Annotated in this window: 56 protein-coding genes, 2 tRNA genes and 1 pseudogene (2 of these 59 cut by a window edge); 25 read left to right on the top strand and 34 right to left on the bottom strand. The window is 61.8% G+C overall.

The features are described 5' to 3' along the window. Positions 1-268 carry the 3' portion of a (deoxy)nucleoside triphosphate pyrophosphohydrolase gene (locus CZ203_RS12355; RefSeq protein WP_235847529.1) on the top strand. It extends 146 nt beyond the left edge of the window, so 268 of the gene's 414 nt are visible here — the last part of the coding sequence; its start codon lies off the left edge, out of view; the stop codon is at positions 266-268. A 60-nt stretch (positions 269-328) separates the two neighbouring features. Here CZ203_RS12355 and CZ203_RS12350 read toward each other — a convergent pair whose 3' ends face one another. Together CZ203_RS12350 and CZ203_RS12345 are read right to left on the bottom strand one after the other, a co-directional pair. Beyond that, positions 329-1,009 carry a DUF2461 domain-containing protein gene (locus CZ203_RS12350; RefSeq protein WP_087066417.1) on the bottom strand — a complete coding sequence of 227 codons (681 nt, stop codon included), beginning with the start codon at positions 1,007-1,009 and terminating at the stop codon, positions 329-331. Between the two features lies 1 nt (position 1,010). Further along, complete coding sequence (locus CZ203_RS12345) at positions 1,011-1,853, bottom strand: RNA polymerase sigma factor (RefSeq protein WP_087066416.1); 843 nt, start codon at positions 1,851-1,853, stop codon at positions 1,011-1,013. A 357-nt stretch (positions 1,854-2,210) separates the two neighbouring features. Here CZ203_RS12345 and CZ203_RS15185 point away from each other — a divergent pair. The 3 genes and pseudogenes from CZ203_RS15185 to CZ203_RS12330 all read left to right on the top strand — a co-directional run. Further along, positions 2,211-2,672, top strand: a pseudogene (locus CZ203_RS15185) (recombinase family protein); the annotation flags it as partial. A 118-nt stretch (positions 2,673-2,790) separates the two neighbouring features. After that, positions 2,791-4,839, top strand: a complete 2,049-nt coding sequence (locus CZ203_RS12335; protein ID WP_087066414.1) for a response regulator — start codon at positions 2,791-2,793, stop codon at positions 4,837-4,839. Beyond that, positions 4,836-6,263 carry an ATP-binding cassette domain-containing protein gene (locus CZ203_RS12330; protein WP_087066413.1) on the top strand — a complete coding sequence of 476 codons (1,428 nt, stop codon included), beginning with the start codon at positions 4,836-4,838 and terminating at the stop codon, positions 6,261-6,263. Before CZ203_RS12335 ends, CZ203_RS12330 begins: the two co-directional genes overlap by 4 nt. A 49-nt stretch (positions 6,264-6,312) precedes the next feature. Here CZ203_RS12330 and CZ203_RS12325 read toward each other — a convergent pair whose 3' ends face one another. The 10 genes from CZ203_RS12325 to CZ203_RS12280 form a co-directional block, all read right to left on the bottom strand. Further along, a complete protein-coding gene (locus CZ203_RS12325) occupies positions 6,313-7,134 on the bottom strand; it encodes an SDR family NAD(P)-dependent oxidoreductase (protein ID WP_087066412.1) in 822 nt (273 codons plus the stop codon). A 33-nt stretch (positions 7,135-7,167) separates the two neighbouring features. Further along, complete coding sequence (locus tag CZ203_RS12320; protein WP_087066411.1) at positions 7,168-7,896, bottom strand: SDR family NAD(P)-dependent oxidoreductase; 729 nt, start codon at positions 7,894-7,896, stop codon at positions 7,168-7,170. 49 nt (positions 7,897-7,945) lie between these two features. Beyond that, positions 7,946-8,941: an ABC transporter permease gene (locus CZ203_RS12315; RefSeq protein WP_087066410.1), complete on the bottom strand. Its 996-nt coding sequence runs from the start codon at positions 8,939-8,941 to the stop codon at positions 7,946-7,948. Further along, positions 8,941-10,434, bottom strand: coding sequence for a sugar ABC transporter ATP-binding protein (locus CZ203_RS12310; RefSeq protein WP_087066409.1), 1,494 nt, complete (start codon positions 10,432-10,434; stop codon positions 8,941-8,943). The genes CZ203_RS12315 and CZ203_RS12310 overlap by 1 nt, the downstream gene beginning before the upstream one ends. Before the next feature lie 106 nt (positions 10,435-10,540). Continuing rightward, positions 10,541-11,524, bottom strand: coding sequence for a substrate-binding domain-containing protein (locus CZ203_RS12305; protein WP_087066408.1), 984 nt, complete (start codon positions 11,522-11,524; stop codon positions 10,541-10,543). A gap of 30 nt (positions 11,525-11,554) precedes the next feature. Further along, entirely contained in the window at positions 11,555-12,529 is a 975-nt protein-coding gene (locus tag CZ203_RS12300; RefSeq protein WP_087066407.1) for a transketolase family protein, read from the bottom strand. Further along, positions 12,526-13,380: a transketolase gene (locus CZ203_RS12295; protein ID WP_087066406.1), complete on the bottom strand. Its 855-nt coding sequence runs from the start codon at positions 13,378-13,380 to the stop codon at positions 12,526-12,528. The genes CZ203_RS12300 and CZ203_RS12295 overlap by 4 nt, the downstream gene beginning before the upstream one ends. Positions 13,381-13,613: 233 nt before the next feature. Then, positions 13,614-14,363, bottom strand: a complete 750-nt coding sequence (gene yaaA, locus CZ203_RS12290) for a peroxide stress protein YaaA (protein ID WP_087066405.1) — start codon at positions 14,361-14,363, stop codon at positions 13,614-13,616. 9 nt (positions 14,364-14,372) lie between these two features. After that, positions 14,373-15,569 carry a helix-turn-helix domain-containing protein gene (locus CZ203_RS12285; RefSeq protein WP_159456513.1) on the bottom strand — a complete coding sequence of 399 codons (1,197 nt, stop codon included), beginning with the start codon at positions 15,567-15,569 and terminating at the stop codon, positions 14,373-14,375. A gap of 80 nt (positions 15,570-15,649) precedes the next feature. Further along, positions 15,650-16,285, bottom strand: coding sequence for a corrinoid protein (locus CZ203_RS12280; RefSeq protein ID WP_087066403.1), 636 nt, complete (start codon positions 16,283-16,285; stop codon positions 15,650-15,652). 327 nt (positions 16,286-16,612) lie between these two features. Here CZ203_RS12280 and CZ203_RS12275 point away from each other — a divergent pair, with 327 nt between their 5' ends. The 4 genes from CZ203_RS12275 to CZ203_RS12260 all read left to right on the top strand — a co-directional run bounded on the left by CZ203_RS12275 (position 16,613) and on the right by CZ203_RS12260 (position 20,202). Beyond that, positions 16,613-17,764 (top strand): Gfo/Idh/MocA family protein, encoded by a 1,152-nt coding sequence (locus CZ203_RS12275; RefSeq protein WP_087066402.1) that lies wholly within the window; start codon positions 16,613-16,615, stop codon positions 17,762-17,764. 100 nt (positions 17,765-17,864) lie between these two features. Next, positions 17,865-17,938, top strand: a tRNA-Gly gene (locus tag CZ203_RS12270). A gap of 346 nt (positions 17,939-18,284) precedes the next feature. Continuing rightward, a complete protein-coding gene (locus tag CZ203_RS12265) occupies positions 18,285-18,629 on the top strand; it encodes a TIGR04076 family protein (protein ID WP_087066401.1) in 345 nt (114 codons plus the stop codon). Positions 18,630-18,738: 109 nt separating this feature from the next. Continuing rightward, on the top strand, positions 18,739-20,202 hold the full coding sequence (locus CZ203_RS12260) for a B12-binding domain-containing radical SAM protein (protein WP_087066400.1): 1,464 nt from the start codon (positions 18,739-18,741) through the stop codon (positions 20,200-20,202). 67 nt (positions 20,203-20,269) lie between these two features. Here the strand turns inward: CZ203_RS12260 and CZ203_RS12255 are convergent, their stop codons facing one another. Further along, complete coding sequence (locus CZ203_RS12255) at positions 20,270-20,551, bottom strand: hypothetical protein (RefSeq protein WP_143436211.1); 282 nt, start codon at positions 20,549-20,551, stop codon at positions 20,270-20,272. 261 nt (positions 20,552-20,812) lie between these two features. Between CZ203_RS12255 and CZ203_RS12250 the strand changes: the two genes are divergently transcribed. From CZ203_RS12250 to rpiA, 4 genes are all read left to right on the top strand, one after another. Next, positions 20,813-22,078, top strand: coding sequence for a M16 family metallopeptidase (locus tag CZ203_RS12250; protein WP_087066398.1), 1,266 nt, complete (start codon positions 20,813-20,815; stop codon positions 22,076-22,078). A 21-nt stretch (positions 22,079-22,099) separates the two neighbouring features. Then, positions 22,100-22,804, top strand: coding sequence for a hydrolase (locus CZ203_RS12245; protein WP_087066397.1), 705 nt, complete (start codon positions 22,100-22,102; stop codon positions 22,802-22,804). An 83-nt stretch (positions 22,805-22,887) separates the two neighbouring features. After that, positions 22,888-22,964 (top strand) — tRNA-Arg (locus tag CZ203_RS12240). 187 nt (positions 22,965-23,151) lie between these two features. Next, positions 23,152-23,826 (top strand): ribose-5-phosphate isomerase RpiA, encoded by a 675-nt coding sequence (rpiA, locus tag CZ203_RS12235; RefSeq protein WP_087066396.1) that lies wholly within the window; start codon positions 23,152-23,154, stop codon positions 23,824-23,826. A 36-nt stretch (positions 23,827-23,862) separates the two neighbouring features. Here the strand turns inward: rpiA and CZ203_RS12230 are convergent, their stop codons facing one another. Next, positions 23,863-24,426 (bottom strand): class I SAM-dependent methyltransferase, encoded by a 564-nt coding sequence (locus CZ203_RS12230; RefSeq protein WP_087066395.1) that lies wholly within the window; start codon positions 24,424-24,426, stop codon positions 23,863-23,865. A 206-nt stretch (positions 24,427-24,632) separates the two neighbouring features. Between CZ203_RS12230 and CZ203_RS12225 the strand changes: the two genes are divergently transcribed. The 5 genes from CZ203_RS12225 to CZ203_RS12205 all read left to right on the top strand — a co-directional run bounded on the left by CZ203_RS12225 (position 24,633) and on the right by CZ203_RS12205 (position 28,650). Beyond that, positions 24,633-25,328, top strand: a complete 696-nt coding sequence (locus CZ203_RS12225) for a coenzyme F420-0:L-glutamate ligase (RefSeq protein WP_087066394.1) — start codon at positions 24,633-24,635, stop codon at positions 25,326-25,328. A 285-nt stretch (positions 25,329-25,613) separates the two neighbouring features. Beyond that, on the top strand, positions 25,614-26,939 hold the full coding sequence (locus tag CZ203_RS12220) for a hypothetical protein (RefSeq protein WP_087066393.1): 1,326 nt from the start codon (positions 25,614-25,616) through the stop codon (positions 26,937-26,939). A 67-nt stretch (positions 26,940-27,006) separates the two neighbouring features. Further along, a complete protein-coding gene (locus tag CZ203_RS12215) occupies positions 27,007-27,861 on the top strand; it encodes an AraC family transcriptional regulator (RefSeq protein ID WP_159456512.1) in 855 nt (284 codons plus the stop codon). Positions 27,862-27,948: 87 nt separating this feature from the next. Continuing rightward, entirely contained in the window at positions 27,949-28,287 is a 339-nt protein-coding gene (locus tag CZ203_RS12210) for a hypothetical protein (RefSeq protein WP_087066391.1), read from the top strand. 12 nt (positions 28,288-28,299) lie between these two features. Beyond that, complete coding sequence (locus CZ203_RS12205; RefSeq protein WP_087066390.1) at positions 28,300-28,650, top strand: hypothetical protein; 351 nt, start codon at positions 28,300-28,302, stop codon at positions 28,648-28,650. 36 nt (positions 28,651-28,686) lie between these two features. Here the strand turns inward: CZ203_RS12205 and CZ203_RS12200 are convergent, their stop codons facing one another. From CZ203_RS12200 to pyrR, 11 genes are all read right to left on the bottom strand, one after another. Further along, entirely contained in the window at positions 28,687-29,859 is a 1,173-nt protein-coding gene (locus CZ203_RS12200) for a GNAT family N-acetyltransferase (protein WP_159456511.1), read from the bottom strand. A gap of 2 nt (positions 29,860-29,861) precedes the next feature. Next, positions 29,862-30,767, bottom strand: a complete 906-nt coding sequence (locus CZ203_RS12195; protein ID WP_087066388.1) for a dihydroorotate dehydrogenase — start codon at positions 30,765-30,767, stop codon at positions 29,862-29,864. Beyond that, positions 30,767-31,249, bottom strand: a complete 483-nt coding sequence (locus tag CZ203_RS15180; protein ID WP_235847528.1) for an iron-sulfur cluster-binding protein — start codon at positions 31,247-31,249, stop codon at positions 30,767-30,769. The genes CZ203_RS12195 and CZ203_RS15180 overlap by 1 nt, the downstream gene beginning before the upstream one ends. 434 nt (positions 31,250-31,683) lie before the next feature. Next, a complete protein-coding gene (locus CZ203_RS12185) occupies positions 31,684-31,980 on the bottom strand; it encodes a hypothetical protein (RefSeq protein WP_087066387.1) in 297 nt (98 codons plus the stop codon). A 17-nt stretch (positions 31,981-31,997) separates the two neighbouring features. Continuing rightward, positions 31,998-32,318, bottom strand: a complete 321-nt coding sequence (locus CZ203_RS12180; protein ID WP_087066386.1) for a hypothetical protein — start codon at positions 32,316-32,318, stop codon at positions 31,998-32,000. Between the two features lie 147 nt (positions 32,319-32,465). Continuing rightward, positions 32,466-35,654 carry a carbamoyl-phosphate synthase large subunit gene (gene carB, locus CZ203_RS12175; RefSeq protein ID WP_087066385.1) on the bottom strand — a complete coding sequence of 1,063 codons (3,189 nt, stop codon included), beginning with the start codon at positions 35,652-35,654 and terminating at the stop codon, positions 32,466-32,468. Next, positions 35,654-36,751, bottom strand: coding sequence for a carbamoyl phosphate synthase small subunit (locus CZ203_RS12170; protein ID WP_087066384.1), 1,098 nt, complete (start codon positions 36,749-36,751; stop codon positions 35,654-35,656). Before CZ203_RS12170 ends, carB begins: the two co-directional genes overlap by 1 nt. An 88-nt stretch (positions 36,752-36,839) precedes the next feature. Continuing rightward, positions 36,840-37,757, bottom strand: coding sequence for an orotidine-5'-phosphate decarboxylase (gene pyrF, locus CZ203_RS12165; protein ID WP_087066383.1), 918 nt, complete (start codon positions 37,755-37,757; stop codon positions 36,840-36,842). 29 nt (positions 37,758-37,786) lie between these two features. Then, positions 37,787-39,085, bottom strand: a complete 1,299-nt coding sequence (locus CZ203_RS12160; protein ID WP_087066382.1) for a dihydroorotase — start codon at positions 39,083-39,085, stop codon at positions 37,787-37,789. Then, positions 39,042-40,010 (bottom strand): aspartate carbamoyltransferase catalytic subunit, encoded by a 969-nt coding sequence (locus CZ203_RS12155; protein ID WP_087066806.1) that lies wholly within the window; start codon positions 40,008-40,010, stop codon positions 39,042-39,044. The genes CZ203_RS12160 and CZ203_RS12155 overlap by 44 nt, the downstream gene beginning before the upstream one ends. A 5-nt stretch (positions 40,011-40,015) precedes the next feature. Then, positions 40,016-40,552 carry a bifunctional pyr operon transcriptional regulator/uracil phosphoribosyltransferase PyrR gene (gene pyrR, locus CZ203_RS12150; RefSeq protein ID WP_087066381.1) on the bottom strand — a complete coding sequence of 179 codons (537 nt, stop codon included), beginning with the start codon at positions 40,550-40,552 and terminating at the stop codon, positions 40,016-40,018. 361 nt (positions 40,553-40,913) lie between these two features. On the opposite strand from pyrR, the gene CZ203_RS12145 reads away from it, so the two are divergent. Then, positions 40,914-41,096, top strand: coding sequence for a hypothetical protein (locus CZ203_RS12145; RefSeq protein ID WP_087066380.1), 183 nt, complete (start codon positions 40,914-40,916; stop codon positions 41,094-41,096). Positions 41,097-41,282: 186 nt separating this feature from the next. On the opposite strand, the gene CZ203_RS12140 is transcribed toward CZ203_RS12145, so the two are convergent. From CZ203_RS12140 to CZ203_RS12115, 6 genes are all read right to left on the bottom strand, one after another. Beyond that, positions 41,283-42,074, bottom strand: coding sequence for a 5-deoxy-glucuronate isomerase (locus CZ203_RS12140; protein WP_235847527.1), 792 nt, complete (start codon positions 42,072-42,074; stop codon positions 41,283-41,285). A gap of 90 nt (positions 42,075-42,164) precedes the next feature. Continuing rightward, on the bottom strand, positions 42,165-43,184 hold the full coding sequence (locus CZ203_RS12135) for a Gfo/Idh/MocA family oxidoreductase (protein ID WP_087066379.1): 1,020 nt from the start codon (positions 43,182-43,184) through the stop codon (positions 42,165-42,167). Between the two features lie 76 nt (positions 43,185-43,260). Beyond that, positions 43,261-44,160 carry a myo-inosose-2 dehydratase gene (iolE, locus tag CZ203_RS12130; RefSeq protein ID WP_087066378.1) on the bottom strand — a complete coding sequence of 300 codons (900 nt, stop codon included), beginning with the start codon at positions 44,158-44,160 and terminating at the stop codon, positions 43,261-43,263. Positions 44,161-44,312: 152 nt separating this feature from the next. Beyond that, complete coding sequence (gene iolD / locus CZ203_RS12125; protein WP_087066802.1) at positions 44,313-46,265, bottom strand: 3D-(3,5/4)-trihydroxycyclohexane-1,2-dione acylhydrolase (decyclizing); 1,953 nt, start codon at positions 46,263-46,265, stop codon at positions 44,313-44,315. Positions 46,266-46,480: 215 nt separating this feature from the next. Then, on the bottom strand, positions 46,481-47,350 hold the full coding sequence (locus tag CZ203_RS12120) for a helix-turn-helix domain-containing protein (protein ID WP_087066377.1): 870 nt from the start codon (positions 47,348-47,350) through the stop codon (positions 46,481-46,483). 118 nt (positions 47,351-47,468) lie between these two features. After that, positions 47,469-48,155 carry a GntR family transcriptional regulator gene (locus CZ203_RS12115; protein ID WP_087066376.1) on the bottom strand — a complete coding sequence of 229 codons (687 nt, stop codon included), beginning with the start codon at positions 48,153-48,155 and terminating at the stop codon, positions 47,469-47,471. Positions 48,156-48,495: 340 nt separating this feature from the next. On the opposite strand from CZ203_RS12115, the gene CZ203_RS12110 reads away from it, so the two are divergent. The 5 genes from CZ203_RS12110 to CZ203_RS12090 all read left to right on the top strand — a co-directional run bounded on the left by CZ203_RS12110 (position 48,496) and on the right by CZ203_RS12090 (position 54,205). Then, positions 48,496-49,608 (top strand): 4-hydroxybutyrate dehydrogenase, encoded by a 1,113-nt coding sequence (locus CZ203_RS12110; protein WP_087066375.1) that lies wholly within the window; start codon positions 48,496-48,498, stop codon positions 49,606-49,608. Between the two features lie 256 nt (positions 49,609-49,864). Then, positions 49,865-51,358, top strand: coding sequence for a sugar ABC transporter ATP-binding protein (locus tag CZ203_RS12105; protein WP_087066374.1), 1,494 nt, complete (start codon positions 49,865-49,867; stop codon positions 51,356-51,358). Positions 51,359-51,365: 7 nt separating this feature from the next. Continuing rightward, positions 51,366-52,355, top strand: coding sequence for an ABC transporter permease (locus CZ203_RS12100; protein ID WP_087066373.1), 990 nt, complete (start codon positions 51,366-51,368; stop codon positions 52,353-52,355). A 53-nt stretch (positions 52,356-52,408) separates the two neighbouring features. Continuing rightward, a complete protein-coding gene (locus CZ203_RS12095; protein ID WP_087066372.1) occupies positions 52,409-53,398 on the top strand; it encodes a sugar ABC transporter substrate-binding protein in 990 nt (329 codons plus the stop codon). Between the two features lie 102 nt (positions 53,399-53,500). Next, positions 53,501-54,205, top strand: coding sequence for a DUF554 domain-containing protein (locus tag CZ203_RS12090; protein WP_087066371.1), 705 nt, complete (start codon positions 53,501-53,503; stop codon positions 54,203-54,205). Between the two features lie 91 nt (positions 54,206-54,296). Here CZ203_RS12090 and CZ203_RS12085 read toward each other — a convergent pair whose 3' ends face one another. The 3 genes from CZ203_RS12085 to CZ203_RS12075 form a co-directional block, all read right to left on the bottom strand. Continuing rightward, complete coding sequence (locus tag CZ203_RS12085; protein WP_087066370.1) at positions 54,297-54,629, bottom strand: hypothetical protein; 333 nt, start codon at positions 54,627-54,629, stop codon at positions 54,297-54,299. After that, positions 54,626-54,955: a hypothetical protein gene (locus CZ203_RS12080; protein ID WP_087066369.1), complete on the bottom strand. Its 330-nt coding sequence runs from the start codon at positions 54,953-54,955 to the stop codon at positions 54,626-54,628. The genes CZ203_RS12085 and CZ203_RS12080 overlap by 4 nt, the downstream gene beginning before the upstream one ends. 78 nt (positions 54,956-55,033) lie before the next feature. After that, positions 55,034-55,777, bottom strand: coding sequence for a formate/nitrite transporter family protein (locus tag CZ203_RS12075; protein WP_268875374.1), 744 nt, complete (start codon positions 55,775-55,777; stop codon positions 55,034-55,036). A gap of 19 nt (positions 55,778-55,796) precedes the next feature. On the opposite strand from CZ203_RS12075, the gene CZ203_RS12070 reads away from it, so the two are divergent. Both CZ203_RS12070 and CZ203_RS12065 read left to right on the top strand, forming a co-directional pair. Further along, the gene (locus CZ203_RS12070; RefSeq protein ID WP_087066367.1) at positions 55,797-56,174 is read left to right on the top strand and encodes a GntR family transcriptional regulator; all 378 of its coding nucleotides are present in this window, start codon (positions 55,797-55,799) and stop codon (positions 56,172-56,174) included. A 47-nt stretch (positions 56,175-56,221) separates the two neighbouring features. Further along, on the top strand, positions 56,222-56,560 hold the 5' end (the start) of the coding sequence (locus tag CZ203_RS12065) for a hypothetical protein (protein WP_087066366.1). 477 nt of this gene lie beyond the right edge of the window; 339 of the gene's 816 nt are visible here — the first part of the coding sequence; it begins with the start codon at positions 56,222-56,224; its stop codon lies beyond the right edge, outside the window.

Below are 56,560 nucleotides of genomic sequence, written 5' to 3'. Positions count from 1 at the left end.
CGAGACGCACCGGCAGGCGCTTATCCGCGAGTGCCGGGAAGAACTCGCCGTCACCGTCCGCCCCGGCGACGTTTTCTTTGAAACCACGCATGTTTACCCGGATATCACGGTGCACCTGACGCTGTTCTGCGCCACCATCACAGAAGGCACGCCCCAAATGCTCGAGCACGCGGACCTGCGCTGGATCACGCCCGCGGAAATCCCCGGGTACGCGTTCTGCCCAGCGGACGCCGGTATCCTGGCGCGCCTGCGCGGGCTGCCCGGGTGACCCCCTATCATAAAAAAATAGGCCGCCGTCCGGGAGGTACCCCCCGGGCGGCGGCCTTATTTATGCCCTTTTCGGCATCTCGAAACCTTCGAGCGCCTGGTTTAAAAACGCGTGGAACGGCTGCATCGCCTGGAACACCTGCACGGCGGACGCCACAAAGCCGTCGTCCAGCACCTGCGCGTCGGCCAGCGGGTATTCCACGTAAAAGCTTTTGTATTTGAAATATTCCGCCTGCGGGTGGGCGGGGTCGTAGCCGCGCGGCACATTTTTAAGCGCCGTGCCCCGCACGGTGGTGAAATACGCCTGGAACGCGGGATCCGACACGATGCGCGCCCACGCATCCCCCTGCGCCGCAATGGCGTCCCGGATGCGCGCGGTCGCGTCCTTGAACATATCGGCGAACAGCCCGCCGCCCATGAAGGAGCGCCCGCCCGGGCTGACCATGATGTAATACCCCACCGGGATGGGCAGCTTGCCCGACGGGCCGATGTGCGCGCGGAACGCCGGGTGGTAGGGCGATTTGTCGTGGCTGAACCGGGTGTCCCGCATCAGCTTAAAGGTCAGCTCCCGCGGCAGCGCCTGCGGGATGTTGCCGTCCACGCGGCGCAGCGCGTCCATCAGGCGGCCGACCAGCGCCTCAAACGCGGCGGTTGCTTCCTGGTATTGTGCCTTGTGTGCGTGGAACCACGCGCGGTCGTTGTTCTGCGACAGCCCGGATAGGAATTGCAATGCCTTTTCCATCCTAACAGCCCCCTTCCATCACGGCGGAGAATGCCGCCCCGCCGATGCACCGGCGCACCCAGTCCGCCGTCGCTTGCGGCGCGCGGTAGGCCGGCATCGCCGCAAACACCTGGGAAGCGTCGTCGATCCGCTCCATCGCGTCGGTACAGCGGACGATCTCTTCGTATTTGCACGTATCCAGGCGCTGGAAGTCCAGCCGTTTGGGGTCGAGCCGGTGCGTCGCCACCGCGTAATTGACCCTGCGCGCGCATTCGCAGCAGCCCGTGCCGCTCAGCCCGCAATAGGCGGACAGGAAATCCGCCATCTTCCGGCGGATGCGGGACAGGCGCTGCCGGTAGGCCTCCGGCGTAAGCCCGAGCACCTCCGCAGCGATGCGGCTGTCCAGCCGGAACATCGTGCCCAATATAAAGATGCAGCGGCTTTCCGCGTCCAGGCATTGCAGCATGACGTTTGAGCAGGAAAGCTTAAGCTCCCGCTCGAGCAGCGCGCCGTCCACGCCGCCGCCCATGTCGGGCACGTCCTTTTCCCTGCCGGAAAGGATATCCTCACCGTAAATCTCAAGGCTGAGGGGCGCGTTGGCGAACATGTGCTTGCGGTAGGCCTGCAAATGGTTGGCCGCGATGCGGAACACCCAGGTCGACAGGCTGCTGTCCTGGCGGAAGGACGACAGCCGCGTCATCGTCTTCAGCAGGATTTCCTGCGTGGCGTCCTCTGCGTCCGGCACCGTGCCCAGCATGCGCAGCGACAGGTTGAACACCATGTCCTGCACGCTGTGCAGGACGGCTTCGAGCGCGTCCCGGTCCCCGGACACCGCCCGCGCGATTTGCTCCCTTTCATGATCCATATTTTTTACACCTCCTATTTTATTAGACACGCAAACCCGGCCGCTGTGACAGGTGCGCCGCATAATTTTTTTAACCGTACCATATCCCCCGCCGGAAAGCAACCGGGAATCCCGCCCGCCGGGAAATGCCACGCCCATCCGCCGCATAGGTATCAGGGAGGGGGTTCCCGCCCCCATATCCTGAAAAGGTGGTGCAAGCCCATGTCAAAGCCCGCAAAACGTCGCGCGGTCGCCGGATGGACGGTGGCCGCCCGCAGCCCCGCCCTCCCGCCGGAGGAGCGCGCCCGCCGCCTGGAAGAAGCGCGGCTGGCGCTCGCCGCGATCCTCCGACCCGGATTATAAAGGGGGCGGCTGCCATTGGATGCGCTTTACGCCCGCCAGTCGGTCGACCGCGACGAAAGCCTGTCTATCGAGGGGCAGCTTGCGCGCTGCCGCTTCGAGGCCGGGCAAAACGAATGCCGCGAATATGTCGATCGCGGCTTCAGCGGCAAGGACACCAACCGCCCGGCCTTCCAGCGCCTGATGCAGGACGTGCGCGCCGGGCTGGTGCGCAAGGTCATCGTATACCGCCTCGACCGCATCAGCCGCTCCATCCTGGATTTCGCGCAGATGATGGAGGTGTTCGGCGAAAACCAGGTCGAATTCCTGTCCTCAACCGAGCACTTCGACACCTCCGCCCCGATGGGGCGCGCAATGCTTAACATCTGTATCGTCTTTGCCCAGCTCGAGCGCGAGACCATCCAGCGGCGCGTGCTCGACGCCTATGCCGACCGCAGCCGGCGCGGCTTCTTCATGGGCGGGCGCGCGCCCTACGGCTTCCGCCTTGCCGGGGCGCAAGTCGNCCACGGGCGGCCGGCAGCGCATCCTGGACGCGCTCGCCGCGTCCGTCCGCGTGGGCGACGGCACGGTCGAGATCCTCTGGCGGTTTTAACTGTTTATGCCCGCCGCTTCTGCGACGCGCTGCGTGTCGTGCAGGAGAACCTGGATGCGAAGAACTACTACGCCTTCAACCCCGAGTTCGACGTGCGCCCCCCGCAGAACAACCGTCCCCTGCCCCCGATCCAGCCGCGCGGGTAACCTGTCCCAAGGAGGAGGGCGGACCGTCTCCGCCCCCCTCCCCCCGCCGCGGGGCTTGGTAAATTTTACATTGGCCGATTCTGCCGTCCCCCCCTGGCAAGCGCCGCCGGGCTGCTGTATAATATATTTAAATGTTGCCAATTTATCGGGCAGGTCCCGCACGCTTTGCACAGGCGGCGTGCCGCGTGCCGCCGCAGGAGGATTTCCCATGTACCGTGTACTGATTGTAGACGACGAACCCTTTGTATGCCAGCTGCTGCAAAAGCTGATCCGCTGGGATGCGCTTTCGCTCCGGCTGCTTGGCACCGCGGAAGACGGCTTTTCCGCTTGGGAGCGCATCCGGGAGGAGCGCCCGGATATCGTGATCACCGATATCCGCATGCCCGGCCTGGACGGCCTGGAGCTTGTGCGGCGCACCCGTGAGGCGCAGATCGACGCAAACTTTATCATCATCAGCGGGCACACCCAGTTTGAATACGCTTTCAGCGCCATCAAGTACGGCGTGGAGGATTACCTCGTCAAGCCGATCAACCAGGAGGAGCTGAACGAGGTGCTCGGCAAAATTTGCGGCAAGCGCTCCCTGCTCGACCGCAACGAGCAGCGCGACGCGCTGCTGCGCACCAGCCTGGACAAGCTGCGTGAAAATTACCTGCTCGACCTGATCGGCGGGCGCCGGCTGCCCGCCGGCCTTGCGGAATTTAACGAAAGCTGCCACTGCGCGTTCGTGCCCGGGCTGTTCCAGGTAATCGCCGTGCGGCCGGACGGCAACGCGCAGTATCACGCGCCGCGCCGCGAGCTGGAGGTCATCCTGTCCCGCGCCGCAGCCGCCGTGCAAAAGGCGCAGGATTTCGCGGTGGTCACCTGCATCGCGGACGGCTTCCTGTACTGCGTGTTCAATTTCCAGCCGGACGACCGCCCCGCGCTCGCACAGAGCTACCGCCTGATCATGGACGAGCTGTTTACCGTGCTCAACCTGTACCGCAACTGCGANCCCCGGTGGGCGCCGCCCGCGCTGGCCGCCTGCTTTGCCTGCGGCGCGCTGCTGTTTTACACCCGGGTCTTCCTGCCGCAGCTCCGGCTGTACCGCACGGTTGCGCAAATCAAGGCCAGCGGCGGCAATTACCGCGACGCGCTCTACCACCTGATGGGCGATACGGAGCTTTACCAGCAGGTCGGCGAGCTGTTCGACCTGATCCGCGACGCGATCAAGCAGGAATACTCCGCGCTGATCCTGGAAAAGCAGTCCGAACTGAGCAGCCTCCAAAGCCAGATCAACCCGCATTTCCTCTATAACACGCTGGAGGCCATCCGCGGCAAGGCCATCCTGGAGGACGTGCCGGATATCGCCAACATGGCCGAAGCGCTGGCCTCCCTGTTCCGCTATAGCATCAGCCGCCGCGGGGATATGGCCACGCTGGAAGACGAACTGCGCAACCTGCGCAATTACATGGTGGTGCAGCAGTACCGTTTTAACAACAAATTCTGCCTGCGCATCCTCGCGGACGAGGACGACGCCCTGCTGCTGGCCGAGTTGCCGCGCATGACGCTGCAGCCGGTCGTCGAAAACGCGGTCTATCACGGCCTGGAGACCAAAATCGGCCGCGGCACCATCACCATCCGCGTGGAGGAGACCGAAAACCGGATCCTCATCACCATCAGCGACGACGGCGTCGGCATCGCGGAGGACAAGCTGATGCGCCTCAACGCCCTGCTCATGCTGCATGCGAACGCCCCCGCCCCGGCGAAGGACAGCGCCTCGGGCATCGGCATCGCGCTTGCGAACGTCAACCGCCGCCTCAAGCTGTGCTTCGGGGAGACGTACGGGCTTAAGGTCTACAGCACGCCGGACGTGGGCACGGACGTGGAGGTCAGCATCCCGCGTCCGCAGCGGAAGGGGGATGCGCCTTGAAACGTGAAATCCTGCGCATGGACAATGTGCGCACGGCCGCCGGGGTGCACCCGCTGCGCGCGGGCAACCTGACGCTTTACGAGGGCGAACTGCTGGGGCTGGCCGGCCTGCGCCCCTCCGGCGTGCGCGAACTGGTGGACGTGCTGATGGGGCGCCTGCCCGTGCAGGGCGGCACGGTCTTTTTGTGCGGGCGGCGCACCGCGTTTGCGGGCGAGGCGGCGGCCAACCGCGCGGGCCTGTACGAGCTGCACGCCGGGATGCGCCTCAACGCCGGGCTGACCGTCGCGGAAAACCTCGTGGTCACGACGCACCGCAGGCAGCGGCCGCTCGTCATCTCCTACCGCCAGATCAACGCCATGTGCCGCCACTACCTCGAGCTGGTCGGCCTGGACGGCCTGGCGCCCGACACGCCCGGCGGCGCGCTCACGCCCTTTGAGCAGCATCTTGTTCTGCTCGCCAAGGCCGTGTATGAGGACGGCCGCATCGTCGTGCTGGACAACATCGCCCAGGAATACGCCCCGCGCGAGGCCGGCGCGCTGCTTGGGGTGCTGCGCCGCCTCACCCGCTGCGGGCTTTCCTTCCTCCTGACCACCTACACCGTGAGCGGGTTGCTGCCGCATACCGACCGGGTCACGGTGCTGCGCGGCGGCGCAACGGTCGGCGTGCTGTATCCCGGCGACGGTTCCTACGAGAAGCTGACGCATATCCTGCTGGGCAGCCAGCCCGCCGCCGTCCAGAACCTCACCCGCCCCTCCGGCCGGGAAATCCTGCGGCTCGCAGGGCTGACCACCGCGCATTGCGCCCGCCCGCTCGACCTGTCCGTGCGCGCTGGGCAGATCTGTGGCCTGTCGGACGAGGAAGGCCGCGTCTCCGGGGATATCTTGCAGATCCTGTGCGGCACAGCGCCCGGCAAACGCACCGGCGGCGCCATCCTGCTGGACGGCGCGCCCTACCGCTGCCGCACGGTCGGCCAGGCGCTGCGCGCGGGCGTCATGTACCTGCCGGAAAACCCGCAGGACAGCGGCCTGTGCCCCAATATGACGGTTGGGGACAACCTGCTGCTGCCCGCCCTCAAAAAGCTGCGCCCGCGCGCGGGATACGTCGGACGCAGGCTGCGCCGCTGCATGGAGGACGAATTTGAGGAATACGCCCGGCAGGAGGGCATCCCCTTCCCGCGCGGCGCGTGTATCGGCACGCTGCCTGAGCGCACGCGCTGGTGCGTCCTGTTCTTCCGCCTCTCTATGCTGCGCCCCAAGCTGGTCATCCTGATGAACCCCTTTGCCCGCACGGACGAAATGCTCCGCAAATACGTGTGCGACAAACTCCAGGCGCTGGGACGGCAGGGCAGCGCCGTGCTCGTGGTTTCGAGGAACGCCGGCGACGTGGCGGCCGTCTGCGACGAGGTCATCCCCCTGCCCCAATGACGCAAAAAACCGCAGCCCCTTGCCGGGGCCGCGGTTTTTTATACCCTTTTTACCACATGGTGTAGCCGCCGTCGATCCGCAGGTCGATGCCGGTGGCATAGCTCGCCAGGTCGCTCGCGAGGAACAGCACCGCGCCGGTCATCTCCTCCGCGGTGGCAAACCGCTTCATCGGGGTGCAGTCCATGTACCAGTCCAGCTTGTCCTGCGCCGACCGCTCGTGCGTCGTCGAGTAGACATAGCCTGGGCTGATGCTGTTGACCCGGATGCCGAATTGCAAATAGTCCGCTGCCAGCGCTTTGGTCAGGTGCATCACCGCGGCCTTGCTGGCCGGGTACGCGACCTCATAGCGCTCGCGGTCGCGGCGGCGGTTGATGATGTGCGCGGACATCGAGGCGGTGTTGACGATCGCGCCGCCGTGGCCGTGTTCCCGCATCACGCGGGAGGCCGCCTGGTTGACGAGCAGCATCCCCTTGGCGTTGATCGCCATGGTCTTCTCCCAGGTCTCGGCCGGCATGTCGCCGTCGTCGTCCGGGAAGGACAATCCCGCGTTGCTGTGCACGGCGTGCAGCGTGCCGAACGCTTGCACGGTGCCCTCCATGAGCGCCGCGACCGAATCCGGGTCGGTCACGTCCGCCGTCAGCGCGATACAGCGGTTGCCGTAGGCCTGCGTGAGCTGGCCGGCATAGCCCTCGACCTTGTCCCGCATGCCGCCGATGTCGCTCAGCACCACGTTTGCGCCAAGTTCGGCAAAACCCGCCGCGGACATCAGCCCGATCTGCCCGGCCGCGCCCGTCACCAGTACGGTGCGGCCTTTGAAGGAAAACTGATCCAGCACGCTTTTGCGTGTCTCCAGGGTCAATAACGGTACCATAAGCGCCTCCTAGTGCAATATATCTTTTGTTTATTACAATGAGTAATATTCTCCTCCAGAAACCACGAGCACCGCGCCCGTCACATGCCGCGCCTTGTCGGATGCGAGGTAAACCGCCGCGTCCGCCACGTCCTCAGGCTGCCCGATCCGCCGCAGCGCCGTGGACGCCCTGTACGCCTCGATCCCTTCGGGCGTATTCAGGAAATCGCGCGCCGCCATGCCGCACTGCACCGAGCCGGGGCAGACCGCATTGCACCGCACGCCGGACGAGCCAAGCTCGAGCGCGGCAACCTGCGTGATCCCGATCACCGCGAGTTTGGACGCGCCGTACGCCGCTTCCCCCCGGCAGGGCTTCTTGCCCGACCCGGACGAAATATTGACGATCGCCCCGCCGCCTGCCGCCGCCATCAGGCGGCCGCCCTCGCGCGTCATCAGGAAGGTGCCGCGCGCATTGACGGCAAAGGTGCGTTCCCAGTTTTCCAGCGTCGTGTCCAGGAAGGGCTGGCGCGTGAGCACCCCGGCGCAATTGACCAGGATATCCAATCTGCCGAGCCGCGTAAAGAGCGCGCGCACCTGCCCTTCGTCCGAAATGTCGAGGGCTTCGGCAGTGGCGGGCAGCCCCTGCGCCGCCTGTGCCGCCGCTTCGCCGTCCCGGTCGCAGCAGACCACCCGCGCGCCCTCGCCGCACAGCGTGCGTGCGATCACGCGGCCGATCCCGCCGCCCGCGCCGGTTACCAGCGCGGTTTTGCCTTGGAGCAGCATCCGTCCCCTTCCCCCTTTCTAAGCCGTATGGATTTTTGGGGCAGACGGCTTATGCCTGCTCCTGCTTTTTCTTCTGGAATTTCGACATCAGGATGGATTTGCCGCCCTGTCCCTTGCTCTTGGCGTCCGCGACGACCGCGATCAGGATCAGCAGGCCCTTGACGATCTGCTGGATATAGGGCGAAACGTTCAGCAGGTTCAGCACGTTGTTCAGCACGCCGATGATCATGCAGCCGACCACCGCGCCGAACATAGTGCCGATGCCGCCGCTGAAGCTCGCGCCGCCCAGGATGACGCCGATGATCGCGTCGAATTCATAGTTGACGCCCGCGTTCGGCTGGCCGACGTTCATGCGGCTCATGAGCGCGAAGCCCGCCACGCCGGACAGCGCGCCGCAAATCGTGAACGCGATGACTTTGACCTTATTAATCCCCACGCCCGAGGCCTTGGCGGCCTCCTCGTTGCCGCCCACCGCGTAGATATAGCGCCCGTAGGAGGTGCGGTTGAGCACGAACCACGCCACGACGAACAGCACCGCCGCAAGGATGACCACGTTCGGCACGCCGAACAGGCTGCCCTGCCCCAGGATTTTGAACGATTCCTGCCCGATCACGACCGGCGCGCCGTGCGATACGAACAGCGCGATGCCGCGCGCGGTGATCTGCATGCCCAGCGTGACGATGAAGGGAGGCAGCGCGTACCGGGTGACAAAGAAGCCGTTGCACACGCCCGCCAGCGCGCCGACCAGGATGGCGACCACGATCGCCAGCACCAGCGAACCCGTGCCGACAAACGCCATGGCCGACAGCACGCCCGAGACGCACAGCACCGAGCCGGGGCTGAGGTCGGTCTGGCCGGCGATGATCAGCAGGCACTCGCCGTAGGCGATAATCAGTACGACCGAAATCTGCTTGAGGATGTTAAAAATATTGGTCGGCGTCAGGAAATTGCTGCTCAGGATGGAACAGATCACCACAAGCAGGATGAGCAGCAAAATAATGCCGTAGCGTTTCAGGATTTGCATGGGGCTTATCTTCTTATTCATCATGTCCCCTCCATTGCATAACGTAATATCTTCTCAGAGTCCGCCTCCGCCCGGCTAAGCTCGCCGGTGATACGGCCGTTCGCCATCACGAGGATGCGGTCGGACATGCCGAGCACCTCGGGCAGCTCGGAGGAGATCATAATGGTCGCGATGCCCTCCGCGGCCAGCTCGCACATGTACTTGTATATTTCGTGCTTCGCGCCCACGTCGATGCCGCGGGTCGGCTCGTCCAGGATCAGCACGCGCGGCGTGACCAGCAGCCATTTGCCCAGGATGACCTTCTGCTGGTTGCCGCCGCTCAGGGAATCGACCCGGCAGTCCATATCCGGCACCTTGATGCGGAAGCGCTCGATCTGCCGCTGGACGTCGCCCCGCTCGGCCTTCGTGCGCAGGCAGTAATGGCGGTAACGCCGCAGGTGCGGGAGTGTGATATTTTCCCCGACCGAGCGGATGAGCACCGCGCCCTGCGCCTTGCGGTTTTCCGGCACCATGACGATGCCGTGGTCGACCGCGTCGCGCGTGCCCCGGATGCGGATGCGCTTCCCGTCCAGCACGATCTCGCCCGCGTCGTATGGGTGCAGCCCGAACACCGCGCCCAGCGTTTCCGTACGCCCCGCGCCGATCAGGCCGGCAATCCCCAGTATCTCGCCCGCGTGGACGGAGAACGACACGTCATGGAACACGCCTTCGCAGCGCAGGCCGCGCACGCGCAGCACTTCCTCGCCGATCGGCACCTCAACCTTGGGGAAGTACTCGGTCATCTCGCGGCCGACCATCATGCGGACAATCTCGTCCTTGCTGAGCTCGGCCATCGGCCGGGTGTCGATCGTCTCGCCGTCGCGCAGCACCGTCACGCGGTCCGCGATCTGCGCCAGCTCCTCGAGCCGGTGGGAAATATAGATAATTGTAACGCCGTCCTGTTTCAAACGGCGGATAAAGTCGAACAGGATGCCGACTTCCTTATCGGTGATCGAGGAGGTCGGCTCGTCCATGACAATCAGCTTGGCGTTGCGGGACATCGCCTTGATGATCTCGATCATCTGCATATTGGCGACCGAGAGCGCCTTCATCTTGTCATACACGTCATAGGGGAACTGGAAGCTTGCAAATAGCTGCCTTGCGTCGTCGTACAGCTTCTTGAAATCCACCGTGCCCAGCTTGGTCTTAGGCTCGCGCCCGAGGAAAATGTTTTCCGCAATCGTCATTTCAGGGACTTCGTTCAGTTCCTGATAGATCATCGAAAGGCCGAGGTTCATCGCCGCGCGGGTATTCGGGATGGTCACGCGCGCGCCGTCCAGGTAGATATCCCCCTCGTCGGCCTGGTAAACCCCGTTCAGGATCTTCATCAGGGTGGACTTGCCCGCGCCGTTTTCGCCGATCAGGGCGTGGACCGTGCCCTTTTCCACCTCAAAGGTGACATTCTTGAGCGCCTTGACGCCCGGGAAGCTTTTGCTGATGCCCTGCATCCGCAGGATTGCCGTTTTCAATGCCATTCACCACCATCCGCGTCTCCCGGACGGTTTGCGGGCGCGCGGGCACTGCCGCGCGCCCAGACCGCCGGGGTTAAAAAGAAGAAGAGAGAAAAGGGAGGTTTGTGCGTTATAAGTAATCCTTGGCGTTGTCCTTGGTAATCAGCTCGAAGGGGATGATGACCTCGTCCCCGCTGAACTCGCCCTTCAGGATCTGCAGGGCGGTCTTGCAGCTTTCGTAAGCCTGCCCTTCGGCATTCTGGAATACGGTCATAGCCATTTCGCCGTTTGCGACCTTCTGCACCGCCTCCGCGTTGCCGTCGACGCCGCATACGAGCTTATCCTTGCCCGCGGTGCCCAGCACCTCGAGCGCGCCCAGCGCCGCCGAGTCGTTCTGCGACACATACATAGTGAAGTCCGGGTACGCCTGCAGCCAGTCCTCGCACAGCTTCATGCCCTGGTCGCGCATGCCGCCGCTCGTCTGTTCCGCCATGCACTTGATGTCCGGGCGCTTTTCCGCAAGCACTTCGAGCAGGCCCTCACGCCGCGCGATCTGGCCGGTCTGACCCATTACCAGCATGGCATAGACATAGGTTGCGTTTTCCGGGGCGTTCTCCGCAATCCACTCGCCCTGCATGCGCCCCGCGTCGATATCCTCCGAGCCGACATAGACGAAGTCGCCGCCCGTCGTCTTGGTATTACAACATACGACCGGGATGCCCGCGCCGTTGGCAAGCTCGATGCCCGACGTACAGGCGTCCGCCTCCGTGGGCTGGATGACGATCGCGTCCACGCCCTGCGACAGGTAGGTGTCGATATGGTTAAGCTGCATAGTCGGGTCGGCCTTGCCGTCCAGGACGATAAACTCGACCTCGTCGGCAAATTCCGCCGCCGCCCGTTCCACGCCCTTATTGAGCAGGATGGTAAAGTCGTCCGACATGTTCGCCAGGCTGACGCCGATCTTCAGCTTTTCTGCGGTGCCGCCTCTGTCCTGCGCGGCGGGCTGGCCGCCGTCGGCCTTTGCCGCCCCATCGTCACTGCCGGAGCAGCCGGTGAGCAGGCCCGTCCCCAGCATAAAAGCGCACAATGTCATGGCTAGCAGTCTCTTTTTCATGTTCTTTCCTCCTATTTCCGCAATACCTGTTTATTTGCCCAACCCCTGCAGGACGGCGTCCGCCAGGCCGCGCGCCGAAAGGCCGAACCGTTCCAGCTGGTCGGGGTAATCCGCAACCTTGGAGAATACGTCGGGTACGCCGCAGCGCACCACCCGCGCGCCCGCATCCATTGCACCGGCCTCCTCGCAGACCGCCGCGCCCAGGCCGCCTAGGATGTTGTGCTCTTCGGCCGTGACGAGCAGCGGCACGCGGGACGCAAGCGCCCGCACCAACGCGCCGTCCAGCGGCTTGACCGTATGCAGGTCGGCCACGGCCACCTGCAGCCCGTGTTCCTGCCGGAGCAGCTCCGCGGCCTCCAGCGCGTTGGCAACCACCGCGCCCGCGGCCAGGATGGCGGCGTCCGCGCCGTCCCGCAGCAGGACGCCCTTGCCGATCGTAAAGTCGTAGTCCTCCTTGTAGACCGGCGGGAAGCCCCCCTTGCCGGTCAGCCGGATGTAAACCGGCCCCTTGTACTGCGCGGCCGCCTGCACGGCCTTGGCCGTTTCCAGGCCGTCCGCCGGCGCAATCACGGTCATATCCGGCATGGCGCGCATGATCGCAAGGTCCTCAATCGCATAATGCGTATACCCCTGCGTGCCGATCGTCACGCCCGCGTCCGCGCCGACCAGCTTGACGTTCGCCTTCATATAGGCCACGTCGGTGCGCACCTGCTCGCAGGCGCGCATGCTGATGAACGCGGCGAAGGAGGTGCAGAAAACCGTCCTGCCCTCCAGGGCGATCCCGGCCGCCATGGTCACCATGTTCTGCTCGGAAATGCCGACGTTGGCAAAACGCTCCGGGTAGGCCTCCTCAAACTGCCTGACGCGCGAGGTGGACGACAAATCCGCCGTCAGCACCATCAGGCTGTCGTCCGCGCGGGCGGCCTCCATCAGGCCGTAGCCGAATGCGCCGCGCGGCCCAAGGGACGATAGCTTCTGAATCAGTTCGGTGTTTACCAGCATCATGCCCCCTCCTTCCCGTGTGCCTGTTCGAGTTCGGCCATCGCCGCCGCAACCTGCTCCGGGGTGATGCTGCGGTGATGCCAGTCGTTGTTATTCTCAAAGAACGATACGCCCTTGCCCTTGACGGTGTGGGCGATCACCGCGCGCGGCTTGCCCGCAGGGCGGCTCCGTTCATGCAGGCTGTCGAGCAGCGCGCCCGCGTCGTGCCCGTCCACATCCGTGGCTTCCCAGCCGAACGCGCGCCACTTGGCCGCCATATCGTCCATATCCATCACCTTACGGCACAGGCCGTCGCTCTGCAGCCGGTTCCGGTCGACGATCACGGTCAGGTTGTCCAGCCCGAACTGGCGCGCCGCCATCGCGGCCTCCCAGACCGAGCCTTCGTTGCACTCGCCGTCGCCGACCAGCACGTAGGTCTGGTAATCCCGCCCCGTGCGCTTGGCATGGAGCGCGACGCCGACGCCGAGCGACAGGCCGTGCCCGAGCGAGCCGGTGGAATACTCAAGCCCCATGTCGCGGTGCATACACGGATGCCCGGGCAGCAAGCTGTCCTTGGTTTCAAAGGTGTGCAGCAGCCCTTCCGGCAGGAAGCCGGCTTCGGCGAGCGTGATGTAATAGGCTACCGAGCCATGCCCCTTGCTCAGGATAAACCGATCCCGCCCGGGATCGTCCGGATGCGCGGGATCGCTCCGCAGCACGCCGAAAAACACCGCTGAAATGGCTTCCGCCATGGAATACGCCGAGCCGAAGTGCGCGCCGTGCGGCCCGGCCTCCAGCCCCATTTCCAGCACCCGGCGGCGCAGGCGGTAGGCCTGTTCCTCGACCAGCCGGATCGTCTCGCTGCGTGACCTCATATCGATTCCTCCTTCTCCATGCCCGCGCCCCCTTTGCGGGAGGCGCGGGATGTTGTGCATATTATCCAATCCATTTCCTGGCGCGCGCTTTGTTTTTGTTATCTTTATTATAGCGGGCGGTTATTTTCGACACAATGCGACAAATTTTAGATTAAGGGGGGTATCCTTTTGTTTTTGCCCGCAAATAAAAAAAGCAGCAGCCGGCGTTTCCGCCGGCTGCTGCCGTCCGTACCCTATCCGGGCTGTTTTAAAAATACATAGCGCCGCCCGTCCGACCGCGCCGCGCAATAGGCGTACCCCAGCCGGTCGAAGCCGCGCGCATCGCGCACGTCCGTGATCCCGTGCTCCGCCAGAAAGCGCACCATTTCGCCGCGCGCCATCTTGACGTGGACCCCTTTTTCCCGCACCCGGCCGCCTTCCAGCTCGCCGAATACGCAGCCCACCATCCGCGTGCCCGCAGGCAGGTGCTGCGCGACCGCCTTGCTGTACTCTGCCGACGCGAGGTTCAGCACGACGCCATCCTCCGGGCAAAAAGCCGCCCCGAGCCTGCCGCCCCAAAATGAATACAGGCTATCATAGCCGCCCACCCGCACCCGCGCCTGCATCTCCAGCCGGTAGGGCGCCACCCCGTCGAATGGGCGCAGGACGCCGTAAAAGCCGGACAGGATGCGCAGGTGCGCCTCGGCATAGGCAAACGCCCCGGTTTCAAACACCTGGGGCGCCATATAGCGGTACTGGATGCCGTCAAACGCCAGGATGGCGGGCGACAGGCCGCGCCGCAAATCCATCTGCTGATACTGCGCGTAGCTTTCCGCCGCAATTTTTTCGTTGCAGCGCAAAAGCTGCCGCAGCGCATCCGGCGGCAGCGCGCGCAGGTACGCGAGCAGGGTTTCGGTTTGCTCCAAAAACGCCGGCAGCGCCCTGGGCGCGAGGAAATCGTGCGCGATGCGCATCTTTTTCGCCGGTGAAATGATAATCTCCATCCGTCCCCCCTACAGGCGCTGCTCTCGGAACTTGCCGGGCGACACGCCGGTCGCCTTCTTGAACACGCGGGTAAAATAGCTCTGGTCGTCGAAGCCGACCGCGACCGCGATGTCCGCGATCGAGCGGCGCGCGTCCATCAGGTAAATCTTGCTCCTGTCGATGCGCAGGCGGTTGACATACTCCGTGAACGTGCACCCCAGCTCCTCCTTGAGGATGCGGCTCAGGTGCGAGCGGGAGAGGTAGACGTGCTCGGCCACCTCGTCGAGCGTCAGCTTCCCCTGGAAGTTCGTCTTCACGTATTCCGATACCTTGTAGACGATATCGCGGTGCTTGATATGCTTGAAATCGAATACGCAGCTGATGTATTTATGTACGATCGCACTGAGCCAGCGGCTGAGCGCCTCGATGTTCGTAAAGTTCTGGATTTCCTTGACGTAATTGTCGCTGAGGAAAATGATCTCGTCCGCGTCCGCGCCGCCCTCGATCGTCGCGCGCGACATGACCACAAGCAGTTCGTGCACCCGCGACTTGATGACGCCGAAATCCGCGCCGCTGGCGAAATAGATATAGCCCAGCAGCTCGTTGAGCAGCTTCTGCGAGCCTTCCTTGTCCCCGGCGCGGATCAGCCGCTGGAGCTGGCGCTCGCTCTCCATCGGGTAGGGCATGGGCGTGTCCTCGGGCGTGCGCGCGGAAATTTCGTACATCATCTGGAGCAGCTCGGCGTGATGCCCGGAATCGACGTCCGGCGCCGGTTCGCTGCCCGCGATATAGCACGCGGCAGCGTGGATGACCTCGCTGAAGGAGCGGGTCTGCGCCGTGTTCATGTGCGGCACGGACTCCAGGCCGTCCAGCGTCTGCAGGTCGCCGTACCACAGGTCGTCTGGGTCGTCAAAATTGGCCATCAGGATTGGCCCCGTGACCAGGCAGTAATTCATCGCCGCGCCCTGGAGCAGGATTGGCGTGGCGATAAAGGTCAGGCCGCGCGGACAGTGGTAGATATACTTGCCGTCCCACCGCTCCGCCTGGTACGCGCCGTACAGATGGGTCTGGTATGCGGTACAGCAGAACTGCGCGGTATCGCAGCTATGCTGGAACGGCTGCCCGGAAAAATCCCCGGCCTCGATATCCAGCAGCACGCAGGTCGTGCCCGTTATATTCGCGATGTGTTTGCAATAATGCAAGCAGCGCTCTTTTAAATCACCCATATAATCCCCTCGCCGGAAGCCGGTATAAAAAAACGAGGCGAACCGGACGGTCCGCCTCGAAATCGGCATTTCTGAAACAATCAGGCTGTGCAGATAGACAGCGCAACGTCTGCCGCCGTCGCGGCGTCGGCCGTGTAACGGTCTGCGCCGATGGAGTCTGCGAACGCCTGGGTAACCGGCGCGCCGCCTACCATGACCTTGACCTTGCCGTTGAGGTCGCAGGCCTGGACAGCCTCGACAACGCCGCGCATCTCGTTCATGGTGGTGGTCAGCAGCGCAGAGCACGCGATGATATCCGCGTTGTTCTCACGCGCAGCCTCGATGAACTGCTCGGTGGAAACGTCGACGCCGAGGTCGACGACCTTGAGGCCCTTGCCTTCCATCATCATGCGCACGAGGTTCTTGCCGATGTCGTGCAGGTCGCCCTTGACCGTGCCGATTACGACACAACCCTTCTCCTCAACGCCTTCCTCTACCAGGTAGGGGCGCAGGACGTCGATGCCGCGGGTCATCGCGCGAGCGGCAATCAGGACTTCCGGTACGAAGACCTCGTTGTTCTTAAACTTTTGGCCGATGATGTTCATGCCGTCGAGCAGGCCGTTTTCCAGGATTTCGCCGGGGGCGATGCCCTCGTCCAGCGCCTGCTGTACCATCGCCTTGACCTTGGGCGCGCGCCCCTGCTGCAGTAACGTGCTGATTTCAGATAAAGTGCCCATGTCGCAATTCTCCTTATATAATAAACCAATTTCCGCAGCGGGCTGGCCGCCGCCCCTTCATTGGTCTTATTATACCGTACCCGTTTCCAAAAGCCTTGCACAATCTTTTCATTTTTTGTACTGGATACACAAATTGCGTCCATTTCACCGGAATCCTTCTTTAATTTATTTTACCACGCCCCGGCCGCGGGCGCAAGCGCGCGGGACGGCCGCGCCCCCGTAAAAAACAGCCGACTCCCCGCGGCAATCCGCATTGACTTTACGCCGCAGGCGGGTTACAGTAAGGACAGGCAATCCCCATCCGATAAATAAAGAGGTGCATGCATTATGAGCGTAACACAACTCCGTTTCGGCATGGTCGGCGGCGGCAACGGCGGCAATATCGGCAACAGCCACCGGCGCGGCGCGGCCATGGACAGCCTTGCCGTGCTGTCCGCGGGCTGCTTCACCCGCAACTTTGAGCAGAACAAAAAGGACGGCGCCGCCTGGGGCGTCGCGCCCGACCGCATTTACCGGGATTATAAGGAGATGGCGGAAGCCGAATCCCAGCGGGAGGACGGCATCGACTTCGTCTCCATCGTCACCCCGAACTTCACCCATTATGAGATCGCAAAAACCTTTTTGGAACACGGCATCCACGTCTCCTGCGAAAAGCCCTTCACCATGACCGTGGCGGAGGCCGAGGAGCTGCGCGACCTGGCGGCCGCCAAAGGGCTGGAAATCTGCCTGACCTATACCTACGCGCACTACCCGGTGCTGCAGCAGGCGCGCCGCATGGTCGCGGACGGCCGCCTCGGCCGGCTGATCAGCGTCGTCGCGGAATACCCGCAGGACTGGCTGATGCTGGAGGGCGCAACCGACCCGTCCAATTACGCGAGTTGGTTCATGGACCCCAAAAAGGCGGGCATGTCCAACGCGACCGCGGCCATCGGCGTGCACGTGTGGTACCTGATCAAATCCATGACCGGCCAGCCGGTCGACCGCGTGCTTGCGGACTTCGCCTATTATCCGGAGGACGCCGCCCTGGAGGCCGCATCCCACACCCTGTTCCGCCTGGCGGACGGTACGCGCGGCCTGCTCTGGGACTCCATCACCGCGGCCGGGCACGACTGCGACATCGGCATCAAAATCTACGGGGAAAAAGGCTCCCTCGAGTGGACGCACTGCGACCCCATCCACCTGCGCGTGGCGATGAAGGACGGGCCGGTCGAAATATACTCCGCGGAACGCGCCTACCTCGACCCGCACGCGCGCGCGGCGTCCCGCCTGCCCGCGGGGCATCCGGAGGGCTTCTACGAGGCGTTCGCAAATATTTACCGCGCCTTCTGCACCCATCTGCTCGACAAGAAAAACGGCGTGGACGGCGGCGGATACTTCCATCCCACCGCGCAGGACGGCGTGGACGGCATGCGTTTTGTCGCGGCAAGCGTCAAAAGCTATCAGGAAGGCAACGTCTGGGTGCGCCTGGACGAGGTTTAACCGGGGGATGGATCCCCGCGCGGCGCGGCCGGATTCCCGCGCCGCGCGGTTTCCCCCTTGACAAAACGCCGAACCTATCGTAAAATAGTCCATGTTAACCGCGGGTGTAGTTCATCGGTAGAACGGCAGCTTCCCAAGCTGCATAGGTGGGTTCGACTCCCATCATCCGCTCCAGCTCAGAAACACCCCTTTTGGCACGAATCCCCGCCTGACGGCGAGGCTTCTTAGCCGGACGGGGTGTTTCTTCGCTTTCGGGGCGGACCCGCTTCGCTGGGCTCCGCCCCGAAGAGGACGCCGCCTGCGGGCGGAACGAAGGCCGGATATCGATTTTGCCCAGTAGTGGCATAAAAAAGGGGCGCTTTGGATTTAGATCCAAGGCGTCCTTTTTTATGCTGCCCGGCGGGCGGCTTCCAAATGCCTTCCTATTTTGGGTGCGCGGGGGAATTGCAATCGCGCCCCGGATGGGCTATGATGGTAACAGGAAAAACGCTGAGCCCTTGGATGATAGGAGGCTATCCGGATGAAAAAAGTAAAAATCACCGTACTGAAAACCACGCTTGACCGCGAACTCGCCGCGGAATACGGCGCCGAAGGCCTGACGGCCTGCCCCATGCTGCGGGAAGGGCAGTCCTTTTATGCGGACTACGCCAAGCCTGACGGTTTCTGCGACGAAGCCTGGAAGGCGATTTACCAATACGCCTTTGCGCTGGCGCACGGCGCGGGCGACGGGGTGTTTTATTACGGCGACTGGATCCGCAAGCCGGGCGTCGCGGTTTGCAGCTGTAACGACGGGCTGCGCCCGGTCATTTTCAAGCTGGAAGCCACGGACGAAACGGCGCAGATCGGCTATTCCCCCGTGCGCTGACCGCCCGCGGGCGGGGCCGCGGCTTTCACAGGCCATCCGGCCGCAGCGGGGATGCGCGGCATCCTCAAAATGAATCCCCAAGACGGCATAAGAATGGAGGGCACCCGCTATGGTCAAAAAAGTCCGTTTTATCGAACCCGGCCCCCGCTCGCCCTATAAGGCGTCCATCTGCAACTTCTATACCTACAATAAATACATCCGCAACCCGTCGACCGGGCTGATCACGCTCACCACGCTGGCCAAGCGCGTGGTTGCCGACACGCTCATGTACAGCGAAGCCATTTCCCATATCCGTTTTGAGGACGTATATGACGCGGATATTATTTTTATCTCCATCAATACCTTTAACGCCACGCGCGGCTATGCGCTGGCCAGGCAGTTCCGGGCGCATTCGCGTGCCGTCCTGGTGTTCGGCGGCCTGCACGCCTCCATGAATTACCCCGAAGCCATCCAGTACTGCGACTACGTGCTGCTGGGCGACGGCGACGAATCCGTGCCCGAGCTGATCCGCACCCTCGGCCGGGGGGAAGAGGCCTTGTTCCCCGGCGTCGTGCGCTGGAAGGACGGCAAGGTGGTATCGAACGGCGCGCGCCCCCAGCCCGAGGATATCGACACCATCCCCGACCGCAGCCTGGTATACGGCTATGCGCGCCTCGCCAAACGGTACGATACGCTTTGGCCGCAGGTGCACGCCTCGCGCGGCTGCCCGCACAATTGCGACTACTGCGCTGTGGTGCGGCATTTTGGCCATAAAATCCGCAAACGCTCCCCGGAAAACGTGGTGGAGGACATCCGGCAGGCGATCGCGTTCCACCGCCGCAGGTTCCCGCCGCGCCTGAGCAACTGCGTCTGGATCACGGACGACAACTTCGCGCACGACCGCGCATGGGCGGTCTCCGTGCTGCGCGCCATTATCGGCAGCGGCATCCGCTATCATTTTTCCGTCCAGGCGCGCTACGAGACCGGCTTTGACGACGAGCTGCTCGACCTGATGCGGCAGGCCGGTTTTATTGAGCTTGCGCTCGGCATCGAATTTTTGGACGACGCCTCCTTCCGCGAGTTCCATAAAAAGAGCACCTATGCGGAGGTGGTGCGCGCAATTGAAAATATCCAAAAGCACGGCCTCGGCGTGCGCGGCCTGTTCATCGTGGGCGCGGAGACCGACCGCGTCGGCGTGGGCGACAAAATCGCGGATTTTGTCATCAAGAACCATATCCACGGCGTGCTGATCCAGTCCATGTTCTTCACCCCCGGCACGCCGGCCTATGAACAGGGCAAGGGGCGGCTCATCCATCAGGACTGGCAGTATTACGACGGCAACGTCGTGCATTACCCCGCCCATATCAAACCGCATGAGCTGCAACAGGAGATTATCAACGCAAGCGCGAAAATCTATTCCGTGCCGCGGCTCATCCATGCGCTCCTGCATGCCAAGGGCATCTTCAAGGGGCTGTTTTTTGGGGAATTCTTCTGGCACCGCTACATCCGGCAGGACCTGCGCCGCCAGCTCCCCTACCTGCGCAGCCTGGATGGCGCGCCGCAGCCGCCCCCGCCTGCTGATCCCGCCCCGTAATCACCGCCCTAGTTGCGCAAACCGCAAAGAAGCCCTGCCGCAAGCTTTGCGGCAGGGCTTTCCTTTTTTACTTACACACGCTGTCCGTTACCGGGATGGGCTGGTCCTCAATCTCGACGATCGTGCCGATTTCCCAGGTCAGCTCCTCCGCCTTGTTATCTGCCTGCTCTGGGGAGCCGTCCTGCCCCCCAGAACACACAAAAAAGGAGGGTTGGGTTTGTTCACAGGGGATGGGCGCGCCCGTAGGCGTCCGGACGATGCCTGCGGCCGACGCGCCGCCCTGCGCAGCCGCCCAGGTGAGCGCCAGCGCCATAACCATTGTCCGTGCCAAGCATTTACGAAGTTTCATATTTACGCCCTCTTTATATCCGAGCCGCCGGCAGCGCCGCACGGCCATATCCCGTTCTTATAAATACAGTATACCCTGCGCCGGTTACACACGGGTTACATATTGTATTTCTATCCATCAAACCCAAAATATTTTCAACCCGCAATTTCGCGTTTTCCCGACGCTGCCGCCAATTGGAGTATTTCAAACCCACGCCAAGTGTGATATACTACTTTCAGCATCAGTGTGGAGGTTTCCATCACGGAATTGAGGGATATAGAGATGTACGAAAAAAAGGTATTGCCCAACGGGGTGCGCGTGCTGAGCGAACGGATCGACCATGTGCGCTCTTGTTCGGTTGGCATTTGGGTTGGCAACGGCAGCCGTTACGAACCCGCCGAGATGGGCGGTATTTCCCATTTTATCGAGCACATGATTTTTAAAGGCACGGAAAAACGCACGGCGCAGCACATCGCGATCGCCATGGACGCGATCGGCGGCCAGTTCAACGCCTTTACCACCAAGGAATGCACCTGCTACTATTTAAAGACGCTGGATACCCACCTGATTACCGGCATGGACATCCTCGCGGACATGTTCCTGCACTCCAAGTTCGACGACAAGGATATCGAGCTGGAGCGCGGCGTCGTCTATGAGGAGATCGACATGTACGAGGACACGCCCGAGGACGTCGCGACGGAAAAGCTGTTTGAAAGCTGCTTTGCAGGCTCCGCGCTCGGCCGCCCGATCCTGGGTACCCGCGAAACGCTCGCCCCCATGGACAGCGGCACGCTGCACCGCTATTTCAGAGAATATTACCGGCCGCAGGATACCGTCATCGCGCTTTCCGGCAGTTTTTCCGACGAGGCGCTCGCTTTTATCTGCGAGCTGTTTTCCGCAATGCCGGGCAGCGGGAAGAACGCCATCGGGCCTGCGCAGTACCGCCCGCAGGTGGTCGTCCGCCCCAAGGATATCGAGCAGTGCCACCTGTGCATCGGCTTCCCCGGCCTGTCCGTGCAGGATGAGGACCGCTATGCGCTGCAAATGCTCAGCGCCATCCTGGGTGACGGCATGTCCTCCCGCCTGTTCCAGACCGTCCGCGAGCAGAACGGCCTGTGCTATTCGGTCTATTCCTATGCCACCAGCCATCTGGATACCGGCATGTTCAGCGTATACACCGCGCTCGGCAAGCCGATGGAAGCGCGCGCGGTCGAGCTGATCGGCCAGGTGCTGCGCGAATTCTGCGAAGGGGGGCCGACGCGCGACGAGCTGAACCGCTGCCGCGAGCAGCGCAAGACCTCCATGCTCATGGGCCTTGAGAGCACCTCCGCGCGCATGAACCACCTCGGCCGGAACGAGCTGTACCGCGGCTACGTGCCCCAGCCGGAGGAATTGGTCGCGGGGTACGACGCGGTGACCGAGGCGCAGGTGCTCGGCCTGGCGCGCCGCCTGCTGGACTTTTCGCAGGCGTCCATCTGCGCCGTCGGCCAGACGGACGACGAGGCGTATTACGCCGCCCTGCTCCGCCGCGCCGGCGGCCTGCAATAACCAGAAAGGAACGGTGAAGCGATGCGCGTCACAACCCCGCCGGAAATCCAGGGCAACCTGCGCCGCCATATGATCCACATGCCCAAGGTGATCGAGCAGGTCAGCGGCATCCGCATATTTGGGCGGCTGATCCGGTCGATTGCCTTTTCGACGGATATCGCGGTGATCCGCAACTGCAATGCGAACGCGGTGATGGCGGTCTACCCGTTCACGCCGCAGCCCGCCATTTCTCACGCGATTATCTCGGCCTCCGACGTGCCGGTATTCTGCGGCGTGGGCGGCGGCACCACGACCGGGAAGCGCGTCGTCAACCTTGCGATGAACGCCGAGTTCGAGGGCGCGATCGGCGTGGTGCTGAACGCACCAACCTCGAACGAGGTGCTCGCCCGCGTGCGCCAGCGCGTCGACATCCCGGTCGTCATGACGGTCGCGAGCGAATTTACCGATATCGGCTGCCGCCTGGACAGCGGCGCGACGATCCTGAACGTCTCGTGCGCCGCGCGCACGCCCTTTGTGGTCGACCGGATACGCTGCGCGTTCCCGCAGGTGCCCATCATTGCGACCGGCGGCCCGACCGAGGAAACCATCCTGTCCGTCATCGACGCGGGGGCGAACGCCGTGACCTATACCCCGCCGACGAACGGCGAGATTTTCCGCGACCTCATGGTCAAATACCGCAGCGATGACGCCGCGCTTGCCCCGCAGAATTTGCCGGAAGATTTTTAATATTTTTGTTGACAAACCTTCCCTGCTATGATATCCTAATAAGGCAGTCAGCGCTGAGACGTCAGCAAAAAGCTGCAAAATGTGCGCCGGTAGCTCAGCTGGATAGAGTGACTGGCTACGAACCAGTAGGTCGGGGGTTCGAGTCCCTTCCGGCGTACCAAACAACAGCCTGTTTTGGAACCATCCAAACCAGGCTGTTGTTTTTTTGTCTTTATACCGCCCCGCGCGGGATAAAATTGTATACGTAATTTGATTTCGCGATTTCAATTTTTTGCAAACTGTGATATGATCTTGTTGGACAGGCATTGCCCTTAACTTTTTACAACTTCAGGGGAGGATTTACAACTATGGATCAAAAACGCATTGCAGGGGAAAAAGCGGCGGAATACATCAAGGACGGCATGACCGTCGGCCTGGGCACCGGCTCCACCGCGTACTATATGGTGGAAGCGGTCGGCCGCCTGGTGAAGGCGGGCATGGACCTGCGCGCCGTGCCGACCTCCAAGGCGACCGAGGCGCAGGCGCTCGGCCTGGGCATCCCGCTCGTATCCATCGACGAGGTCGAGGGGCTTGACCTCGCAATCGACGGCGTCGACCAGATCGACCCCGCCTTTAACGCGATCAAGGGCGGCGGCGGCGCGCTCTTCCGCGAAAAGGTGGTCGCCTCCTCCGCGAAAGAGGTCATCTGGATCATGGACGAAAGCAAGCTTGTGGACGCGATCGGCTCCTTCCCCCTGCCGGTCGAGATCCTGCCGTACGGCTACACCCATGTGCTCCGCCAGATGGAGCAGGCGGGGCTGCACCCGGTGCTGCGCGTGAAGGATGGCAAAACCTTCGTCACCGATAACGGCAACTACATCGCCGACCTGCACGTCGGCGCGCCGATGGATATCGCGGACGTGGCTTCCAAGCTGCTGGGCATGGTCGGCGTACTGGAAACCGGCCTTTTCCTCAATATGTGCAAGCGCATCATCGTCGGCACGGACGACGGCGTGAAGGTCATCGAAAACGCAGGCAAGTAAGCCAAAAGGCTGCATCCCTCCCGGGATGCAGCCTTTTTATGTGTCCTTCCAGATGAAAACCGGGATCGGCGGGTCGTTCGGCCGGTTGGCAAACGCCCCCGTCAGCACGGTGTACCCCTTGTCGTCCACCGTCGCGAGGAAACGCAGCAGCGCGTCGCGTTCTTCATAGCCGGTGTCCCCGCCGTAATAGATGGACAGGCTCATCACGCCGCCCGGCGCCAGCAGCCGCAGCCCGGTTTCGATCGCCGGGATACTGGTCTCCGCCCGGGTGAACACCCGGTGGTCGCCGCCCGGCAGGTAGCCGAAATTGAAGACGATGCAGCGCACGCTGCCTTCCGCCGCGTAGCGCCCCATTTCGCTGTGGCTGTCGTGGATGACCCGGCAGCGCGCCCCATAGCCCGCGGCCTCGACCCGCGCGCGCGTCTGCCGGACGGCGTCCTCCTGCACGTCGAACGCGAGCACCCGCCCGGTCCCGCCGGCGAGCGCGCACAGCAGCTCGGTATCCCGGCCGCGCCCGGCCGTCGCGTCGATGCAGAGGTCGCCCGGCCGCACATACTGCCGGATAAAATGGTGCGCGAGCGCCACCGTATTGATGCCCATGTAAAGCCCTCCCCTTTCCTACGCCTCTTATTGTACCGGAAACGCGGCGCCTGTGCAAGCGTGCCCCGCCGATTCAAAAAACGCGTCAAAACCGGGTGCTTTTTGGCGGTTTTACAATTGCTTTTTGCGATTGGGTGTATTATACTGTTTATATTCGTGAAAAATAAAAGCATGGAAATAGAAACTCGAAGGGACGATCTTCTGTTATGGCCGAACTCACCAGCAACGAAGGAAAAAATGAACTGATCGAAGTGGACGGCGTGTCCTACCGCCGCCTGCCGATCAAAACCCATGTCGTCACCGACAAGGACGATATCGTCGACGTAGCGGAGCAATACGCCGGCCCCCACCTGGAGGACGGCGACATCCTGTTTATCTCGGAAAAATGCGTGGCCTGCTCCCAGAAGCGCGCCATCTTCCTCAAGGACATCAAGCCCCGCCGCCTGGCCGTTTTCCTGTCGAAGCACGTGACCAAGACCCCGCACGGCATCGGCCTGGGCATCCCGGAGACCATGGAGATGGCGCTCCAGGAGTGCGGCACGCCCCGCATCCTGCTGGCGGCGTTCTGCTCGGTGATCGGCAAGCTGTTCGGCTGCCGCGGCTGGTTCTATATCGTCGCAGGCCGCAAGGCGGCCTCTATCGACGGCCCGACCCCGAACACCCTGCCCCCGTACAACCAGTGCGTCGTGCTCGGCCCGGCCGACCCGGACGCCACCGCCGCGAAAATCGCGGCCAAGCTCGGCCATAAGGTCATCATCATCGACCTCAACGACCTGGGCGGCAACATCCTCGGCGCCTCCGAACCTTCGATCGACCGCGACTGGTGCGTGCGCGTCCTCAAGGACAACCCGCTCGGCCAGTCCAGCGAACAGACGCCGATGGGCATTATCCGCCGCGCCTGAAGCCGTTTTTGCAAGCAGCCCGCAGCCCTTGGCCGCGGGCTGCTTTTTTGCGCCCTCCTGCCCGTTTTGCGCACTTTTTTCGGTATTGGGCAACATTTATTATATATAGGGCAAATTCACCTATTGCGTTTTGCCCTGCTTTTTTGTATGATTGGTACAAGAGAGAAGAGGTATGTTACGAAACACGCGGCATATTTCACAGTTTAATCGGTGTTTTTTCAAACCTTTTGGAAATTGCCCGGTGGCAATATCCAAAAGGTTTCAGCAGACGGGAGGAAAATGATCATGAGACTAGACAAAGCATCCTGCGGTAACCTCAGCGAATCCGGCTGGCCGGCCGAGCAGTGCGTGATTTCCGATCACGACCGCAAAATCCTGCGCGGCCTGGCGCAGCAGCTCAAGGCGCTGGCCGAGCGCCCGGTAGAGGAGGAAAAGGCCAAGCTGTGGATTGCGCATAACGGCCTGCAGCAGACGCGCCCGGTGATCCTGGCCGACCCCGAAAACGGCTGGAACGAGATTTTCCCTTGGGAAAAGACCATCCAGTGCGAGGGCGAAATGGCCGGCGATTGGGAAATGTGGCTGCGCAAGGAAATCTGCTGGGCAGAGAACATCAAGGACGATAAGCCGATTACCGCGCAGTTCTGCCTGCCTTACTGCGCCACCGATTCCAAGTGGGGCATCCACGAGGAGCGCATCGGCGATTTTGAGCACGGCGGCGCGTATGTCTGGAAGTCCCCCCTCGCGGAGATGGACGAGGACGAGTTTGAAAACTGCGACCTTGCCTCGCTCATTAAGACGCCCGTCATCACGGTCGATTGGGAAGCCTCCAACAAGGCGTTTGAGATCGCACAGGACGTATTCGACGGTTTGCTGACCGTCGTGCGCCGCCACAAGTGGTGGTGGTCTCCCGACCTGTCGCTCTCCTATTCCAACCTGCGCGGCATGGAAAACATGATGTGCGACTTCTACGACTTCCCTGACAAGGTGCACGAGATGATGCGCCTGTTTACGGATGGTTATAAGGCAAAGTTTAAATACTTAGAGGATAACGGCCTGCTATACGATAACTCCAAGGACTGCTACATCGGTTCCGGCGGCATCGGCTACACGGACGAACTGAACCCGGCCGACCCGTCCCATGTCCTGCTGCGTGAAATGTGGGGCTTCAATGAGGCGCAGGAGACGAGCGAGGTTTCCCCCGACATGGTCGGCGAGTTCCTCATCCCGTACCAGATCGAGCTGGCAGACCTGTTCGGCCTCAACTACTACGGCTGCTGCGAAGGCCTCGACCGCCGTTGGGAGCATGTGAAGAAGCTGCCGCGCCTGCGCCGCGTTTCGGTCTCCCAGTGGGCGGATATCCCGAAGATGAGCGACATGCTGCAGTCCGATTACGTCTTTGCGCACAAGGTCAGCCCGACCGATATCGCGGTGCCGCAGATCGACGAAGGCTACATCCGCGGCCGCCTGCACGAACTGCTGGCCCACTGCAAGGCCAATAACAACTGCGTGGAACTGATCATGAAGGACAACCACACGCTGGCGAACCGCCCGCAGAACCTCTACCGTTGGGTCGAGATTGCGCGCGAGGAAATCGCTCGCGTCTACGGCTAAAACCACAACCCCTGCCCCCGGGCGCACGCGCCCGGGGGCTTATCTGCTTTGAATGGAGGCCCGCAGAATGCTATGCCACAACGAACCCGGCGTCCTGTCAGGCTCGGACTATTATCTCATCACGGTATCGGACACCGCCCGTCAGCTCTATTACTACCTGACAATGTGCGGGCACTACCACTGTGACTGCGGCTATTCCATCCGCCGTGAAAACGCACAGACCTTCCTGCTCATCTATATCAAGCAAGGCGCGCTCCAAATCGATTATGGCGGGATGAAGGAAACCGCGCGCGCCGGCCAGGTCGTCCTGCTCGACTGCTATGAGCCGCACCATTATTACGCAGACGCCTACCTGGAGTTCTATTGGATGCATATCGACGGCGTCAACCTGCCCGCCCTGTGCGATTTCCTGACGCAGGGCACGGGCTGCCTGGTCGCTGACCGCCGCACCAACCCGGAGATCGAAGCGCAGATGTACCAGCTCATCTCCCGGTTCCGCAACCAGCAGAACGTCTCCGAGCCGCACTGCGCCCGCGCGATCTACAGCATCCTGTGCTCGCTGATGCCGGACTCCGGGCTGTTCACCCTGTCCGAGGAACAATCCACGCCGGTCGGCCGCACCATCGCCTATATCCACACGCACCTGAGCGACCCGCTCACGCTAAACGAGCTTGCCGCGCAGGCGCAGCTCAGCGTGTACTATTTTACGCGCGTGTTCAAAAAGTCTACCGGCTATTCGCCCTATGAATATATCATCACCGCGCGCCTCAACCACGCGAAATACCTGCTCAAAAACTCGGTGTTTTCCATCAAGGAGATCAGTTCCATCGTGGGCTACAGCAGCGAGATCAGCTTTATCAATGCCTTCACGCAAAAGGTCGGCATCTCCCCGGGCAAATTCCGTAAATTCCCGCTGGGCTGACGGCAAAAATCCCCCTTCCGCTTTATGCACCCTGTCCATTTACATCGCCCTGCATTTTGTGTAAATTATAACCAGGAGGTGGAGGATATGCGCCGTTTTTTACAGTATTACCGTGATCCCGGCAACCGGCGCCGGCTGGTGGGCTGCCTTTTTATCACCGTTATGATGCTGTATAACCTGTATGCCACCCTGAAACGGACTTTCTGGTATACGTGGGTACCGCCGGCTCCTTCGACGCTCCTCAGCCGTTTCCTGGACTTCCTGCCGCTCGTCCCGTTCATCGCCGTGGCTGTTTTGATTTTCATTTATACCTGCGGCGCTTCCGACGCCCCCTGGCGGGTCAAGATCTTGGAACTGCTGCCCGCCCTGCTGATCGGCCTCGCCGGTATCCTGGTGCAGGCCGTATACCGCTTTTATATCACATAGGGGGGATATCCCATGCGGCTGGTTCAAAAAATTTCCCGGTATTACCGCGACCCGGGCAACGGGCGGCGGCTCGCCTCGTCGCTGCTGCTGGCGGTAATGCTGCTTTCCATCCCATATACTACCCTAAAACGCACCTTTTGGAACACCTGGGACCCGTCGCAATCGGCCGCTCCCGCGTTCACCAACACAGAATATGCCTTTTTAGCTTTGATCCTGCTTTGCCTGGCCGGGATGATATGGCTTGCCGCGCGCGGTATGAACAAAGCCCCCTGGTGGGTGCGCGTACTGGAAAAACTCCCGATCATCGCCATTGCGGTGGTATATATCGCGATCGAAGTACTCTACCGCCTGCAAGTCACGTAAAAACGCGCCGGATTCCTTTGAATCCGGCGCGTTTTCTCATTCTTCCGACGGCGCGTCCACCTTGATGCGCTTGACCATACGGTAATGGTTGCCAAGCTCGTTGCGGTATTCGCCGTCCTGTTGGAAACCGAACTTATGGTAAAAGCCCTTGGCGCGCTCGTTGTGATCCGCCACATAGGCGCACAGGTAATCCTTCCCCAGTTCACGGTACACGCTGATCGCCTGCCCGATGACCTGCTGCGACAGGCCGCAGCCCCGGTACGGCTCGTCGATCACGAAGGAGCCGACCACGCCGGTATCCGGCCGGGATTCGTCGCACACGTTCATGCGCACAAGCGCCGCCGGGATATCGTCCATCATGCCGAAGGTCACGGCACGCGGGCACTTATCCTGCATGGCGCGCGTATCGGCCAGGTATTGCTCCGGCTGCAGGCCGTCCGCGCTGCCGTAGGCGCTCTCATACTTCTGGCGGGCAAAGCGCAGCAGCGTTTCCCGCTCCGCCCCGTCGCCGAGGTCGACGGGCTTGAACCAGATCTGCGGCGACGCGGGGACGCCCTTATGGTTCGTCCATCCGATCGAGGCAAAGGTCGAAAGCTGTTCCGGGAGATGGCTCGCGTCGTTCCAGTACTCCGGCTCCACATCGCCGCCCTGGAAACGCAGCTTTGCAACGCAGGTGTTGTCGCCCCAGCCGACCTCGCCAAGCTGCTCCGGCTGCAAGCCGAGCGCGATGCACAGCGCGCCGCGGATGGCCGAGCCGTGCGTCACCACCGCGATGCTGCCGCCCGTATGCGACTGCGCCAGCCCGCGCACGCCGTCAAACATGCGCGCGCCCGCGTCCATGACGCTTTCCCCGCCGGGTACGACGCATTTCCACGGCGCGGACTGCCATTCATGGTACTTTTCCGGGTCGATCCGCGGCAGCTCCGCCCAGGGCTTGTCTTCCCACACGCCCATATTGATTTCGCGCAGCACCGGGCGCAGGCTGACCCCCATGCCCTTGGCGTCCGCGATCGCGCCCGCCGTCGTACGCGCGCGGTACAGGTCGGATGCATAGACCGCGTCCAGCGGGACGGGCGCAAAGCGCTGTGCCAGGTACGGGAGCTGCTGGAAGCCGCGCGGCGTGAGCAGGCTGTCATACTGGCCGTGGCAGCGGCGGTAAACGTTGCCCTCGGCCTCGGCGTGGCGTACCAAATAAACCGTCGTATCCATCATCAGGCCTCCACCGCGCCGGTCAGCTCCGTGACCCGCTCTATCCTGTGCCGCTCCATATAGCCCTTCAGGCCGTCGAGCGCGTGCACCGGCGCGAGCGGGTCGGCGAACATCGCGGTGCCGATGGCGACCGCGTCCGCGCCCGCAAGCATCATTTCCACCACGTCGCGCCCGGTGCGGATGCCGCCCATGCCGATGATCGGCACATTTACGGCCTTTTTCACCTGGTAGACCATGCGCACGGCCACCGGGAACACCGCGGGGCCGGACATGCCGCCCATGATGTTGGACAGGATGGGGCGGCGGCTGTCCACGTCGATGCGCATCCCCAGCAGCGTGTTGATGAGCGAAAGCGCGTCCGCACCCGCGTCGACCGCCGCGCGGGCGATTTCCGCAATATCGGTCACATTGGGGCTGAGCTTGACGATCAGCGGCTTTTTCGCGTATTTTTTCGCGGCGGAAACGACCTCGGTGACCATGGGCGCCTGCGTGCCGAAGGCCATGCCGCCGCACTTGACGTTCGGGCAGGAGATATTCATCTCGATCAGGTCGATATCCGCGTCGGAAATTTTCTCGATCATGCCGCAGTACTCCTCGACCGTGTTGCCGGATACGTTGGCGATGATCGCGGTATCGTACTGCCGCAGGAACGGGATCTGCTCCTCGATAAAGCGGTCGATGCCCGGGTTCTGCAGGCCGACGCAGTTGAGGATGCCCATCGGCGTTTCCGCGATGCGCGGCGCGGGGTTGCCCAGGCGCTCGTGCGGGGTCAGCCCCTTGACGCCCACGCCGCCGAGCAGCGACAGGTCGAAAAATTCGCCGTATTCATGGCCGAAGCCGAAGGTGCCGGATGCGGTCGTAATCGGGTTTTTCAGTTCCACACCGCAGATATTCACGCGTAAATCCATTACCACACGACCTCCTTTGCGTCAAATACCGGCCCGTCCTTGCACACGTGGCCGTATCTTACGCCTTCCCCGCCGTCCTTCAGCTTGAGTTCGCAGGCACATACCAAGCACGCGCCGATGCCGCAGCCCATACGCTCCTCCATCGAGACCTGGCACGGCAGCCCAGCCTCCCCGGCGATCTGCGCGAGCGCGCGCAGCATCGGCTTGGGGCCGCAGGCGCACACCGACGTAAACTCCCCGATGTGGCTGCGCAGCACGTCCGATACGAAGCCATGCACCCCGTAGGAGCCGTCGTCCGTCGCGGTATAGGCCGTACCGGCGGCCTGGAACTCGTTTTCCAAAATCACCATCCCGCGGCTGCGGAACCCCAGGATCGCGGAGGGCTGCGCACCAGCGGCCTTTGCCGCCTGCATGGCATACAGCATGGGCGGCACGCCGATGCCGCCGCCGATCAGCACCGGCCGGTCGCCCGCCGCCGTCAAATCGAACCCGTNAACCCGTGGCCGAGCGGCCCCAGCACGTCGACGCGGTCGCCCGCGCGCCGCGCGGAAAGCCATTCCGTCCCCGCGCCCTTGACCTGGAATACCAGGCGCAGCGCCGTGCCCTGCGCCGTGCAGACCGAGATCGGGCGGCGCAGCAGGTTGCCTTCCCCGCAAGCCAGGTGCACAAACTGCCCCGGCTTCGCCGCCTGGGCAATCCCAGGCGCTTCCAGCACCATCTCAAACAGCCCCGGCGCGATGCCCGTGCAGCCGGCAACCGTACAAATTTCCTGAATTGCCATAAATACCTCCTATAACGTTTGCTTCTGCGTACTATTTTACATGATTTCCGCGCAAATAGGAAGGGCATCGGCGCGCTTTACCGATAATTTTCAATCCGGATACAAAAACCCGCCGGTTCCCCGGCGGGTTTTCCGTCAATGTGGCGGAAGGGATATCAGGATGAGCAAAACCAGCAGGATGGCAAAGCTGGCCGCGAGATGCACGCCCATGCCGCGCCCGTTGGCCTTCACCAGCCCCAGACGCTGCGCGAGCAGCCGCACAAGGGACGCGGCGGCGTACAGTACCAGGACGATCACCTGCACGTGCTCCGGCCATGCCGTGCCCCATGGCCCGCTGATGACGATGCAAAACAGCGCGATGGCCGCGAGCAGCCATACGGCCTGCACCGCGCGGGAAACCAGCTTTTGATGCTTTTCACACCAAGCCCACATACGCCCGCCCCCTTTCATTAATACGGTGCCAGAACGAGCACCATACCCAGTAAAATCAGCCCTACCATGAGACCCCAGAGCGCTTTCTCACCATCGCCCATCGGGCGGGCGCGCGTCAGCAGGCCGGTCAGCCGCAGCACCCCGACCGCTATGAGGAAGCATCCCTCTATGGCGATCCACACAAGCAAAAAAACATATGCCCATGCAAAGCCGATTCTCCATAACAGGGATAACGCCACGGTTCCCATGCCCAGAAGCCTCACGCCATCCGACACGATTTTGCGGAGCCGTTCCTGATGCGCTTCGCACCAGCACCGCAAACCGCTCTTGCCCTCCATAAGCCGCCCCCTTCCGGTTACCCGCTGTCAGGATTCCCCTTTGGATGCCTTTATTTTACATCCTCCACCGTCCCGCGTCAACTTGTTTTGCAAGCAAACATGGGAAAGGGGATCCGCCGGCTTTCGGCGGATCCCCTTTTAAGAGCCTTAGATCGTGTTGATATCGACCATCTGGCAGTTTTCGATTTTGATATCGCCTTCCAGGCAGCGCAGCAGCGCGGAGGCCGTGTCGATGGAGGTCAGGCACGGGATGGCGCGCTCAACCGCCGTGCGGCGGATGTGCACGGAGCCAAGCTCCGGATGGCGCCCCTTGACCGAGGTCGCGATGACGTAATCCACCTTGCCGGACTCGATCAGGTCGATGATGTTCGGGGCGGGCTCGTCCACGTTGCGGATCGCGTTCGTCGCAACCATGTGGCGGTTGAGGACGTTCGCCGTGCCGCTCGTCGCGTAGATGTCGAAGCCCAGGCGCTCAAAGCGCTCCGCGATCTTGATGGCTTCCTGCTTGTCCGAGTCGCGCACGGAAATCAGCACCGCGCCGCGCTTCTTCATCTGGAAGCCCGCGCCCATGAGGCCCTTGAGCAGCGCCTCGCGGAACGAGGTGGACACACCGAGCACCTCGCCGGTGGACTTCATCTCCGGCCCCAGCTGCGTGTCGAGGTCTCGCAGCTTCTGGAACGAGAAGACCGGCACCTTGACGGCGTAGTGGTCGCTTTCCGGATGCAGGCCGATGCCGCAGCCCATGTCGCGCAGCTTCTCGCCGAACATGCAGCGGGTCGCCAGGTCGACCATCGGCACGCCCGTGACCTTGGAGATATAGGGCACGGTACGGGACGAGCGCGGGTTGACCTCGATGACGTACACCTCGTCGTTATACAGCACGAACTGGATATTGACCAGGCCGAGGACGGCCAGGGACTTCGCCAGCGCCTCGGTGTACTTGATGATGGTCTCCTTGTGGCGGTCTTCGATCGTGATGGACGGGTAGACCGAGATGGAGTCGCCGGAGTGCACGCCCGCGCGCTCCAGATGCTCCATGATGCCGGGGATCAGGATATCGTCGCCGTCGCAGATCGCGTCGACCTCAATCTCGCGCCCCATCATGTACTTATCGACCAGCACCGGGTTTTCCACCTTGTTGCGGGTGATGACCTTCATGAACTCGCGCACGTCCTCTTCCTTGTACGCGATCTCCATGCCCTGGCCGCCGAGCACGTAGGACGGGCGCACCAGCACCGGGTAGCCGAGGTCGTCCGCGGCGCGCACCGCCTCTTCCTCGGTCATGACCGTGTGGCCGGCCGGGCGCGGGATGCCGCACTGCTCCAGGATGACGTCGAACTTCTCGCGGTCCTCTGCCGCGTCGATCGACCACGCCGGGGTGCCGAGGATCGGGATGCCGAGCGACTCGATGTGCGCGGCGAGGTTGATCGCCGTCTGCCCGCCGAACTGCACGATCGCATAATCCGGCTTTTCCGCCATGGCCACGCCGGTCACGTCCTCCGGGGTCAGCGGCTCGAAATACAGGCGGTCTGCCGTGTCAAAGTCGGTGGACACGGTCTCCGGGTTGTTGTTGATGATCACGGTCTCGCAGCCGCGCTCCTGCAGCGCCCAGACCGCGTGTACCGAGCAGTAATCGAACTCGATGCCCTGGCCGATACGGATCGGGCCGGAGCCGAGGACGAGCACCTTCTGCTTGCCGCTGGCGGGCTTTACCTCGGTCTCCTCGTCCCAGGTGGAGTAATAATACGGGGTCTGCGCCTCAAATTCGGCCGCGCAGGTATCGACCATCTTGTAGACCGGCAGGCGCTTCACGTCCGCCGGGATCGCCTTGCCGGACAGCTCCTCAATGGTCTTATCCAGGAAGCCGAGCTTCTTGGCGCGCTGATACAGCCCGTGCGTCATGGCGTCCGCCGCCTTCAGCGTGTTCTCCATGTCCACGATGTTCATGAACTTGTGCAGGAACCAGACGTCGATCTTCGTGATGTCAAAGACCTCCTGCACCGTCATGATGCCGCGGCGGAAGGCCTCGCAGATGTTAAAGAGGCGCTCGTCGTCCGTGACGGAGACCGCGGCGCGGATTTCGTCGTCCGTCTTCTCGCGCAGGCGCGGGGCGATCAGGGAGGACATCTTGATTTCGCAGCCGCGCACGGCCTTCATCAGCGCGCCCTCGAAGTTATTATCGATCGCCATGACCTCGCCGGTCGCCTTCATCTGGGTGCCGAGCGTGTTGTCCGCGTACACGAACTTGTCAAACGGCCAGCGCGGGAACTTGACGACGCAGTAGTCGATCGTCGGCTCGAAGCAGGCCTTGGTCTTGCCCGTCACCGCGTTTTCGATTTCGTCCAGGCCGTAGCCGACCGCGATCTTGGCCGTCACCTTGGCGATCGGGTATCCGGTCGCCTTGGAAGCCAGCGCGGAGGAGCGCGATACGCGCGGGTTGACCTCGATAACCGCATATTCAAAGGAATCCGGGTTGAGCGCGTACTGCACGTTGCAGCCGCCCTCGATCCCCAGCTCGGTGATGATGTTGAGCGCGGAGGTGCGCAGCATCTGGTATTCCTTGTCGCACAGCGTCTGGGACGGCGCGACGACGACCGAGTCACCCGTGTGCACGCCGACCGGGTCGACGTTTTCCATGTTACAGATCGTGATCGCGTTGCCCTTGGCGTCGCGCATGACCTCGTATTCGATTTCCTTCCAGCCCGCGATGCACTTCTCGACCAGGATTTCGTCCACGCGGGAGTACATGATGCCGGAAGCCGCGATCTCGCGGAGCTGTTCCCAGCTATACGCGATGCCGCCGCCGGTGCCGCCGAGCGTGTACGCCGGGCGGATGATGACGGGCAGGCCGATTTCTTTTGTAAATTCGACCGCGTCCTCGACCGTGTGCACGACCTTGGAGGCGATGCACGGCTCGCCGATCTTCTCCATCGTGTCCTTGAACATCTGGCGATCCTCTGCCTTGGCGATGGTGGTCGGGTTCGCGCCGAGCAGCTTAACGCCCATCTTATCCAGGAAGCCGTTTTCACACAGCTCCATGGCGAGGTTCAGGCCGGTCTGGCCGCCGAGGTTCGGCAGCAGGGAGTCCGGGCGCTCCTTCTTGATGATCTCCTGTACGGCCTCGATGGTCATAGGCTCGATATAGACCTTGTCCGCCATGGCCTTGTCGGTCATGATGGTCGCGGGGTTGGAGTTGACGAGCACAACCTCAAGCCCCTCTTCGCGCAGCGCGCGGCAGGCCTGCGTGCCCGCATAGTCGAACTCCGCCGCCTGGCCGATGACGATCGGGCCGGAGCCGAGCACCATTACCTTATGGATATCTTTTCTTAATGGCATTACTGGGCGCCTCCCTTGGTTTTCTCAATGTTTTGGATGAAGATGTCGAACAGGTACGAGGTGTCCATCGGGCCGGGGCAGACTTCGGGGTGGTACTGCACCGTGAAGATCGGCCGGCCGATATGCTCGACGCCCTCTACGGTGCCGTCGTTCAGGTTCACATACCGCACGCGGGCGACCGCCGGGTCAACCGTCTCGCCGACGACGGCATAGCCGTGGTTCTGCGAAGTGATATAGGTGCGGTCCGCGTCCAGGTCCTTGACCGGGTGGTTGACGCCGCGGTGGCCGTACTTGAGCTTGCGGGTCTCCGCGCCGATCGCCAGGCTCATCAGCTGGTGCCCCAGGCAGATGCCGAAGATCGGGATGCCGCTGTCGGCCAGCTTACGCAGGTTTTCGACGATCTCGACGTTTTCCGCCGGGTCGCCGGGCCCGTTCGACAGCATCACGCCGTCATAGCCGCCCGCAAGGACGGTTTCCGCCGATGTAAAGCCGGGCACCTTGACGACCTCGCAGCCGCGGCGGCACAGCTCCCGCTCGATATTGTACTTGACGCCGAAATCAAACAGCGCAATGCGGTACTTGGCCTCGCCCACCGCGGGGTATACCTTGTTTTCCGTGCAGGAAACCGCCCGCACCGCGTCCTTGACCGTATAGGCCTTCATGCGTGCGAGGGTCTCCTCGTCCGGCTCATGACCCTCCGTATAAATCACGCCGTTCATTACACCGCTGTTTCTCAGCATACGGGTCAGCTTGCGCGTGTCGATGCCGGAAAGGCCGACGACCTTCTGCATTTTGAGATACTCGTCCAGGGTGTGCTTGCAGCGCCAGTTCGACGGGTATTCGCACATCTCGCGCATGATAAAGCCGGAAACCCAGCTCTTGCGGCTCTCATAGTCCTCAAAGTTGATGCCATAGTTGCCGACCAGCGGATAGGTCATCGTGACGACCTGCCCATAGTAGGACGGGTCGGTCAGGACCTCCTGGTAGCCGGCCATACCGGTGTTGAATACGACCTCGCCGATGCTGCTGCCCTCATAGCCGACGGCCTGTCCCTCAAACAGGGTGCCGTCCGCCAGCAGCAAAAATGCTTTTTTCAAAGATACCCACGCTCCTAAATATATGAAATTCGTTTTCCCTAAGTGATCCCGGGGCGGGTAGCCGCCCGCCCCGGCGCGTCCCACAGGCTTACCGGATCGCCGCTACGATATCGTCGCGCATGCGGATGGCCTCCGCGCGCGCCGCTTCCTTGTAATCCGCGCCGTTGTTGCCCGTCTTCTTCCACGCGCACATGATGCCGCGGGAGGAGTTGACGATGGCGCCCAGGCCGTCGTCGTTAAAGGCGTTTGCGATATCCTTGGCGGTCGCGCCCTGCGCGCCGTAGCCCGGCACGAGGAAATATGCGCGCGGCAGCAGGGTGCGGATGATTTTCTGCTCCTCCGGGTAGGTCGCGCCGACGACCGCGCCGACCTGGTTGTAGCCGCAGGGCGTATCCAGCCCTTCGCCCCACTTGGCCATCATCTCGGCCACGCGGGCGTAAAGCGGCTGCCCCTCCATATCGCGGTTCTGGAACTCGCCCGAGGACGGGTTCGAGGTCTTGACCAGGACGAAGACGCCCTTCCCGCGCGTGCGGCACTCCTTCAGGAAAGGCTCGATGCCGTCCGTGCCCAGATAGGCGTTGACCGTGGCGCTGTCCGCGCCGTAGGGCGCGATCTCGGTATCGCCCACGCGGGTCTTGCCGAGGTAGGCCTCCGCATAGGCCGCGGCCGTCGCGCCGATGTCGTTGCGCTTGATATCCGCGATGACGTAAAGGCCCTTGGCGTGCGCGTAATCGATGGTCTCCTTGAGCGCCATCGCGCCGTAGGAGCCGAGCAGCTCATAATAGGCCGCCTGCGGTTTGACCGCGGGGACGATATCGGCCAGCGCGTCCATCAGGCCGCAGTTGAACTCCACGACGCTCTCCGCCGCGGCGCGCAGCGTTTCGCCGTGCAGCATCAGGTGGCGTCGGACGATCGTCTCCGGGATGTACTCCAGGCGCGCGTCCAGGCCCGCGACCGTCGGGTTCCCCTTCTCACGGATTTTCTCGACTAAGGTTTGAATGGACATGTATGTGCTCCTTCCCGCCCTATCCGGGCTTACATCATCACCATGCGGTCAAGCACACGGATGCTGCCGCTGACAATGGTTGATATGACTTCGCCCTGCAATTCCATGCCTTCGTACGGCGTGTTCTTGCCCTTGGATTCAAACGCCTCGCGGCGCACCTTCCAGGTGGCGTTCGGGTCGAATATGGTGATATCCGCGCGCGCGCCTTCCCGGAGCTCGCTCCGTCCAAGCTGCAGCAGGTCTGCCGGCGCGGCGGTCATTTTATAGATCAGGTCGCCCATGGACAGCTTGCCCGTGTGGTAGAGGTACGTCAGGCTGGCGGCCAGCGCGGTCTCCAGGCTGCTCATGCCGTATGCCGCGCGGGCGAACTCGGCGATCTTGCTGTCCTCGGTGCACGGCATATGGTCGGTGGAGATGATATCGATCGTGCCGTCCCGCAGCCCCTCGACCACCGCGTCGACGTCAGCCTGCGCGCGCAGCGGCGGGTCGAGCTTTGCCATCGTGTTGTAGCCGGTGACCGCCTCTTCCGTCAGGGAGAAGTACTGCGGGCAGGTATCCGCCGTGACCCGCGCGCCCATCTTCTTGCCCCAGCGCACGATTTCAACCGAGCCTTCGGTGGAAATATGGCTCAGGTGCACCGGGCAGCCGGTTTCGAGCGACAGGATCACGTTGCGCGCCACGACCGACTGTTCCGCGGATTTCGGGATCGGCATCAGGCCGTGCAGCGTGCTGACCAGCCCCTCGTTCATCACGCCGGTCGCGGCGATGGAGCGGTCGAGGCAGTTCGTCAGCACGGGCATCTTAAAGGAGTTCGCGTACTTGAGCGCGTTGCGCAGCACGCCGCCGTCGGCCGTCGGCTCGGCCTCGTCGCTGACCGCGACGGCGCCCGCCATTTTCATTTCTGCAATCGGCGCGAGCTGTTCGCCCTGCCCATAGCGCGTGATCGTGCCGACCGGGAACACATGCGCCGCGCCCACGCGGCGCGCGCGGTCGAGGATATAGGTGACCGACGGCGCGGAACAGGTCTTCGGCTGGGTGTCGGGCATGCAGGCGATGCTGGTAAAGCCGCCGCGCACCGCGGCGCGCGTGCCGCTGGCGATGTCCTCGCGGCTCTCGAAGCCCGGCTCGCACAGGTGGCAGTGGATATCGATCAGGCCGGGCGTCACAATGCACCCGGTCGCTTCTATAATACGCACGTTTTCGTCTTCGTAATACTGGGGCAGCTCAGGCGCGAGCTTTACGATGGCCTCGCCGTCGATCAGCACGTCCATCACGCCGGACAGCTTATTTCTCGGGCTGACAACACGGCCCTTCCGGATCAGGATCACCGTAAAACCCCCCTTTCTTCGCAAACATGTAGAGGACGGCCATTTTAATGGCGACGCCGTTCGTAACTTGCTCGTCGATCACGGAGTTCGGCCCCGCAATCACCGCGCCGGACATATCCACCCCGCGCCGTACCGGCAGCGCGTGCATCACGATCACATCCGGCTTTGCATAGGTCAGCTCCTGCTCATGCAGGCCGAAGCAGCGCGCGTATTCGCGCTCGTCCGGCACCAGGCCGCGGTCGACTGCATCGCTGCGCAGGCGCATGGACATAATAACGTCGGCGTCCGTCACAGCCTCGCGCGGGCTGCGGCAAATCTGCACGCCCAGGGTTTCAAGGCCCGCCGGCAGCAGGGTGGCCGGCCCGGCGACGCGCACGTTCGCGCCCAGCTTGAGCAACCCCCAGATATTGGAGTGCGCGATCGGGTTATGCAGGATATCGCCGGTCAGCGCGACGTTCAGCCCCTTGATCCTGCCTTTTTTCTGAAAAATGGTAAAAATATCGACGAGCGCCTGGGTCGGCTGCTCGTTGATGCCGTCGCCGGCGTTGATGATGGAGGCCTGTACCAGCGGCGCGATCATGTGCGGCGTGCCGGAAAACGGGTGCCGCAGGATGATGACGTCCGCCCCCATGTGGTCGATCGCGGTGACGACGTCGCGGATACGCTCGCGCGTGGTGTCGCCGACCGAGATCGTGGACACCGTGCCGGTCATATACTGCGCCGCAAGCTCAAACGACAGCTTCGTGCGGATGGACTCGCCGACGAACAGTTCGACGACGCTCTTGCCCATCAGGTGGGGCGCTTTTTTAATCGGCTGGCTCAGTACAAATTTCATGGTTTCCGCCGAATGCAGGATAGAGCGGATGCTCTGCGCCGGTAATTCGCGCAGGCCGAGCAGGTCCTTGCGCGTCTTGAGGTTGGTGATCAAACTTATCCCTCCCCGTCTAATATCACGACGCCGTCGCAGCCGTCCGCTTCGCGTACCATCACGCGCACGCGCTCGCTCTGCGCTGTCGGCAGGTTCTTGCCAATATAATCCGGCCGGATCGGCAGCTCCCGGTGCCCCCGGTCGACCAGCACGGCGAGCTGGATGCGCCCGGCGCGCCCCATCAGGGACACCGCTTCGATCGCGGCGCGCACGGTGCGCCCGGTGTAGAGCACGTCGTCCACAATGATGACCGTGCGGCCCTCCACGGCGGGGTTGGGCGTAAAGCGCGCCGCCGGGCGGCTGTCCGCCGGGATATCGTCGCGCAGCGGGGAAATGTCAAGCGCCAGCACGGGCGGGCGCACGCCTTCGACTTCGCCGATCTTGTCCGCGATGCGGCCTGCCAAAAATTCGCCGCGCGTCTTGACGCCCGCAAGCAGGATGCTGGGAATATCATGGTTTTTCTCGATTATCTCGAACGCGATCCGGGTCAGCGCGCGGCGCATCCCGCCTTCGTCCATGATTTCGGCTTTTTTATGCACGCTTTGCCCTCCTTCCGGGCGCAAAAAAGGCTTCCCACACCCGGCGGGAAGCCTACAAAATACAGAAACCCCTTGGTTTTCCTGCTTTGCCTGTTTTCCACCTTGGCGAACTCACGGGTTGCGCTTTAAAGGCCGTCATAAAACATTGATTTCTTACACGTTAGTATAACTTATTTTGCGCGTTTTGTAAATGTCGCATTCACTAAAAAACCAATTGCCATTGCCGGTGAATTTTATCTTGTTTGTGACAACCCGGCAAATCCGGTACAAACTCTCGGGGAAAAAACGGCGGCCGCCGGACAAACTAGGATCGGCGGCATTTTCATATAAATCAGTCCAATGAGGAAAGGGGACGGGACGTATGCGGGTAGCACCATTTGTAACAGGGATCGCGGCAGGCGTCGCAGCGGGCGCAATTGCTTCCGCTATGGCGGCAGGCGCGATGCACAATCCCAAGGCGCGCCGGGCAATCAAGGCCGGCGCGCGCCATGCCGAGCATCTTGCGCATGATGCGGCGCACGGCATTGCAGGCATGATGGGCTGACGCCCTTCTGGCAGGCGGCGGCGCGGGACGCGGGGAAAGGTTCCCGCGCCGCCGGGGCTGCGCCGTACATACCCGGGGAAACGCCGGCGCAACCGGTGGCTTTTACGCAGGACAGACAGGAAGGCCGCGGCGCATACGCGCCGCGGCCTTCCATACGTATAACCATGGAGACAATGATTATCAGATTTAGATGTCCGGGAAGAACTTTGCGTCCGGCTCCGCGCACCAGGCGTACTGCGGGTCGGTCGTGGTGATGATGTCCTTGTCGTCCTGGAGGCGGATCGCCCACAGGTAGAACATGGAATACCCCGGCGCTGCGACCTGGGAATGTGTGGCGCCGTTCGGCATGCCGGTCAGGTCGTTGTTGCGCAGCTTGTAAACGTCGTCGTCGATCTCGCCGTAGCCATAGCCGTCTTCCGGCAGGAACTTGTAGTAGTACAGTTCCGGCTCGACATGGTGATGCGGCGGGTAGGAGGACCACTTGCCGGGCTCATGTACCACTTCGCCGATGAAGAAGTTGGTCTCCGGGCAGTTGGAGCGGTCGAAGAAGGTGCGCACCAGGCGGGCGGAAATATCGTTCATGATGCCCTTGCCGCGTGCTTCATTCGCGCACAGCAGGTCGTTGTCGCGCAGCAGGCGCGCTTCGAACTTCTTGGGGTTGGCGGTCTTGGTGATCGCGATTTCCGCCTTGTCGGACAGGCACTCTACAGTAACCGCGGTGTTTTCCGGCACGTGCAGCACGATCGGGCCGACGTGGAAGCAGTCCTTGCGCTCCACGGTCTCGGACTTGCCGTCCCAGGTGAGCGTAACCTTGCCGTACAGCAGGTCGTAAACGACTTCCTGCGCATAGTCAAAGTTGGCCTTATCGCCCGCGGTCATCGCAAAGATGCCAAAGTCCATCCCCATCATTTCCGGGTTCTGGTCGGTGACCATTGCATTGTAGCCCTTTACCAGCGGGCCCTTGCTTGTGTACTTCAATGTAAAAACCTCCTGTCAATACAGGCGCCGCCCCGCTCTAAAGGGGGCGGCTGGCCTGTCATAAAATTATCCGGTTAGGAAGCTTCCTAATCAGTCCCTTAACGGGAGCATCTCGCCGCATTCAAAGGATTCCTTGCAGCGGTAGGCGATTTCGGAAACGGCGGTGCCGTCGTAAACGGTGACCTCCGGCTTGCGCCCCTCGCGGATGCAGCTTACGAATTCGATCATCTCGTTCGTATAGGCCTCGTGCCAGCGCGCCAGGAAATCCGGGTAGCATTCGCGGCATACGCCGTGCTTGCTCATCACTTCCAGCATGCTGTCCGTGCCGACGGACGCGATGCGCAGGGTGCCGCGGGTGCCGACGATCTCGGTCTCGACGTTGCAGCCGTGCGCGGAAGCGCGGCCGGCGAACATAAACGCCATCGCCTCGTTCTCGCACTGCATCATGCACGCAACGTTGTCGCCGTCGTTCAGCTCGCGATACAGCTCGAACTCGAACACGCCGCCGATGCCCCAGACATTCTTCGGCTCAGAGCCGGTGAACCAGCGCACCAGGTCGATGTCATGCACGCACATGTCGAGGAACTGGCCGCCGGAGTGCGGCGCGAATTTCAGGGTGCCTTCGATCGTGGTGCGCGGGTCCTGGGTATAGGAGCGCACCAGGATGACGCGGCCGATATCGCCGTTGTCAAGCTTCGCCTTTGCCTTTACATAAGAGGGGTCGTAGCGGCGCATGAAACCCAGCATAAACACCTTGTCCGGATGCGCTTCGACCGCCTTCTCCGCAAGCTTGCACTTCTCCACCGTGGTGTCGAGCGGCTTGTCGCAGAAGACGTGCTTGCCCGCGTCCAGCGCCATTTTGATCTGCTCGCCGTGGAACATGGAGGGCGATACGATGGCGATCGCATCCAGTTCCGGGTTGGCGCACATCTCGGCAAAGTCGGTGTACTGGTACTTGACGCCTAGTTCCTCCGCCACTTCCCGCACGCGGTCGGCGGCAACGTCGCAGATTGCTGTCAGTTCGGCGCCAGGAACACGGGTCGCAATATTTTTCGCATGCTCATAGCCCAGACGGCCCAGGCCGACGGAACCAATCTTAACAGTTTTCATACGGGACTTCCTCTCCTAACGCTCGCATTCTCTTGTACTTTCCGGGTAAGGGCGGCACTTTTCAGATGTGCAGCGCTTAGAGGCCGGTGTGCTCGCGGACGTACGCGCGCGCCATGCGGGCATACTCGAGCGGGTTTGCGATCGCCGGATCCTGCTCGGCCTCGACGACCAGCCAGCCCTCGTAGTTATACTCGTCGAGCAGCTTGAATACGGTCGGGAAGTCCACGCAGCCGTCCGGGTCGCCCGGTACGGTGAATACGCCTTCGGGGATGGAGCGCAGGAAGCTCTTCTCCTCCGCATAGCACTTGTCCATCGCGGCCTTGCGCACGTTCTTCAGGTGGACGTGCTTGATGCGGTCGTGATGCTTCTTGAGGATCTCGATCGGATCCTCGCCGGAGAAGGTCAGGTGGCCGGTATCATAAATGAGGTTGACGAACTTCGGGTCGGTCATCGCCATCAGGCGGTCGATCTCCGCGGTGGTCTGCACCGTGGTGGTCATGTGATGGTGGTAAACGATCTTCATGCCGCTGTCAACAGCGATCTTGCCCAGGTGGTCAAGGCCCTTGGCCAGTACTTCCCACTCGTCGTCGTTCAGGACCTTCTTATACTTGAGCGGGGTGTTCCACTGGTGCTGGATCGAGAAGCTCTGGTCGGAAACGTTGATGACTTCCGCGCCGATCGCCTTCAGGAAATGCATGTGGTCGATAAAGGCACGCTCGTTCCACCACAGGGGCTGCTCATTGATATAGGTGCTGATCCACGCGGTGATCGCGGAAATGCCGCGGCGGCCGAATTCCTTGTTCAGGATCGCCGGGTCGCGGGGATACTGGCAGCCGATCTCAGTGCCCACATAATCGGTCATGGAGATTTCGCTGATGGTCTGCAGGAAGCTGTTTTCCGCGCCCATTTCGGGCATGTCGTCTTCGGTCCAGGCAATCGGTGCAATACCAATACGGACCTTGTCTTTGTTCAGCATAGTCTTCTCTCTCCTCCTTATTTTCTCTCACAAAAATAGGCAGTTTTTTGATTTTTGGTGCAAAAAGGGCGGGCGCCTTCGGGCAGTAATGCTTTGGGCGCCCGCACATTTTGTACGGTTTTAGTTGTGAAAGTGCGCTTTATGCGTACTTATTAATACATTCTAGCCTCAGCCAGGTGCTCATCGATTCTCTTGCGGGCTTCCTGTACGTCAGCAGACTTGGAGGTGGAAGCTACGCCGATGTGCCACCAGGACTCATAGCCCTCGGCCATGGTCTTCGGCAGTACCTTTGCGTCGATGATGCAGGAAACGGATTCCTTCTTCGCCGCACGGACAGCCTCGCGGAACTCTTCCGGGGTCTTGGCGTAGAACGCCTTCATGCCGTAGCCTTCGCCGATCTTGCCGAAGTCGGTGTAGCAGTAAGCGCCGTCCAGCTTGCCGGACTCTTCGTTTCTGTGACGCATCTCGGTGCACAGGGTGCCGACGCCGTTGCCCATCTGAAGGTTGTTGATGCAGCCGAACGCAGCGTTATCGAATACAACGACGGTGATCTTGACATTCTCCTGCATTGCGGTAGCAAGCTCGGAGTTCAGCATCAGGAAGGAGCCGTCGCCGGTCAGCGAGTAGACTTCCTGCTTCGGGGCGGCCAGCTTGGCGCCGAACGCGCCTGCGATCTCGTAGCCCATGCAGGATGCGCCGTATTCCATGTGATAAGTATCCTTGGCGTCGGTGACCCACAGGCGCTCGAGGTCTGCCGGCAGGGAGCCTGCAGCCGCTACGACGATCGCGTCGTCGTCGATCTCCTCGCGGAGGATGCCGACCGCGTTAGACTCGGTGATGGTGCCGCCGATGTCACGGATAAAGTCGGTCATGATCTTTTCGGTCCAGGACGGTACGCACGGTACGAACTTGCCTTCGCCGAAGCCCTCGCCATGGTACTGTACGCCCAGGACGGAGAGGCGCTCCTTCTCCCAGATCTCGCGGATCTCCTGGATCTCGTTGGTGTAAGCGGACTTGTAGCCCTCCGCCTTCAGCTTGGCCATGATCGCCTCGAGGGTAACCTTGGCGTCGCCGACGCAGCGGGTCGCGTCCAGCTTCTCAGCGTGGAACTCGGAGGTGTTGATCGCCAGGACCTTCATGTCCGGGTTGCGGAACAGGACCCACTTGGAGCCGGTTACGAAGTCGTTGAAGCGGGTGCCGACGCCGATGATCAGGTCGCAGTCCTTGCACAGCGCGTTCGCAGCCAGGCCGCCGGTAACGCCTACGCCGCCGACAGACAGGTCAAAGGAGTCCGGCAGGGCGGAGTGGCCGGCCTGGGTCTGGGAAACCGGGATGTTAAAGGCCTTGGCAAAGTCCATAACGGTCTGGCCGGCCTCGGAATAACGCACGCCGCCGCCGGAGATCAGCATCGGCTTCTTCGCAGCCTTGATGACCTCGACAGCCTTGTTGACTTCATACTCGTCGGCGCACTGGCGGGAAATGTGATGTACCCTCTTCTGGAAGAAGTATTCCGGGAACTCAAAGCTCTCGCCCTGTACGTCCTGCGGCAGGGAAACGACCGCGGTACCGCAGTCGGCGGTGTCGGTCAGTACGCGCATTGCGTTGATCAGCGCGGGCATCAGCTGCTCCGGGCGGGTTACACGGTCCCAATACTTCGCAACCGGCTTGAAGCAGTCGGACGCGGTAATGGACAGGTCAGACGGGACTTCCATCTGCTGCAGTACCGGGTCGGGCTGGCGGGTCGCGAAAGAGTCGGACGGGAACAGGAGCAGCGGGACGTGGTTGATCGAAGCGGTCAGGGCTGCGGTAACCATGTTCACCGCGCCGGGGCCGATCGAAGAGGTGCAAGCCAGGATGCGGCGGCGGTTGTTCTGCTTCGCGTAAGCGATCGCAGCGTGCGCCATGCCCTGCTCGTTTCTGCCCTGATATACGCGCAGACGACCGGGATCCTCGTCGAGTGCCTGGCCAAGGCCAACGACCATGCCGTGGCCGAAGATGGTGAAGATGCCGTCTACAAACGGGTTCTCGACACCGTCCATCTCGATGTACTGGTTGTTCAGGAACTTGACGACTGCCTGACCAACGGTCATTTTGATTTTGTTCATGATAATGCGCCTTCCTTTCTCCTTGTGCACCTTGCGGTGCATCATTGTCTCCATAGGGTTTTTTGTTGTTTCTATTGTAGCAATTGTATGCACAATATTCTAGAGGATTCTTGCTTTTCGCTGGTGTGCCGCCGCCGCGCCCAGTGGGGGCAAGGGGGCTGCCAAACGAAAAATAGAGCATTCTTGCGGTCGGGACTCCCGCCCGCCCCGCAAGGCTATTCCGAACTGCTCTCGACGATGTAGTTTTTGCGGTATTTCCGCGGCGTCATGCCGACGTTTTTGGCAAACAGCAGGTTAAAATGGCTCGGGTTGTCATACCCCACCATGGACGCGATGCGCGTGACGGGATAGTCGGTCGAAATGAGCAGGGTCTGCGCCTCCCCGATGCGGCGGCGCACGATATATTGGAGCGGGGAATACCCCGTCATGTCCTTGAATACGTGGGATAGGTAATAGGGGCTGATGTTCAGGTGCTCGGAAATCGACTGGAGGCTGATGTCCTCCGAGTAGTGCGCGTCGATATATTTCTTGATGCGGGTGCCAAGCACGTTGACGCTGCACTCCTCGCCGCGCGGCACGCCGTGCGTGACATGCCAGCAGCAGGTCAGCAGCGCCAGCAACAGGTGGTGGCAGGTCTCCTCGCCGCCGCCCTGGCCGCTTACCAGCTCGGAAAACATCAGGTCGAGCAGGTTTTCCAGCATGGCGCACTGGGGCTCCTCCACGTGGAACACCGGCGAGCCCTTGTCGCTGATCAGCGCGTTTTCGCGCAGGCCCTCGATGTGCAGGCCGCCGACCGCGCAGCAATAGCTGCCGATCAGCACGTCCGGCCCGGAAAGCTCGTCGTGTACGACGCCGCTGTTATAGATGGCAAGGTCGCCGCGGCGCACCTTGTGGCGCACGCCGCCGATCGAGTATTCGCCGCCGCCGCTCGTGATCAGTACGATTTCGACCAGGTCGTCGTGCGCGTGCATGACGCGCGGGTGGACGCTGGCCTCTTCCTCTATTTTACTGACGTAAATGAGCCGAGGCTCACGGTTCAGATGGAAGCTCGGCACGTAATTCTTTTTGACAAAGCACTGTATCATGCGCATGCGCTCCTTAATCCCAGCCGGCCACCCGCACCCGCCGGCGGCTGATGGCAGCCGCCGGGCGTGCAAGCAGTATGAAAAAAGTATAAAAAAGATATGGTCTGCCGGAACTGCCCTAAATGGCGGTGCGCCTGTTGAGCCCCTGCGTCAGTTCGAGGCGGCAGGACAGGCCTGTAATATGGTAAAACCCGGAAAGGTGTTCGATCAGGCTGGTCACCACCAGCTCGGTGTTGCGCTCCTTGAGGCCGCGCACGATATCGTCGTGCAGGCCGATCTGGCAGGACTCCTCCGCGCCGCGCGCCGCCATGAGCAGGCTGACCTTCTTGTACAGCGTCTCCTGCATGTCGTGCAGCAGCGGGTTGCCGCTGATCTCCGAAAGCATCAGGTGGAAATCCGAATCCGCCTTGATTTTCATGTACATATCATCCTGGCTGTTGTAGTAGCGGCACTGCTCGCTCATCTCGTGCAGCCGGTCGAAATCCGCGTTGCTGCCGTTATAGATGGCCAGCTGGGCGGCTAGGATGTCCTGGTTCAGCCGGATAATGCCGAGGTTCCGGATATCCGCCTCGGTAAAGGAGATCACCTCGGCGAACCGTTTGGGGTAAATGTTGATCAGCCCTTCCCCGTGCAGGCGGCGCAGCGCCTCGCGGATCGGGGTGCGGCTGATGCCCAGGCGCAGCGCCAGGCTGTCCTCCGGGATGCGCTCGCCGCAGGCGATTTCCCCGGTCAGGATCATTTTGAGGATGTACTGGTAGACGGTCTCCCCAAGGCTTACCTTATTGTCTTTCGTCAATTCGCCCAAACCGTCATCCCCATTCTATGCATTATGTATAGGCGTTTGTTGTACAGCCAACGTAGCCCTGCTACGTTGACTAAAGCATAACAAAGAAATGTATGCAAGTCAAGGTCAAAAATAAGAAACGAAATAATTGTATACAATTCGGCTTTTTGATGTATAATCTGCATTTAACGTGCTTTAATGTTCTGATTTTTCCACCCTTCTTGATTTTGACACGTTTTTGACAGGCGAATTATGCGAAGAAATTGTTTGACATTTGTTTTTAACTCTCCTATACTGGACGTGTCAACAACAAAGTCGTCCGTCCCCTCGGACAAAATTCACAACAGGAGGCTGTATCACCATGAAAACCTTTTCCGTCCGTCCGACGATCGTCGAGGCCGACACCTTTGAAGCCTTTGTCAAGGACTTCAACCTGTGCGAAACTGACCTGATCCTGACCAACGAATACATCTACAAGCCCTTTATGGAACGCTTTAACCTGCCCTGCCACACGATCTTCCAGGAGAAGTACGGCGGAGGCGAGCCTTCCGACCTCATGGTGGACGCCATCCTCGAAGAAGCCCACAAGGTCCCGACCAACCGCGTCATCGCAGTCGGCGGCGGCACGATCATCGACATCGCCAAGGTGCTGGCGCTGGGCGGCGAGTCCGGCGTGGACGCCCTGTACGACAATATGGCGAACCTGGAGCGCAAGCGCAACCTGGTCATCATCCCGACGACCTGCGGCACCGGCTCCGAAGTCACAAACATCGCCATCATCAACCGCACCCGCAAGGGCACCAAGATGGGCCTGGTTTCCGAGCACATGTACGCGGACTATGCCGTGCTGATCCCGGAATTCCTGTCCTCCCTGCCCTACGGCGTATTTGCGACCAGCTCGATCGACGCGCTGATCCACGCGGTCGAGTCCTACCTCAGCCCGAAGTGCACGCCGTTCTCCGAGATGTTCTCCGACGTGGCGATGCGCACCATCCTGGGCGGCTATGTGGCAATCGCCGAAAAGGGCGCGGACACCCGTTTCGAGCTGAGCACCGAGTTCCTGCGCGCCTCCAACCAGGCGGGCATCGCGTTCGGCAACGCGGGCTGCGCCGCGGTCCACGCCATGAGCTATGCGCTGGGCAGCAAGTACCACGTCGCGCACGGCGAGTCCAACTACCAGTTCTTCGTCGACGTGCTGCGCGTCTACCGCAAGAAGGACCCGGACGGCAAGATCGCCCAGTTTGCCGACCTGATTAACGAGATCCTCGGCACCACCGGCGATGCGTTCGACAACCTCGACGCCCTGCTTGAAAAGATCCTGCACAAGAAGCGCATGAGCGACTACGGCGCGACCGAAGCCGACCTCGACCCGTTTGCACAGAGCACGGTCGACAACCAGCAGCGCCTGCTCGGCAATAACTATGTAGGGCTTTCTGTTGCGGAAATCCGTGAGATCTATGCTTCCCGCCTTTAAGGAAGGCAATGTGCTGAAACTTTGATTCGTGCATTTTCCACAAACATGGTTCTGTGTATTGCCGCAATGCTGTTGCATTGCGGCAATACTTTTCCATGAGAAAACCACGAATCACCCTACACCTAACAAAAATTATGCATTGATTTTTGTATACATTTGTGATATTCTTACGACTGGGGAAAGAAACGGAAATATCCAATTATCATAATTTGCCCCAGTAGCCCCTTAAAAATCTAAGGAAGCAGGAGGATTATACATGTCGGAATACATTCTGGAAATGAATCACATCATGAAGAGCTTTCCAGGTGTTCAGGTGCTGAACGACGTCACCCTGCAGGTTCGCCCGGGCGAGGTGCATGCGCTGATGGGCGAAAACGGCGCAGGCAAGTCCACCCTGATGAAAATCCTAATGGGCATTTATTCGGCGGACGCCGGGGAAATCGTCCTGGACGGACAAAAAATCACCTGCAAAAACCCGCGTGACGCAATGGAGCACGGCATCGCCATGATCCATCAGGAGCTGAACCCGATCCTGGACATGCAGGTTTTTGAAAACGTCTTCATCGGACGTGAGAAACGGACCAAGCTGGGGCTCGTCGACAAGGCTGGCATGCTCCGCGAAACGCGCGCGCTGCTCGCCGACCTGAATATCGATATCCCCTCCGATGCCTATATGCGCGACCTGAGCGTCGCGCAGTGCCAGCTGATCGAAATCGTCAAGGCGATCTCGCTCAACGCGCGCGTCGTCGTCATGGACGAGCCGACGTCCGCGATCACCGAGCATGAGGTTGACACGCTGTTTACGCAGATCCGCCGCCTTAAGGCGGAGAACGTCGCCATCATCTACATATCCCACAAGATGGACGAGATTTTTGAAATCTGCGACACCATCACCGTGCTGCGCGACGGCCAGTTCATCGGCACGAACCCGGCGGCCGGCATGACGAGCGACCAGCTCATCCGCATGATGGTCGGCCGCGACATCACCGAGGTCTTCCCGAAGGCCGACGCGGAAATCGGCGGGCCGATCCTTGAGGTCAAAAACATCTCGATGGGCAAAAGGGTCAAAAACGTCAGCTTCGAACTGCGCACCGGCGAAGTGCTCGGCATTGCCGGCCTGGTCGGCGCGGGGCGCTCCGAACTGGTCGAGACGATTTTCGGCATCCGCCGCAAGTCCTCGGGGGAGGTCTTCATCCGCGGCCAGAAAGTGAACATCCACAGCCCCAAGGACGCGATTGCAAACAAAATCGCGCTCATCACGGAGGACCGCAAGTTCACCGGCCTGAACCTCGTCGGTTCGGTCGAGCAGAACATCACGCTCGTCCACCTGTCGCAGCTGTTTAAAAACGGCCTGATCAACGGCGGCAAGGAAAAGGAAGTTTCCACCCATTACATTGATGAGCTCTCGATCAAGACGCCCACCCGCCAGACGCTCGTCGGCAACCTGTCCGGCGGCAACCAGCAGAAGGTCGTCCTGGCCAAGTGGCTGCTCACCGAGCCGGATATCATTATCCTCGATGAGCCGACGCGCGGCATCGACGTCGGCGCGAAGCGCGATATCTATCTGCTGATCGGCGAAATGGTCAAAAACGGCAAGGCCGTCATCGTCATTTCTTCTGAAATCCCGGAGGTCATGGGCCTGGCGGACCGCATCATCGTCATGTCGGAAGGCCGCCTGACCGGCGAAGTCGGCCGCCCGGATTTCTCTCAGGAACGCATTATGACATACGCTGCACAGTTTGGGGAGTGATATAACAATGAAAAGCAACACGAATACCTTAAGCCCGAAAAAAGTTTCGATGAAGGACTTCGGCCTGATCCTTGTCTTCATCGCCCTGGTCGTCATCCTGGCGATCGTTTCCGGCGGCACCTTCGTCACGCCGCGTAACCTGCTGAACGTCGTCAAGCAGACGGCGATCAACGGCATCCTCGCCATGGGCATGACCTTCGTCATCATCTCTGGCGATATCGACCTGTCGGTCGGCTCGACGGTCGCGCTGACCGGCGTGATCGCGACCATGTTCGCCCACCCGGCAGCGGACGGCGCGGCGAACGGCCAGTACCCCTTCATCGTCCCGATCCTGCTGGCGCTGCTCGTCGGCGCGCTCGTCGGCGCACTCAACGGCGTCGGCATCGCCTACGGCTCCATCCCGGCATTCATCGTGACCCTCGGCTCCATGACCATTGTCCGCGGCCTCGCGCTGATCATATCCGGCGGCTCACCGATTTTCGACGTCACCCCGGCGTTTGAGTCCATCGCGTCCATCCAGGTTGGCGGCGTCGTCCCGATCCTCGCGGTCTACCTCATCATTATTGTCGCGATCTGCGCGTTTATCCTGGGCAAGACCGTCTTTGGCCGCCGCATCTATGCGATCGGCGGCAACGCAACCGCGGCTTCCGTCTCCGGCATCAACGTTCGCAAGCTGCGCGTCATCGTGTTCACGATCGCGGGCCTGCTGGCCGGCCTTTGCGGCCTGCTCGTCGCGTCCCGTACGATCACCGGCTCCCCGACGGCCGGCCAGAGCTATGAGATGGACGCCATCGCGGCGGCCGTTATCGGCGGCGTTTCGATGTCCGGCGGCTCCGGCAAGTGGTACGGCGTCGTCATCGGCGCGCTGATGCTCGCGGTCATCTCCAACGGCCTGGATATCATGAGCGTAAACTCCAACTTCCAGCTCATCATCAAGGGCCTCATCATCATCTTCGCAGTACTGCTTGATATCAAGGGCAAGGGCAAGCGCAGCTAAGCGCTTCCCTGGCTTTGATATAAATTCACCTATTGTTTTTAGGAGGAAGAAACATGAAGAAGAGATTATTATCCATGCTGCTCGTCGGCGCTATGGCTATGAGCCTGGCGGCTTGCGGCGGCGACACGGCCGGCAAGGACGCTGACCAGAAGCCGGCCGCGGGCGATACCGCCGACACCGCCGGTTCCAGCCAGAAGAACTACAAGATCGCACTGTGCATGAGCCACCAGACCAACGAGTTCACCACTGCGGTCGGCAAGGGCGCAAAGGAAAAGGCTGCGGAGCTGGGCGTTACCGTTGAAGTATTCGACGGCAAGCAGGACCAGGCGACCCAGATTAACCAGATCGAGACCGCGATCAACCAGGGCTACGACGGCATCCTGGTAGAGCCGATTTCCGCGGACGGCATCGTCCCGGCTGTCAAGTCTGCGAACGAGGCCAAAGTACCGGTCATCACCGTCGTACAGCAGATGAAGAACCAGGACACCATGGCGGCTTCCTACTGCGGCGGCGACGAGGCTGCGGCCAGCAAGCTGGAGATGCAGAAGGCTGTCGACGCGATCGGCGGCAAGGGCAACATCGTCATCATCTACGGGCCGATGGGCTCCGACGCGCAGCTCAAGCGCAAGGCCGGCTATGACGAGATCCTGGCGCAGAACCCGGACGTCACGGTTGTTTACCAGGAGACCGCGAACTGGGTAACCGAGGAAGCGCTGACCCTGATGGAGAACTGGCTCTCCACCGGCAAGGAAATCAACGCGGTTGTTTCCCAGAACGACTCCATGGCGATGGGCGCCCTGAAGGCGATCGAAGACGCCGGCAAGCAGGCGGATATCCCGGTCTTCGGCCTGGATGCCGTTTCCGACGCTGTCAAGGCTGTTGCTGACGGCCGCCTGGCAGGCACCGTTTCCCAGGATGCACCCGGCCAGGGCGCGCTGGGCGTTGAGACCATGGTAAAGGTCCTGAACGGCGAAGATGTTGAGCCGATCAACTACACCGAGTGCGTATGGGTCAACAAGGACAACGTTGCGGACTACCAGTAAGCAATAAAAGGCTGCCGTGCTGACGGCATAACCAAAAAGGCGGCATATCCCTAACCCGGGACATGCCGCCTTTTTGGTAACATATTAAGGGGGTCGATCGCTATGCCGATGGGCATTATTGTCAACATCTGTTCCGTGCTGCTGGGCGGCCTGCTGGGCACCCTGCTGCGGCGCTTTATCCCGGGGTTCCTCAAGGAACACCTTCCGCTTTATTGCGGCATCATGTCGTTTGTCATCGGCGTGGCGACCATGCGCGACCTAAAAACCATGGCCGCCGTTGTCGGCGCGCTGCTGATCGGCGCGATCATCGGGGAACTGCTCCACCTGGAGGAGCGGCTGGACAGCGTCGGCGCGCATGCGCAGAAGGCCGTCACCCGCATCATGCCCAAGCTCTCCGGCGGCGACCACGCGGATATCAACATGCTGATCGCGGTCATCATCCTGTTCGTGTTCAACGGTTCCGGCTTCTTCGGCGCCCTGAACGAGGGCATGACCGGCGACGGCAGCTTCCTGATCGCCAAATCCGTGCTGGACTTCGTGACCGCGATCGTGTTCGCCACGACGCTGGGCATCATCGTCAGCCTGCTGGCCGCGCCGCAGGCCGTCGTGCTGTTCCTGCTGTTTGCGTGCGCCGGCCTCATCGTGCCGCACGCCACGCCGGTCATGCTGGCCGATTTCCAGGCCTGCGGCGGCGCGATCATGTTCTTCACCGGCTTCCGCATTGCAAAGATGAAGGATATCCCCGTGACCAACCTGCTCCCCGCGCTTGTGCTGGTCATGCCGTTCTCCTACCTTTGCAACCTCTGATCCCATATCGCCCGTTTTCCAGCCGGAAAGCGGGCGTTTCCGCACAAAAAAGGCGCGCCCCTTTTGGTAGGGACGCGCCTTTTAATGGTTTTCACCCATCTTGCCTTTTGCCTTTGCGCCGCCGGGCGTGGCCGCGCGTGCGGTACCCCCCGAACGGCGGGCGGCCGCCTTCCGCCCCGCCCCCCTCCGGCTCCACCGGGTTCAGGCGCGCCGTATTCACGGGAGGCTCAATTTCCCCGCCGCCACACTCGTAAAGCTCCAGCTTGTGGCAGGCCGGACACACCATGATTTCCACGTCCAGCGTGCCGGTCAGCTTATTGTCGAGCTGGCCAAGGAACAGGCCGACGTGCCCGAGCTGGATCGACTCCATGCCCATCGACCGCATTACCGTGCCGCAGCGCAGGCACTTGAGCTCCTTTTTCATCCGCAGTCCCCGGTGCAGCCCGCGCAACCGGCGCATTTCTTCTCATATTCCATGAGGGAGCCTTCTGTCAGCAGGGAAAGCGCGTGAAGGCGCTCGTTGATCATATCCCACATGCACATCGGCAGATGGTCGCGATGGCCGCGATGGATGGTCACGCATTCAAAGCAGTTGCCATGGTGCGGGCACGCCTCTTTGCAGGGGCAATGGTCGCCGCTTTCACGGACTTGCCTCAAAAACTCCATCTTCATTTCGTACGCTTCTTTTTTGTGCCCGGCACGGTCCAGCTCGTTCTGGCGGATCGCGAGTTCGTTGTTGTCAATCTGCATAATACACAGCATCCTTTCTCCCCATTTGTTAGATGAATCATATAACATTTTGATCGGAAATACTACTGCATTCTTGCTTTATCCGCACGTATTTGCCGCCCGTCCCAGCGGGAGCAGCACGGCGCCCGCCGCATTGCCCGCCGTTGCCAGGAGCAGGAAACGGATGCACGCGGCGGCCTGCGCCGTGGACGCCCCGGCGGAAAGGTAAAACATGTCCGCCACGCAGTGCTCAAAGCCGGCCAGGATAAACGCGGGCACGCACAGCAGGATGCCCAGGTACCGCCCGCAACCCGCGCCCTTGCGGAAATGGTCGACCGCGATGTACATCAGCAGGCCGCAAAACAGGCCGAGCAGCACGGTCTGCACCGGGTGCTGCGACAGCTTTGCCGCCGTCAGCGCCGCCGCGCCCTCCGCGGCGCCCGGCAGCGCGATACGGGCCGCCAAGCCACAAAGCAGCGTGCCGGCCGCATTCCCGAGCCATACGGCCGCAAGCTCGGCGAGGTAGGACGGCGGGTTCACCGTCAGGTACCCCACGCGCCCGGTGAACAGCGCCAGCCCATACGCGCATACGGTAAACAGCCCGACCGCAAACAGCACCGCCCCGGCAACCGGCTGCCCCTTGGCCGCGCAGGACAGGTAAACCATCCCCCCTGCCGAAATCATGACGCCGGCCAGGCCGGCGGAAACAAACAGCTTTCCCCAATGCATCCCTTTTTTCCTCCTCTGCCTTACCCATTTATTGTACTGTATCCGGGCTTTCCCGTCAATGCGGCGCGGGCAATCTGTCTTGACAGCGCCGTGTATTACTGCTATAATACGCATAAGGAAGGAGGGGATATCCATGGTCTCGTTTGAAGGCCTGATACTGAACAGCCGCGAACCCGTGTACCAGCAACTTGCCGCGCACGTGCGCCGCATGATCGTCATCGGCTGCGCCGACGACGGCGACCCGCTCCCCTCCCGCCGCGAAATCGCGCAAACGCTCGATATCAACCCCAACACCGTGCAAAAAGCCTTCCGTTTGATGGAGGAGCAGGGTTTTATCGTGACCAACGGCAACGCGGGCAGCGTGATCCGGCTGACGCCCGCCCTGCGCGCACAGCTCGGCGACGCGCTGACGCGCGGCCTTGTCCGCGCATTCGTGCAGCAGGCGCGCCAGAGCGGCCTGACCTTGCCGCGCGTGATGTCGCTGCTCGGCGAGCTGTGGGACGCCCCGTAATTTTTTATGCAATATGTACTATGGATATAATACATGGAGGGATGGATATGAAACTCTGCGATAAGCTGATGCGCTGGCTATTGCGCTGGAGCTGGCAGTACCTCGCGTGCGCCGCGGCGGTGCTTGTGCTTTGGGACCTGATCGCCGTACTGTCCGTGGGCGGCGCGGTCGAAAACGCCTACCTGTCCTATGACCAGGTGCTCCAGGCCGCGCACCTGGAATACCCCTTCGTGCTCGCGGTAACGCTCGCCTGCGTGCTGCTCGCCCTGCGGTACTACAGCCTCGTGGAGGAGGACGGCGTGAAACCCGTATACGGCATGATGAGCCTGCCCGCGCCCCGCTGGGCGCTGCCTGCCGCGGAACTGGGGGTGGCCGCCCTGTTTGTA

The organism is Intestinibacillus massiliensis, assembly GCF_900155735.1.
GTDB lineage: Bacteria > Bacillota > Clostridia > Oscillospirales > Butyricicoccaceae > Intestinibacillus > Intestinibacillus massiliensis.
Note: the sequence above shows the minus strand (reverse complement) of the source record. Positions and strands in the feature narration are given on the sequence as shown.

Coding starts and splice junctions, on each gene's coding strand:
- CZ203_RS12350 (WP_087066417.1), bottom strand. CDS start 1,009: ATGGAAAAGGCATTGCAATTCCTATCCGGGCTGTCGCAGAACAACGAC.
- CZ203_RS12345 (WP_087066416.1), bottom strand. CDS start 1,853: ATGGATCATGAAAGGGAGCAAATCGCGCGGGCGGTGTCCGGGGACCGG.
- CZ203_RS12325 (WP_087066412.1), bottom strand. CDS start 7,134: ATGGTACCGTTATTGACCCTGGAGACACGCAAAAGCGTGCTGGATCAG.
- CZ203_RS12320 (WP_087066411.1), bottom strand. CDS start 7,896: ATGCTGCTCCAAGGCAAAACCGCGCTGGTAACCGGCGCGGGCGGCGGG.
- CZ203_RS12315 (WP_087066410.1), bottom strand. CDS start 8,941: ATGAATAAGAAGATAAGCCCCATGCAAATCCTGAAACGCTACGGCATT.
- CZ203_RS12310 (WP_087066409.1), bottom strand. CDS start 10,434: ATGGCATTGAAAACGGCAATCCTGCGGATGCAGGGCATCAGCAAAAGC.
- CZ203_RS12305 (WP_087066408.1), bottom strand. CDS start 11,524: ATGAAAAAGAGACTGCTAGCCATGACATTGTGCGCTTTTATGCTGGGG.
- CZ203_RS12300 (WP_087066407.1), bottom strand. CDS start 12,529: ATGATGCTGGTAAACACCGAACTGATTCAGAAGCTATCGTCCCTTGGG.
- CZ203_RS12295 (WP_087066406.1), bottom strand. CDS start 13,380: ATGAGGTCACGCAGCGAGACGATCCGGCTGGTCGAGGAACAGGCCTAC.
- yaaA (WP_087066405.1), bottom strand. CDS start 14,363: ATGGAGATTATCATTTCACCGGCGAAAAAGATGCGCATCGCGCACGAT.
- CZ203_RS12285 (WP_159456513.1), bottom strand. CDS start 15,569: ATGGGTGATTTAAAAGAGCGCTGCTTGCATTATTGCAAACACATCGCG.
- CZ203_RS12280 (WP_087066403.1), bottom strand. CDS start 16,285: ATGGGCACTTTATCTGAAATCAGCACGTTACTGCAGCAGGGGCGCGCG.
- CZ203_RS12275 (WP_087066402.1), top strand. CDS start 16,613: ATGAGCGTAACACAACTCCGTTTCGGCATGGTCGGCGGCGGCAACGGC.
- CZ203_RS12265 (WP_087066401.1), top strand. CDS start 18,285: ATGAAAAAAGTAAAAATCACCGTACTGAAAACCACGCTTGACCGCGAA.
- CZ203_RS12260 (WP_087066400.1), top strand. CDS start 18,739: ATGGTCAAAAAAGTCCGTTTTATCGAACCCGGCCCCCGCTCGCCCTAT.
- CZ203_RS12255 (WP_143436211.1), bottom strand. CDS start 20,551: ATGAAACTTCGTAAATGCTTGGCACGGACAATGGTTATGGCGCTGGCG.
- CZ203_RS12250 (WP_087066398.1), top strand. CDS start 20,813: ATGTACGAAAAAAAGGTATTGCCCAACGGGGTGCGCGTGCTGAGCGAA.
- CZ203_RS12245 (WP_087066397.1), top strand. CDS start 22,100: ATGCGCGTCACAACCCCGCCGGAAATCCAGGGCAACCTGCGCCGCCAT.
- rpiA (WP_087066396.1), top strand. CDS start 23,152: ATGGATCAAAAACGCATTGCAGGGGAAAAAGCGGCGGAATACATCAAG.
- CZ203_RS12230 (WP_087066395.1), bottom strand. CDS start 24,426: ATGGGCATCAATACGGTGGCGCTCGCGCACCATTTTATCCGGCAGTAT.
- CZ203_RS12225 (WP_087066394.1), top strand. CDS start 24,633: ATGGCCGAACTCACCAGCAACGAAGGAAAAAATGAACTGATCGAAGTG.
- CZ203_RS12220 (WP_087066393.1), top strand. CDS start 25,614: ATGAGACTAGACAAAGCATCCTGCGGTAACCTCAGCGAATCCGGCTGG.
- CZ203_RS12215 (WP_159456512.1), top strand. CDS start 27,007: ATGCTATGCCACAACGAACCCGGCGTCCTGTCAGGCTCGGACTATTAT.
- CZ203_RS12210 (WP_087066391.1), top strand. CDS start 27,949: ATGCGCCGTTTTTTACAGTATTACCGTGATCCCGGCAACCGGCGCCGG.
- CZ203_RS12205 (WP_087066390.1), top strand. CDS start 28,300: ATGCGGCTGGTTCAAAAAATTTCCCGGTATTACCGCGACCCGGGCAAC.
- CZ203_RS12200 (WP_159456511.1), bottom strand. CDS start 29,859: ATGGATACGACGGTTTATTTGGTACGCCACGCCGAGGCCGAGGGCAAC.
- CZ203_RS12195 (WP_087066388.1), bottom strand. CDS start 30,767: ATGGATTTACGCGTGAATATCTGCGGTGTGGAACTGAAAAACCCGATT.
- CZ203_RS12185 (WP_087066387.1), bottom strand. CDS start 31,980: ATGTGGGCTTGGTGTGAAAAGCATCAAAAGCTGGTTTCCCGCGCGGTG.
- CZ203_RS12180 (WP_087066386.1), bottom strand. CDS start 32,318: ATGGAGGGCAAGAGCGGTTTGCGGTGCTGGTGCGAAGCGCATCAGGAA.
- carB (WP_087066385.1), bottom strand. CDS start 35,654: ATGCCATTAAGAAAAGATATCCATAAGGTAATGGTGCTCGGCTCCGGC.
- pyrF (WP_087066383.1), bottom strand. CDS start 37,757: ATGTCCATTCAAACCTTAGTCGAGAAAATCCGTGAGAAGGGGAACCCG.
- CZ203_RS12145 (WP_087066380.1), top strand. CDS start 40,914: ATGCGGGTAGCACCATTTGTAACAGGGATCGCGGCAGGCGTCGCAGCG.
- CZ203_RS12135 (WP_087066379.1), bottom strand. CDS start 43,184: ATGAAAACTGTTAAGATTGGTTCCGTCGGCCTGGGCCGTCTGGGCTAT.
- iolE (WP_087066378.1), bottom strand. CDS start 44,160: ATGCTGAACAAAGACAAGGTCCGTATTGGTATTGCACCGATTGCCTGG.
- iolD (WP_087066802.1), bottom strand. CDS start 46,265: ATGAACAAAATCAAAATGACCGTTGGTCAGGCAGTCGTCAAGTTCCTG.
- CZ203_RS12120 (WP_087066377.1), bottom strand. CDS start 47,350: ATGATACAGTGCTTTGTCAAAAAGAATTACGTGCCGAGCTTCCATCTG.
- CZ203_RS12110 (WP_087066375.1), top strand. CDS start 48,496: ATGAAAACCTTTTCCGTCCGTCCGACGATCGTCGAGGCCGACACCTTT.
- CZ203_RS12105 (WP_087066374.1), top strand. CDS start 49,865: ATGTCGGAATACATTCTGGAAATGAATCACATCATGAAGAGCTTTCCA.
- CZ203_RS12100 (WP_087066373.1), top strand. CDS start 51,366: ATGAAAAGCAACACGAATACCTTAAGCCCGAAAAAAGTTTCGATGAAG.
- CZ203_RS12095 (WP_087066372.1), top strand. CDS start 52,409: ATGAAGAAGAGATTATTATCCATGCTGCTCGTCGGCGCTATGGCTATG.
- CZ203_RS12090 (WP_087066371.1), top strand. CDS start 53,501: ATGCCGATGGGCATTATTGTCAACATCTGTTCCGTGCTGCTGGGCGGC.
- CZ203_RS12085 (WP_087066370.1), bottom strand. CDS start 54,629: ATGAAAAAGGAGCTCAAGTGCCTGCGCTGCGGCACGGTAATGCGGTCG.
- CZ203_RS12080 (WP_087066369.1), bottom strand. CDS start 54,955: ATGCAGATTGACAACAACGAACTCGCGATCCGCCAGAACGAGCTGGAC.
- CZ203_RS12075 (WP_268875374.1), bottom strand. CDS start 55,777: ATGCGTATTATAGCAGTAATACACGGCGCTGTCAAGACAGATTGCCCG.
- CZ203_RS12070 (WP_087066367.1), top strand. CDS start 55,797: ATGGTCTCGTTTGAAGGCCTGATACTGAACAGCCGCGAACCCGTGTAC.